Annotated in this window: 33 protein-coding genes, 3 tRNA genes, 2 rRNA genes and 3 pseudogenes; 29 read left to right on the top strand and 12 right to left on the bottom strand. The window is 51.6% G+C overall.

The genetic code is table 11. The features are described from left to right. The first annotated feature begins 20 nt into the window (after positions 1 to 20). The 4 genes from AOY24_RS21680 to dkgB all read left to right on the top strand — a co-directional run bounded on the left by AOY24_RS21680 (position 21) and on the right by dkgB (position 4,212). Positions 21 to 2,927: ribosomal RNA gene (locus AOY24_RS21680) — 23S ribosomal RNA — on the top strand. Positions 2,928 to 2,997: 70 nt separating this feature from the next. Further along, positions 2,998 to 3,113: ribosomal RNA gene (rrf, locus tag AOY24_RS21675) — 5S ribosomal RNA — on the top strand. Positions 3,114 to 3,167: 54 nt separating this feature from the next. Then, positions 3,168 to 3,244, top strand: a tRNA-Asp gene (locus AOY24_RS21670). 164 nt (positions 3,245 to 3,408) lie between these two features. Further along, positions 3,409 to 4,212: a 2,5-didehydrogluconate reductase DkgB gene (gene dkgB, locus AOY24_RS21665; RefSeq protein ID WP_044328745.1), complete on the top strand. Its 804-nt coding sequence runs from the start codon at positions 3,409 to 3,411 to the stop codon at positions 4,210 to 4,212. Between the two features lie 21 nt (positions 4,213 to 4,233). On the opposite strand, the gene yafC is transcribed toward dkgB, so the two are convergent. Further along, positions 4,234 to 5,148 (bottom strand): DNA-binding transcriptional regulator YafC, encoded by a 915-nt coding sequence (gene yafC, locus AOY24_RS21660; RefSeq protein WP_042997841.1) that lies wholly within the window; start codon positions 5,146 to 5,148, stop codon positions 4,234 to 4,236. A 104-nt stretch (positions 5,149 to 5,252) separates the two neighbouring features. Between yafC and AOY24_RS21655 the strand changes: the two genes are divergently transcribed. The 3 genes from AOY24_RS21655 (at position 5,253) to AOY24_RS21645 (ending at position 8,211) form a co-directional block, all read left to right on the top strand. Continuing rightward, entirely contained in the window at positions 5,253 to 6,431 is a 1,179-nt protein-coding gene (locus AOY24_RS21655) for an MFS transporter (protein ID WP_054177344.1), read from the top strand. A gap of 131 nt (positions 6,432 to 6,562) precedes the next feature. Further along, positions 6,563 to 7,363: an endonuclease/exonuclease/phosphatase family protein gene (locus AOY24_RS21650; protein WP_042997839.1), complete on the top strand. Its 801-nt coding sequence runs from the start codon at positions 6,563 to 6,565 to the stop codon at positions 7,361 to 7,363. A gap of 77 nt (positions 7,364 to 7,440) precedes the next feature. Beyond that, complete coding sequence (locus AOY24_RS21645) at positions 7,441 to 8,211, top strand: class I SAM-dependent methyltransferase (RefSeq protein ID WP_054177343.1); 771 nt, start codon at positions 7,441 to 7,443, stop codon at positions 8,209 to 8,211. A 48-nt stretch (positions 8,212 to 8,259) separates the two neighbouring features. Here AOY24_RS21645 and mltD read toward each other — a convergent pair whose 3' ends face one another. Together mltD and gloB are read right to left on the bottom strand one after the other, a co-directional pair. Beyond that, the gene (mltD, locus tag AOY24_RS21640; RefSeq protein ID WP_042997837.1) at positions 8,260 to 9,627 is read right to left on the bottom strand and encodes a murein transglycosylase D; all 1,368 of its coding nucleotides are present in this window, start codon (positions 9,625 to 9,627) and stop codon (positions 8,260 to 8,262) included. Positions 9,628 to 9,698: 71 nt separating this feature from the next. Further along, positions 9,699 to 10,454 carry a hydroxyacylglutathione hydrolase gene (gene gloB / locus AOY24_RS21635; RefSeq protein WP_054177342.1) on the bottom strand — a complete coding sequence of 252 codons (756 nt, stop codon included), beginning with the start codon at positions 10,452 to 10,454 and terminating at the stop codon, positions 9,699 to 9,701. A 37-nt stretch (positions 10,455 to 10,491) separates the two neighbouring features. Between gloB and AOY24_RS21630 the strand changes: the two genes are divergently transcribed. After that, positions 10,492 to 11,214, top strand: coding sequence for a class I SAM-dependent methyltransferase (locus AOY24_RS21630; protein WP_042997835.1), 723 nt, complete (start codon positions 10,492 to 10,494; stop codon positions 11,212 to 11,214). On the opposite strand, the gene rnhA is transcribed toward AOY24_RS21630, so the two are convergent. Continuing rightward, positions 11,211 to 11,678 (bottom strand): ribonuclease HI, encoded by a 468-nt coding sequence (gene rnhA / locus AOY24_RS21625; RefSeq protein ID WP_042997834.1) that lies wholly within the window; start codon positions 11,676 to 11,678, stop codon positions 11,211 to 11,213. The genes AOY24_RS21630 and rnhA overlap by 4 nt on opposite strands. Positions 11,679 to 11,742: 64 nt before the next feature. Here rnhA and dnaQ point away from each other — a divergent pair, with 64 nt between their 5' ends. Further along, complete coding sequence (gene dnaQ, locus AOY24_RS21620; RefSeq protein ID WP_082195350.1) at positions 11,743 to 12,471, top strand: DNA polymerase III subunit epsilon; 729 nt, start codon at positions 11,743 to 11,745, stop codon at positions 12,469 to 12,471. Between the two features lie 133 nt (positions 12,472 to 12,604). Further along, positions 12,605 to 12,681, top strand: a tRNA-Asp gene (locus AOY24_RS21615). A gap of 62 nt (positions 12,682 to 12,743) precedes the next feature. Here AOY24_RS21615 and AOY24_RS21610 read toward each other — a convergent pair. Continuing rightward, the gene (locus tag AOY24_RS21610) at positions 12,744 to 13,514 is read right to left on the bottom strand and encodes an amidohydrolase (RefSeq protein ID WP_043001721.1); all 771 of its coding nucleotides are present in this window, start codon (positions 13,512 to 13,514) and stop codon (positions 12,744 to 12,746) included. A gap of 887 nt (positions 13,515 to 14,401) precedes the next feature. Here AOY24_RS21610 and AOY24_RS21605 point away from each other — a divergent pair. After that, the gene (locus AOY24_RS21605; RefSeq protein ID WP_042997832.1) at positions 14,402 to 14,713 is read left to right on the top strand and encodes a hypothetical protein; all 312 of its coding nucleotides are present in this window, start codon (positions 14,402 to 14,404) and stop codon (positions 14,711 to 14,713) included. A gap of 266 nt (positions 14,714 to 14,979) precedes the next feature. Here the strand turns inward: AOY24_RS21605 and fadE are convergent, their stop codons facing one another. Further along, positions 14,980 to 17,424, bottom strand: coding sequence for an acyl-CoA dehydrogenase FadE (gene fadE / locus AOY24_RS21600; protein WP_042997831.1), 2,445 nt, complete (start codon positions 17,422 to 17,424; stop codon positions 14,980 to 14,982). A 239-nt stretch (positions 17,425 to 17,663) separates the two neighbouring features. Here fadE and lpcA point away from each other — a divergent pair, with 239 nt between their 5' ends. Together lpcA and AOY24_RS21590 are read left to right on the top strand one after the other, a co-directional pair. Further along, complete coding sequence (lpcA, locus tag AOY24_RS21595) at positions 17,664 to 18,242, top strand: D-sedoheptulose 7-phosphate isomerase (protein ID WP_042997830.1); 579 nt, start codon at positions 17,664 to 17,666, stop codon at positions 18,240 to 18,242. 45 nt (positions 18,243 to 18,287) lie between these two features. Continuing rightward, complete coding sequence (locus AOY24_RS21590) at positions 18,288 to 19,055, top strand: class II glutamine amidotransferase (protein WP_042997829.1); 768 nt, start codon at positions 18,288 to 18,290, stop codon at positions 19,053 to 19,055. Here AOY24_RS21590 and dpaA read toward each other — a convergent pair. Beyond that, positions 19,026 to 19,766, bottom strand: a complete 741-nt coding sequence (gene dpaA / locus AOY24_RS21585; RefSeq protein ID WP_042997828.1) for a peptidoglycan meso-diaminopimelic acid protein amidase — start codon at positions 19,764 to 19,766, stop codon at positions 19,026 to 19,028. The two genes, AOY24_RS21590 and dpaA, sit on opposite strands and share 30 nt — an antisense overlap. A 348-nt stretch (positions 19,767 to 20,114) precedes the next feature. On the opposite strand from dpaA, the gene AOY24_RS21580 reads away from it, so the two are divergent. Then, entirely contained in the window at positions 20,115 to 20,864 is a 750-nt protein-coding gene (locus AOY24_RS21580) for a C40 family peptidase (RefSeq protein ID WP_071888436.1), read from the top strand. Here AOY24_RS21580 and AOY24_RS21575 read toward each other — a convergent pair. After that, positions 20,861 to 21,100 (bottom strand): hypothetical protein, encoded by a 240-nt coding sequence (locus tag AOY24_RS21575; RefSeq protein ID WP_042997826.1) that lies wholly within the window; start codon positions 21,098 to 21,100, stop codon positions 20,861 to 20,863. The two genes, AOY24_RS21580 and AOY24_RS21575, sit on opposite strands and share 4 nt — an antisense overlap. A gap of 105 nt (positions 21,101 to 21,205) precedes the next feature. After that, positions 21,206 to 22,924: pseudogene (locus AOY24_RS21570) on the bottom strand (flagellar biosynthesis protein FlhA); the annotation flags it as partial. Between AOY24_RS21570 and lafU the strand changes: the two are divergent. Both lafU and dinB read left to right on the top strand, forming a co-directional pair. Continuing rightward, positions 22,890 to 23,750, top strand: a complete 861-nt coding sequence (gene lafU / locus AOY24_RS21565) for a putative lateral flagellar export/assembly protein LafU (protein WP_161215644.1) — start codon at positions 22,890 to 22,892, stop codon at positions 23,748 to 23,750. The pseudogene AOY24_RS21570 and the gene lafU sit on opposite strands and share 35 nt — an antisense overlap. Positions 23,751 to 23,845: 95 nt before the next feature. Then, positions 23,846 to 24,901, top strand: coding sequence for a DNA polymerase IV (gene dinB, locus AOY24_RS21560; RefSeq protein WP_042997823.1), 1,056 nt, complete (start codon positions 23,846 to 23,848; stop codon positions 24,899 to 24,901). A 67-nt stretch (positions 24,902 to 24,968) separates the two neighbouring features. Here dinB and pepD read toward each other — a convergent pair whose 3' ends face one another. Then, positions 24,969 to 26,426: a cytosol nonspecific dipeptidase gene (gene pepD, locus AOY24_RS21555; RefSeq protein WP_042997822.1), complete on the bottom strand. Its 1,458-nt coding sequence runs from the start codon at positions 26,424 to 26,426 to the stop codon at positions 24,969 to 24,971. A 294-nt stretch (positions 26,427 to 26,720) separates the two neighbouring features. Between pepD and gpt the strand changes: the two genes are divergently transcribed. The 3 genes from gpt to crl all read left to right on the top strand — a co-directional run bounded on the left by gpt (position 26,721) and on the right by crl (position 28,982). Further along, positions 26,721 to 27,179 (top strand): xanthine phosphoribosyltransferase, encoded by a 459-nt coding sequence (gpt, locus tag AOY24_RS21550; protein WP_042997821.1) that lies wholly within the window; start codon positions 26,721 to 26,723, stop codon positions 27,177 to 27,179. Positions 27,180 to 27,278: 99 nt separating this feature from the next. Continuing rightward, positions 27,279 to 28,523, top strand: a complete 1,245-nt coding sequence (frsA, locus tag AOY24_RS21545; RefSeq protein ID WP_042997820.1) for an esterase FrsA — start codon at positions 27,279 to 27,281, stop codon at positions 28,521 to 28,523. Between the two features lie 57 nt (positions 28,524 to 28,580). After that, positions 28,581 to 28,982 carry a sigma factor-binding protein Crl gene (gene crl / locus AOY24_RS21540; protein WP_042997819.1) on the top strand — a complete coding sequence of 134 codons (402 nt, stop codon included), beginning with the start codon at positions 28,581 to 28,583 and terminating at the stop codon, positions 28,980 to 28,982. Positions 28,983 to 29,061: 79 nt separating this feature from the next. On the opposite strand, the gene phoE is transcribed toward crl, so the two are convergent. Then, positions 29,062 to 30,114, bottom strand: a complete 1,053-nt coding sequence (gene phoE, locus AOY24_RS21535) for a phosphoporin PhoE (protein WP_042997818.1) — start codon at positions 30,112 to 30,114, stop codon at positions 29,062 to 29,064. Positions 30,115 to 30,401: 287 nt separating this feature from the next. On the opposite strand from phoE, the gene proB reads away from it, so the two are divergent. From proB to AOY24_RS21510, 6 genes and pseudogenes are all read left to right on the top strand, one after another. Beyond that, positions 30,402 to 31,505, top strand: coding sequence for a glutamate 5-kinase (gene proB, locus AOY24_RS21530; protein WP_042997817.1), 1,104 nt, complete (start codon positions 30,402 to 30,404; stop codon positions 31,503 to 31,505). Positions 31,506 to 31,516: 11 nt separating this feature from the next. Further along, complete coding sequence (gene proA, locus AOY24_RS21525; protein ID WP_054177340.1) at positions 31,517 to 32,770, top strand: glutamate-5-semialdehyde dehydrogenase; 1,254 nt, start codon at positions 31,517 to 31,519, stop codon at positions 32,768 to 32,770. A gap of 114 nt (positions 32,771 to 32,884) precedes the next feature. Continuing rightward, a tRNA-Thr gene (locus AOY24_RS21520) sits at positions 32,885 to 32,960 on the top strand. A 199-nt stretch (positions 32,961 to 33,159) separates the two neighbouring features. Beyond that, positions 33,160 to 33,512, top strand: a pseudogene (locus AOY24_RS24295) (IS3 family transposase); the annotation flags it as partial. Between the two features lie 418 nt (positions 33,513 to 33,930). After that, positions 33,931 to 38,016, top strand: a complete 4,086-nt coding sequence (locus AOY24_RS21515) for a S6 family peptidase (RefSeq protein ID WP_054177339.1) — start codon at positions 33,931 to 33,933, stop codon at positions 38,014 to 38,016. A 364-nt stretch (positions 38,017 to 38,380) separates the two neighbouring features. Next, positions 38,381 to 39,277 carry a PHP domain-containing protein gene (locus AOY24_RS21510; protein WP_228530473.1) on the top strand — a complete coding sequence of 299 codons (897 nt, stop codon included), beginning with the start codon at positions 38,381 to 38,383 and terminating at the stop codon, positions 39,275 to 39,277. 95 nt (positions 39,278 to 39,372) lie between these two features. Here AOY24_RS21510 and AOY24_RS21505 read toward each other — a convergent pair whose 3' ends face one another. Further along, on the bottom strand, positions 39,373 to 39,687 hold the full coding sequence (locus AOY24_RS21505) for a PTS sugar transporter subunit IIB (RefSeq protein ID WP_043002012.1): 315 nt from the start codon (positions 39,685 to 39,687) through the stop codon (positions 39,373 to 39,375). A gap of 332 nt (positions 39,688 to 40,019) precedes the next feature. Between AOY24_RS21505 and AOY24_RS21500 the strand changes: the two genes are divergently transcribed. From AOY24_RS21500 to AOY24_RS21485, 4 genes and pseudogenes are all read left to right on the top strand, one after another. Beyond that, a complete protein-coding gene (locus AOY24_RS21500) occupies positions 40,020 to 40,709 on the top strand; it encodes a Crp/Fnr family transcriptional regulator (protein WP_054177338.1) in 690 nt (229 codons plus the stop codon). A gap of 106 nt (positions 40,710 to 40,815) precedes the next feature. Further along, positions 40,816 to 41,649, top strand: a pseudogene (locus AOY24_RS21495) (class I SAM-dependent methyltransferase); the annotation flags it as partial. Positions 41,650 to 42,172: 523 nt separating this feature from the next. Then, positions 42,173 to 43,717, top strand: a complete 1,545-nt coding sequence (locus AOY24_RS21490) for a peptide MFS transporter (protein ID WP_043001668.1) — start codon at positions 42,173 to 42,175, stop codon at positions 43,715 to 43,717. Positions 43,718 to 44,315: 598 nt separating this feature from the next. Continuing rightward, on the top strand, positions 44,316 to 46,119 hold a 1,804-nt coding region (locus AOY24_RS21485; RefSeq protein ID WP_161804595.1), incomplete at its 3' end, for an autotransporter outer membrane beta-barrel domain-containing protein.

Genomic DNA, 46,119 nt, shown 5'->3' with positions numbered 1-46,119 from the left:
GAAACATCTTCGGGTTGTGAGGTTAAGCGACTAAGCGTACACGGTGGATGCCCTGGCAGTCAGAGGCGATGAAGGACGTGCTAATCTGCGAAAAGCGTCGGTAAGGTGATATGAACCGTTATAACCGGCGATGTCCGAATGGGGAAACCCAGTGCAATTCGTTGCACTATCGTTAACTGAATCCATAGGTTAACGAGGCGAACCGGGGGAACTGAAACATCTAAGTACCCCGAGGAAAAGAAATCAACCGAGATTCCCCCAGTAGCGGCGAGCGAACGGGGAGCAGCCCAGAGCCTGAATCAGCATGTGTGGTAGTGGAACGGTCTGGAAAGGCCGGCGATACAGGGTGACAGCCCCGTACACAAAATTGCATGTGCTGTGAGCTCGATGAGTAGGGCGGGACACGTGGTATCCTGTCTGAATATGGGGGGACCATCCTCCAAGGCTAAATACTCCTGACTGACCGATAGTGAACCAGTACCGTGAGGGAAAGGCGAAAAGAACCCCGGCGAGGGGAGTGAAAAAGAACCTGAAACCGTGTACGTACAAGCAGTGGGAGCCTCTTTAATGGGGTGACTGCGTACCTTTTGTATAATGGGTCAGCGACTTATATTCTGTAGCAAGGTTAACCGAATAGGGGAGCCGAAGGGAAACCGAGTCTTAACTGGGCGTTAAGTTGCAGGGTATAGACCCGAAACCCGGTGATCTAGCCATGGGCAGGTTGAAGGTTGGGTAACACTAACTGGAGGACCGAACCGACTAATGTTGAAAAATTAGCGGATGACTTGTGGCTGGGGGTGAAAGGCCAATCAAACCGGGAGATAGCTGGTTCTCCCCGAAAGCTATTTAGGTAGCGCCTCGTGAATTCATCTCCGGGGGTAGAGCACTGTTTCGGCTAGGGGGCCATCCCGGCTTACCAACCCGATGCAAACTGCGAATACCGGAGAATGTTATCACGGGAGACACACGGCGGGTGCTAACGTCCGTCGTGAAGAGGGAAACAACCCAGACCGCCAGCTAAGGTCCCAAAGTCATGGTTAAGTGGGAAACGATGTGGGAAGGCTCAGACAGCCAGGATGTTGGCTTAGAAGCAGCCATCATTTAAAGAAAGCGTAATAGCTCACTGGTCGAGTCGGCCTGCGCGGAAGATGTAACGGGGCTAAACCATGCACCGAAGCTGCGGCAGCGACACTAAGTGTTGTTGGGTAGGGGAGCGTTCTGTAAGCCTGTGAAGGTGTGCTGTGAGGCATGCTGGAGGTATCAGAAGTGCGAATGCTGACATAAGTAACGATAAAGCGGGTGAAAAGCCCGCTCGCCGGAAGACCAAGGGTTCCTGTCCAACGTTAATCGGGGCAGGGTGAGTCGACCCCTAAGGCGAGGCCGAAAGGCGTAGTCGATGGGAAACAGGTTAATATTCCTGTACCAGGTGTTACTGCGAAGGGGGGACGGAGAAGGCTATGTTGGCCGGGCGACGGTTGTCCCGGTTTAAGCGTGTAGGTGTGTGTTCCAGGTAAATCCGGTTCACTTTAACACTGAGGCGTGATGACGAGGCACTACGGTGCTGAAGTGACAAATGCCCTGCTTCCAGGAAAAGCCTCTAAGCATCAGGTAACATCAGATCGTACCCCAAACCGACACAGGTGGTCAGGTAGAGAATACCAAGGCGCTTGAGAGAACTCGGGTGAAGGAACTAGGCAAAATGGTGCCGTAACTTCGGGAGAAGGCACGCTGATATGTAGGTGAAGCGATTTACTCGTGGAGCTGAAATCAGTCGAAGATACCAGCTGGCTGCAACTGTTTATTAAAAACACAGCACTGTGCAAACACGAAAGTGGACGTATACGGTGTGACGCCTGCCCGGTGCCGGAAGGTTAATTGATGGGGTTATCCGTAAGGAGAAGCTCTTGATCGAAGCCCCGGTAAACGGCGGCCGTAACTATAACGGTCCTAAGGTAGCGAAATTCCTTGTCGGGTAAGTTCCGACCTGCACGAATGGCGTAATGATGGCCAGGCTGTCTCCACCCGAGACTCAGTGAAATTGAACTCGCTGTGAAGATGCAGTGTACCCGCGGCAAGACGGAAAGACCCCGTGAACCTTTACTATAGCTTGACACTGAACACTGGTCCTTGATGTGTAGGATAGGTGGGAGGCTTTGAAGCGCGGACGCCAGTTCGTGTGGAGCCATCCTTGAAATACCACCCTTTAATGGCTGGTGTTCTAACGTGGGCCCGTAATCCGGGTTGCGGACAGTGTCTGGTGGGTAGTTTGACTGGGGCGGTCTCCTCCTAAAGAGTAACGGAGGAGCACGAAGGTTAGCTAATCCTGGTCGGACATCAGGAGGTTAGTGCAAAGGCATAAGCTAGCTTGACTGCGAGCGTGACGGCGCGAGCAGGTGCGAAAGCAGGTCTTAGTGATCCGGTGGTTCTGAATGGAAGGGCCATCGCTCAACGGATAAAAGGTACTCCGGGGATAACAGGCTGATACCGCCCAAGAGTTCATATCGACGGCGGTGTTTGGCACCTCGATGTCGGCTCATCACATCCTGGGGCTGAAGTAGGTCCCAAGGGTATGGCTGTTCGCCATTTAAAGTGGTACGCGAGCTGGGTTTAGAACGTCGTGAGACAGTTCGGTCCCTATCTGCCGTGGGCGCTGGAGAATTGAGGGGGGCTGCTCCTAGTACGAGAGGACCGGAGTGGACGCATCACTGGTGTTCGGGTTGTCATGCCAATGGCACTGCCCGGTAGCTAAATGCGGAAGAGATAAGTGCTGAAAGCATCTAAGCACGAAACTTGCCCCGAGATGAGTTCTCCCTGACCCTTTAAGGGTCCTGAAGGAACGTTGAAGACGACGACGTTGATAGGCCGGGTGTGTAAGCGCAGCGATGCGTTGAGCTAACCGGTACTAATGAACCGTGAGGCTTAACCTTACAACGCCGAAGCTGTTTCGGCGAAGAGATGACGCATTCAACTCAGCTTGATACAGATTAACAGAATTTGCCTGGCGGCTGTAGCGCGGTGGTCCCACCTGACCCCATGCCGAACTCAGAAGTGAAACGCCGTAGCGCCGATGGTAGTGTGGGGTCTCCCCATGCGAGAGTAGGGAACTGCCAGGCATCAAATTAAGCAGTAAACTGATGTAAAAATCAGTGGTTGTAGAAAAATTCGGTGGAGCGGTAGTTCAGTTGGTTAGAATACCTGCCTGTCACGCAGGGGGTCGCGGGTTCGAGTCCCGTCCGTTCCGCCACTTATTAAGAGCCCTGAGTTAACACTCAGGGCTTTTTCTTTGCCTTAAATCTAATTGTTGCTAAAAACGCAAAAATCCTCTGCATTTTTCGCTCTTTTTCAACAAAACGCAAAACGTCATAATCCTCTCAGTTAACGAACATGATGAATCAAAGAGGAATTATTATGACTATCCCGGCATTCGGTTTAGGTACCTTCCGTCTTAAGGACGATGTTGTTATTGCATCCGTAAAAACGGCTCTGGAGCTCGGTTACCGTGCTGTCGATACTGCACAAATCTATGATAATGAAGCCGCAGTTGGCCAGGCAATTGCAGAGAGCGGCGTTCCGCGCAATGAGTTGTACATTACGACCAAGATCTGGATTGAGAATCTGAGCAAAGACAAGCTGATCCCTAGCCTGAAAGAGAGCCTGAAAAAACTGCGTACTGATTATGTTGATCTGACGCTGATCCACTGGCCATCACCAAATGATGCTGTATCGGTTGAGGAATTCATGCAGGCGTTGCTGGAAGCGAAAAAGCAGGGACTGACGCGTGAAATCGGTATCTCTAACTTCACTATCCCGCTGATGGAAAAAGCCATTGCAGCGGTCGGTGCTGAAAATATTGCGACTAACCAGATTGAACTGTCTCCTTACCTGCAAAATGGCAAAGTGGTTGACTGGGCGAAAGCACACGGTATCCACATCACGTCTTACATGACGCTTGCATATGGTAAAGCTCTGAAAGATGAAGTGATTACCCGCATCGCGGCGAAACACAACGCCACCGCAGCTCAGGTGATCCTGGCATGGGCGATGGATGAAGGTTACTCGGTCATTCCTTCTTCCACTAAGCGAGAAAACCTGGCAAGCAACCTGTTGGCGTTGGATCTAACGTTAGATGCCGAAGATAAAAAAGCGATCGCTGCTCTGGATTGCAACGATCGCCTGGTAAGCCCGGAAGGACTGGCACCGCAGTGGGATTAATGCGTTAAGCCCTGAATGCCTTTAACCCTCTTTAACAGCTCCTCCGGGAGCTGTTCTTATATATTCACTCAGAAAATCGATAAATGCCCGAATACGCGTACTCACGGCACGATCGCTGTAATAGACGGCGCTGAACGGCATCTCTACCGGCAGGCGTTTATCGGCCATCAGCTCCACCAGTTCACCTCGCGCAATTTCCCGATCAATCATGTAGTCCGACAGGCAGGCAATGCCGTTTCCGCTGAGGCAGAGTTGTTTAAGCGTTTCGCCGCTGTTTGACGAAATTCCACAGTCAATCTCGTGAAGTTGCCCATCGCTACAGGCGATAGGCCAGGTGTTGAGGGATACGGGTTCGGTGAAGCCCAGGCACAGGTGTGCTTTTAGCTCTTCCACTGTTTCCGGCTTCCCGTATCGTTCAAGATAATCCGGCGAGGCAATAATCTTCCGATAGCTATTAAAGAGCGGTCGGGCGCGGAGACTGGAATCCGTCAATGTGCCTGCACGGATTGCAATATCCACTTTTCTCTCGATCAAATTGATAAAGGTTTCAGAGGAAACAAGAGAAAGCGTAATTTCCGGATAACGTTCGCGGAAAGGCTTTATCAACGGCATCAGAAAATGCAGCATCACCGGCGTGGCGGCATCGATACGGAGCACCCCGCGTGGAGTGCTGCGTGTCTCCATGATTTCCGTTTCTGCCGCCGCCATCTCCTGCAACAAAGACTGGACGCGGCGAAAATAGCGTTCACCTTCTTCTGTCAGGCTGAGCTGCCGGGTTGTGCGGTTGAGTAAACTCACGCCAAGCTTCATTTCCAGCTTTTTTACTGCCCGGCTTACCGCTGAGTTTGCCTGACCTAACTGTTCTGCCGCCCGGCTGAAACTTCCGCTTTCTACCACTGAAACAAAAATGGCGAGTTCTTCTGAAGTTGCTTTCATTTTTGCACCCGAAGCAAAATTGTATTGAGATTTTGGATATTTTTGTTATTAAACCATCCCGGCATACTGCGTGTCATCCGAATACTGATGATATGGAGTTATTTATGCCTCTCGCGTTATTTGCGCTGACAATAAGTGCTTTTGCTATTGGCACAACCGAATTTGTGATTGTAGGCCTGGTGCCGACAATTGCTGAACAACTGGCCATTTCTCTGCCTTCAGCGGGGATGTTGGTTTCCATCTATGCTCTCGGCGTGGCGATTGGCGCGCCAGTACTGACGGCATTGACTGGACGTCTGCCGCGTAAGCCGTTGTTGGTTGCGCTGATGGTCCTGTTCACGGCGGGCAACCTGCTGGCATGGCAGGCTCCTGGCTATATGACGCTGATTGCGGCCCGTTTACTGACCGGTCTGGCTCATGGCGTGTTCTTCTCGATTGGCTCCACCATTGCCACCAGTCTGGTAGCAAAAGAAAAAGCGGCTTCTGCCATTGCCATCATGTTTGGTGGTCTGACGGTTGCTCTGGTGACCGGGGTTCCTCTGGGGACGTTCATCGGTCAGTATTTTGGCTGGCGCGAAACCTTTCTGGCCGTTTCTGTGTTGGGCGTGATTGCGCTGATCAGCAGTCAGTGGCTCATTCCGGCGAACATTCCGGGACGCGCCGCGGCGACGCTGCGTGACCAGTTGAGTGTCTTAACGCATCCACGCTTGTTGATCATCTATGCGATCACGGCATTGGGCTACGGCGGCGTCTTTACCGCATTTACCTTTCTGGCGCCGATGATGCAGGATCTGGCGGGTTTCTCGCCTGCCGCAGTGAGTTGGATCTTATTAGGCTATGGCGTATCCGTCGCGGTAGGTAACATCTGGGGCGGAAAACTGGCGGATAAACATGGGGCGGTGCCTGCGCTGAAGTTTATTTTCGCCGCACTGTTTGTACTGTTGCTCGTCTTTCAGTTTACCGCCACTATGCAGTACGCCGCGCTGGCAACGGTACTGGTGATGGGGATCTTTGCTTTCGGCAATGTACCGGGTTTGCAGGTCTATGTGGTGCAAAAAGCCGAACAATTTACGCCGAATGCGGTAGATGTGGCATCCGGCCTCAACATCGCGGCTTTTAACATCGGGATTGCGATCGGTTCTGTTGTCGGCGGACAGACGGTGGAGCACTTCGGCCTGACGCAAACACCGTGGATTGGGGCATTGATTGTGTTGGGAGCCTTCCTGTTGATGGGGATTAGTGGTCGACTGGATAAACCCGCACGCGTAGCCGTGCTGGGTTAAGTGCTTGATGTAAGTGTGTGCTTACAAAACAATCTGCAATTGGTCGTTGAAAGTGTGAGCTAAAATCCCTATAACAGAAGAACCAGTCCGGCACCGGGCTGGTTGACGTTACAGAGGTTTGAAAGTCAAAAGTGCGAAAAAACACCTATGCCATGCGCTATGTTGCCGGACAACCCGCTGAGCGGATTTTGCCGCCCGGGTCATTTTCGAGCATCGGCCAGGCATTACCCGCCGGGGCGCCGTTAAGCAGTGAAGATCGGATCCGTATCCTGGTGTGGAATATCTTTAAGCAGCAGCGAGCGGAATGGCTTTCGGTGCTGAAGAATTTTGGCAAAGATGCGCACCTGGTGTTGTTACAGGAAGCGCAAACGACGCCGGAGCTGGTGAAGTTTGCGACGGCGAATTACCTGGCGGCCGATCAGGTGCCGGCATTTGTTCTGCCACAGCATCCGTCAGGGGTGATGACGCTCTCATCCGCGCATCCCGTATACTGTTGCCCACTTCGTGAGCGAGAGCCTATCCTGCGCCTGGCAAAATCGGCGCTGGTTACCGTCTATCCGTTGCCCGATACGCGACTGTTGATGGTCGTTAATATCCATGCGGTTAACTTTAGTCTGGGGGTCGATGTGTATAGTAAGCAGTTACTTCCAATCGGTGACCAGATTGCGCATCACAGTGGCCCGGTGATTATGGCCGGAGATTTTAATGCCTGGAGCCGACGCCGCATGAATGCGCTGTATCGCTTCGCGCGCGAAATGTCGTTGCGCCAGGTTCGTTTTACTGACGATCAGCGCCGTCGTGCGTTTGGTCGCCCCCTGGATTTTGTCTTTTATCGTGGTCTGAACGTCAGTGAGGCTTCAGTACTGGTCACACGCGCATCCGATCACAATCCGCTACTCGTTGAATTCAGTCCCGGCAAACCTGTGCAGTAAGGTGTGTCAGGTCTGCCGTTGGGGCAGACCTGTAGTGGTGCTGCCCTTTATCTTGCAAACAACCAAAGGACAGCATAATGACAACACACTCCCACCACGATAACGTCGAAAAGCAGTTTGGCTCCCAGGCGAATGCCTATTTAACCAGTGCCGTGCATGCAACCGGTCGCGACTTGCAGCGTCTGGCTGAGCGCCTTTCTGCGTTCCCTCATGCCAGCGTACTGGATATGGGCTGTGGCGCCGGGCATGCAAGCTTTATCGCCGCGCAGAATGTGAAACAAGTGGTGGCTTACGATTTATCTTCGCAGATGCTTGACGTTGTGGCGCAGGCGGCAAAAGAGAAGGGATTAGCCAACATCACCACCAGGCAGGGCTATGCCGAAAGCCTGCCGTTTGAGGATGCTGTCTTTGACGTTGTTATCAGTCGTTATTCCGCGCATCACTGGCATGATGTGGGCAGAGCGCTGCGCGAAGTTAATCGGGTATTAAAACCGGGCGGAGTCCTGATTATTATGGATGTCATGTCCCCAGGGCATCCGGTCCGCGATATCTGGTTACAGACGGTGGAGGCATTGCGCGACACCTCGCACGTTCGCAACTATTCCAGCGGCGAATGGCTGGCGCTGATGAATGATGCAAACCTGATTGTTGATTCATTGATAACCGACCGTTTGCCGCTGGAGTTTAGTTCATGGGTGACGAGAATGCGCACACCCGCTGAACTGGTAGATGCGATTCGTCTGTATCAGGTAAGCGCCTCTGCGGAGGTGAAAGCTTACTTCGCTTTACAGGACGAGGGATCGTTTACCAGCGATACCATCATGGCCGAAGCGCACAAAGCGGCATAAGGAAAAAAGGCACCGGGGGAAATCGGTGCCTTTTAATATTGTGAGCTATCAGGAGTCTGGCGTGTTGTTGTTTTTCACAAACAACGTCAGTTGATCGCCGGGCTTCAGATTGTCCGTATCGTTGTTCCAGCGCATGACATCTTTGATGTTAACGCCGTGACGTTTAGCAATGCTCGAAAGCGAATCGCCCTTACGTACACGATAGGTAATGCTGTCGCTGTTTTTAGCCAGTTGCTGTGCACTGTTACCGGCACCCACCGTCAGACTTTGGCCCACTTTCAGCGTTGAACCACGCAGCTTATTCCACTGCTGCAGATCCTTCGTGCTCACGCCGAGACGTGAAGCAATGCCTGAAAGCGTATCGCCAGAGCGAACGGTGTAACTACGACTGTTCAGCGGGGTGTTATCAGCCACCAGAGTGGACTGTACGGCAGCAATTTCGCCAGAGGCCAGAGATTCACGCAGTTTCTCTGCATGCTTCTTTGGTACCATTACGTATTGCGGACCGCTTGCGCCCAGCGTGGAGCCTTTCACACCAGCATTAAAGGTCTTCAGCTTGCTGACGGGAATCCCCGCCATATCGGCAACCTGCGCCATTTCAACCGGACTGCTTAAACGAACACGCGCCAGTGCACGACTTTCGTCTGTGGTTGGCAGACGTACGCCATAACGTTTGCTGTTCTTGAGAATATCACTCAGGGCCAGCATTTTTGGCACGTACAGCTTCGTTTCCTGAGGCAACGGCAACGACCAGAAGTCGGTGGATTTCCCACGCGCTTTGTTCGTTTTAATCGCCTTCATGACCCGACCTTCACCGCTATTATAAGCCGCAACGGTCAGCAGCCAGTCGCCGTCAAACATTTTGTTCAGACGTTGCATCATGTCGAGCGCTGCGGTTGTGGAAGCCACCACATCGCGACGCGCGTCATAACTGCGGGTCTGTTTTAAACCATAATTGCGCCCCGTGCTCGGAATGATCTGCCAGATGCCTGCGGCATTGGCGCCAGACGTTGCATGAGGATCAAAAGCGCTCTCCACTATGGGTAGTAGTACCAGTTCCATTGGCATGTTACGTTTCTTAACTTGCCCGGCTATCCAGTACATATACGGCTCTGCCCGTAAAGTTACATCGTGGAGATAGCTCTTATTGCGTAAATACTTCTGTTTTTGTTCGCGAATCCGGTCGTTTTCCGGAATTCCCATCTTTAGCTCGTCGCCAATGAAAGCCCACAAGTCTTGATCCGGCGCGAGGGACGTCCCATCGTCCATCCATCGTGCCTGACTCGTAAACTTTCCTGCTTCCCCTTGACCAGCTGCAGAAAGGCTCTGTGCGTGCTGTTGGACATTACCGGCGTTTTGAGACGACTGGCAACCCACGAGCAGGACAGAGGCGAGTAAGATCGCTTTTGCCTTCATGTGTGTGTCAATAGTTGCTTAAAAGACGACCGATCATAACGGCGAAGTTTTGAAAAGGCAACCTGCAATTATCAGAAGCTGTCTTTCTTTGACCTTAACCAGGCAAATCGCTCTTCAGGGTGTTGCAATATTGTTTCTTTGTTAATTTCATTAATTAAATCAATATCTTCTGTTCTCAAAAAAATATTATTTTTCCGCTCATTTTTCAGAATAACGGGGAGTGTCATTTGTTTTTTTACCCGTAACTCATTAACTTTACGATAATAATCATTTATGAACGAATCGTGCGGCAGAATGCTCAGGGCAAACTTCATATTTGCTAAAGTATATTCATGGGCGCAACAAATAAGCGTATCGTCTGGAAGTCCGGATATTGTTTTAAGCGATTGATACATCTGACTCGCTGTGCCTTCGAACAGGCGTCCACAACCTCCCGAAAACAGCGTATCTCCGCAGAAAAGATAAGGATGGCTAAAGTAACAGATATGTCCTAAAGTGTGACCGGGTGTAGCAAATATACTAAATTCATGCCCCAAAATGAGGGCGGAATCGCCATCTTCGACTATATGAGTGACCCCCTTATCTTGTGTCTCTGCTGGTCCGTAAACCACTAGTTTAGGAAAGTTCTGTACCAGTTCTTTCACGCCACCCACATGGTCCTGATGATGATGAGTGAGTAGAATAGCCTCTGGCTGCCACTGGTTTTCGGCAATCGCCTTTAACACCGGCGCGGCGTCGCCCGGGTCCACGATCAGACAACGTCCTTCATCATTACTCAGAACCCAGATGTAATTGTCCTGAAACGCCGGAATACTGTTAAGATTCATAAATTACCTCTCTGTCTATGCATAACGGATGGTTGTGATGAAACCGGCAAGGAACCCTCAAACAGTCGTAGCACCCGATCGCTGGAGCGATTTGCCCTGGGGAGAGTACTATCGTGAGGCGCTGGAAAAACAGCTTAACCCGTGGTTTGCAAAAATGTATGGTTTTCACCTGCTTAAGGTGGGCAATTTAAGTGCAGAAATCAACTCGGAAGCCTGTGCGGTTTCGCATCAGGTTAACGTTTCTGCCAAAGGCTCGCCGGTTCAGGTTCAGGCCGATCCGCTTCATCTCCCTTTTGCCGATAAATCGGTCGATGTCTGTCTGCTGGCGCACACGCTACCCTGGTGCGCCGATCCCCACCGCTTGTTACGTGAAGCCGATCGGGTACTCATTGATGATGGCTGGCTGGTACTGAGCGGATTCAACCCGGTGAGCCTGATGGGGCTGCGCAAGCTGGTGCCGGTACTGCGTAAATCGTCGCCTTATAATAGTCGTATGTTTACGCTGATGCGCCAACTGGACTGGCTGTCGCTGCTGAATTTTGAAGTGCTGAACTATAGCCGTTTTCACGTCCTGCCGTGGAAAAAGCAAGGAGGAAAGATGTTGAGTGCACACCTTCCTGCGCTGGGCTGTATGCAGATGATTGTGGCGCGTAAGCGAACGATTCCGCTTACGCTCAATCCGATGAAACAGAACAAGGCGAAAGCGCGCATACCGCAGGCCGTTGGCGCGACCCGGCAATATCGCAAGCCGGACGTTTAAGCTTCGGGCTGATAACCAACGTCCTCCTGAGTAGGATTCATGGCGGCGGCACGGGCAAGCTCATCGCAACGCTCGTTTTCTGGATGACCGGCATGGCCTTTTACCCACTCCCATTTGATCTGATGCTGCCCGAGGGCGGCATCAAGTCGCTTCCAGAGATCAACATTTTTTACCGGTTTTTTGTCGGCGGTTTTCCAGCCGCGTTTTTTCCAGTTATGAATCCATTGGGTGATCCCCTGGCGCACATACTGACTGTCAGTGCTCAAAATGACTTCACAATGTTCTTTCAGGGCTTCCAGGGCGACGATCGCCGCCATCAGCTCCATGCGATTATTGGTCGTGAGGATATAGCCCTCATTAAAGGTTTTTTCGCGCCCGCGATAGCGTAAAATTGCCCCGTAACCGCCCGGACCTGGATTGCCCAGGCACGAACCGTCGGTGAAAATTTCTACCTGTTTAAGCATCTCTGGTAGACTTCCTGTAATTGAATCGAACCGTAAAACGACAAGTCTGACATAAATGACCGCTATGAGCACTGCAATTACACGACAGATCGTCCTCGATACCGAAACCACCGGTATGAACCAGATCGGCGCGCACTACGAAGGGCACAAGATCATTGAGATCGGTGCTGTAGAGGTGGTGAACCGCCGTCTGACGGGGAATAACTTCCATGTCTATCTGAAGCCTGATCGGCTGGTGGATCCGGAAGCGTTCGGCGTCCACGGTATTGCGGATGAGTTCCTGCTGGACAAGCCGACATTTGCCGAAGTGGCGGATGAATTTCTCGATTATATCCGCGGGGCGGAACTGGTCATTCATAACGCGTCGTTTGATATCGGCTTTATGGATTACGAGTTCAGCAAGCTCAACCGCGATATCCCGAAAACCAATACTTTCTGTAAAGTCACCGATAGCCTGGCGCTGGCGAGGAAGATGTTCCCTGGCAAGCGTAATAGCCTGGATGCATTGTGCTCGCGTTATGAGATAGACAACAGCAAGCGTACGCTGCACGGCGCATTGCTCGATGCCCAGATTCTGGCTGATGTTTATCTGATGATGACCGGTGGTCAGACGACGATGGCGTTTTCGATGGAAGGGGAAACCCAGCAGCAGGGCAATACGGGGATCCAGCGGCTTGTACGTCAGGCCAGCAGGCTACGCGTCGTTTTCGCCACCGATGAGGAAGTGGCGGCCCATGAATCGCGCCTCGACCTGGTGGAAAAGAAAGGGGGAAGTTGCCTCTGGCGGGTGTAGAAAGTCGGTAAATGGGGTAAAAACCGCCGCTCGGGTGATTTTTAGAGCAAACGATTAAAAACGTGAGAAAAAGCGTTGACGAGGTGTCTGGCAATCCGTAATATGCGCTTCGTTCCCAAGTGGAACACATCGCGGAGCGGTAGTTCAGTTGGTTAGAATACCTGCCTGTCACGCAGGGGGTCGCGGGTTCGAGTCCCGTCCGTTCCGCCACTATTCAGAAAGCCTGAGTCAGTAATGATTCAGGCTTTCGTCGTTTTTATCTCGTCAAAAAATCAGCGCAGAATAAACGGGTCGGCATCCTGCCAGGCCGGAAACGTCTCCCGATACGCTTTCAGCGCACTCAAAGAAAGTTCCGCGTCAATGCGAGTAGCCTGATGGGCTTCCGCTGTCGCAATGATTTCTCCTTGCGGGCTAATAACCCGACTGTCGCCACGATAGTGATGCCCGTTGCCGTCGGTGCCGACGCGGTTACATCCAGCCACCCAGACCTGATTTTCAATCGCGCGAGCCGCCAGCAACGTCTGCCAGTGCTGAGAACGAGGCGCCGGCCAGTTGGCGACATACAGCGCCAGATCATAATCATTCAAATTGCGTGACCATACCGGAAACCGCAGGTCATAACAGACCTGTGGGAGAATGCGCCACCCGCGCCATTCCACGATCACGCGGCGGTTGCCTGGCTGGTAATGATGATGTTCGTCAGCCATTCGAAACAGGTGGCGTTTATCATAAAAGTGCACGTTACCTTCTGGCTCGACCAGTAAAAAACGGTTCACCGCGCCACGTTCTGTCTGAAGCGCGGCGCTACCGGCAATCAGAGCGTTCGTTCGCTGCGCCTGTTTTTGCATCCATGAAATCATCTCCTCCTGAGTGGGCGCTTCTCTGGCAGCCTCCATCGCAAACCCTGTGGTGAACATTTCGGGTAAGACGATGATATCGCGACCGGTCACCCGTTCCAGTAAAAGATCAAAGTGGCGCAAGTTGGCCGGGCCATCCAGCCAGACCAGCGGTTGTTGCAGTAGCGTAATTTTCAAACCAGTCACGGCGTTCAGCTCCATAAGTACAAGGCTACTTTTCACTTTAACACCTTTTCAACCCGTTGCACTTTTGCAGAATACTTCGATTAATTCAGCCATTATCGAAATAGCAGATTTATATTTAGCATTGCTACACTCTTTTTAACGATTTTAATTTATTGAAGGAAAGCCCGAGAAGAAAAAAATAAAAAAGAGAGTGTTAAGGTGACTAGCGTGAATGAACGTGTAAGTTGCATTTTTACTTGCCAGACAACGACGCTGTATTACGTCGACGCCTGGGCTGTAGACATTCTGATATTGATTAAGGATATAATGAATATATTAGGTGTTTTATATTGTTATGAGTGATGCAAAATGAATAACAGTTGTGCAAATTTTATTTGTGCTGTACTTTATTTTCTATGAATAAAAGTTCAAGGGACGCAATTGTGAATATTTCACCATCTTCCAATAATTGGAGTGAATATATTCAATATTTATATCTGGCAATCATACGTACGTAAAAAAAAGTAACTTATCATTCGCTTGATGTTAAATAGTTTCGTGAAAAGCGTAATCAATGTGAGGTTGGTATGTCTTACAGAGTGGTGATGCGAACTGATATTACACTATTTTATTGTCTAAAAACTATTGAAATCAATTTGTTAATTGAAGTTCGGTGTCTTATTTGTTTTTTTGAGTTAATCCTTAAAAATAATACGTGTGCATTTGTTAGGTTAATGAAGGTGTTGTTGAGTTGTTTCTTTAAATATAAACAGAGTAGTAAATAAAACGTCAGGATTGATATCTTCATTATGTCAATAAGTCATTGGGAGTATTTTAATTCTGAGTTTTATTAGTATTCGGTTTTTTAATGATTGTGTCCAGGTCAAAAAGACATTGCAGGGGGGAGTATGCTGGCGTTTTCTTTGCTATTCGCTATTGTATGTGAATTTATTGCGCTTTTATCATCCGTTAAAGCTAACGGTGATATGACATCAGCAGCCACGTTGATTTCTGTTTTTACATCAATGGGTTCGATATTATCCATAACATTCGCTGTTGTGTTGCTATTGTTTAGAAAGAAGAAAAATGTTGACCCTTCAGTACAAATAACTCGGCCTTCATATTTAATCTTTATGGAAAAATTAAGACTTATTACTGCACTAATGGCATTTATTTTAGTGAATCTCAGTCTCATTGCAAAAGTTATAATAGGAAATTAAAAGAACAGAGTCTGACAACTGTACAATTCTTTCGTTCTCGATGGTGAAGAGTTTACGGAAAGTACGAATTGGGGTAGATAGGTTTATGGCCTACAGATAATTGGCATGCAGGTCACGGCGGAGGTGAAGACGGACAGCAGAACATTGTTAAGCTATCTGTTGAGTCCGGTATTAGAAGCTCTGGACGAGGTGGGTAAACAACGTTAATACAGCCTCCAATAAGAAAGCCGGAGGCTCGCAGGCGCTCCGGCTTTTGCTATTATCGCTTACGCGGCTTCGACTTTACGCACTTTCTCTGGCAGCTTTACCGGCTTTGTCGCCAGCTCCTCGGGTTCAAAATCGTCCACATTGATGCTGCGCAGTCGGCTTTCTTCCGCTTTGACCAGAATCGCTGCTTCGTCCTTATCAATGAGCCCTTTGGCCAGCGCATTTTGCGCCAGTTCATCCAGACGGGTGAACGGCAGGTTTTTGCCAATCTCTTTGCAAATACGCTGATGAATAGGGTCGGCGGCCATCACATCCAGCAGCGCTTCTTCCAGTAATCCCACCGGGTTATGCTCGCTCGGCGTCAGATACTGTCCACGGCCGATACGGTCACGGGTGGCGCTCGGTACCTGCAATATCTTCGCGACTTTATGATCCAGCTTATCGGAAGGGGCCAGGTAGTGACGACCGGTCGGGAAGATCACCACGTTCAGCAGGCCAGCCACCAGGCGGTTCGGAAAGTTCTGCAGCAGATCGTCGATTGCCTGTTCCGCTTTATACAGCGCATCCTGCACACCCCAGTGAACCAGCGGCAGGTCCGCTTCATGACGGCCTTCGTCGTCGTAACGTTTCAGAACCGCAGAGGCCAGATACAGCTGGCTCAGTACATCACCCAGACGAGCAGATATGCGCTCGCGGCGTTTGAGACTTCCGCCCAGCACAGCCATCGACACGTCAGAGAGTAGCGCCAGGTTCGCGCTCAGGCGGTTAAGATGCTGATAATAACGCTTCGTCGCATCGCGGGTGGGCGTTTGGCTGGTTAAACCACGCGTCAGACCCAACCAGAAGCTGCGCACTTTGTTGCTGCCGACGTGGCCGATATGTTTAAACAGCAGTTTGTCGAACGCATTCACATCGTTATTCTGTGCGGCCGCCATCTCTTCGAGGACATACGGATGGCAGCGAATTGCCCCCTGACCGAAGATCATCATGCTACGGGTCAGAATGTTCGCGCCTTCCACGGTGATGGCGATCGGCGCGCCCTGATAGGCCCGCGCCAGGAAATTACCTTCGCCCAGCATAATGCCCTTGCCACCGGTGATATCCATCGCGTCAATAATTGACTGCTGACCACGATGAGTACAGTGATACTTGACGATTGCCGACAGCACTGCCGGTTTCTCACCGAGCATAATACCGTAGGTGATGAGGGACGCAGCGGCATCCATCACGTAGGCATTACCGGCAATGCGTGCCAGCGGTTCTTCAATCCCTTCCATTTTACCGATAGAGATTTTGAACTGACGACGAATGTGGGCATAAGCACCGGTAGCCATCGCAACGGATTTTACGCCGCCGGTCGAGTTAGACGGCAGGGTAATCCCGCGGCCCACCGACAGACATTCCACCAGCATACGCCAGCCCTGACCGGCCATTTTCGGGCCGCCGATGATGTAATCGATCGGAACAAATACATCGTTACCGCGAGTCGGACCGTTCTGGAACGGGACGTTCAGCGGGAAGTGACGACGACCAATTTCCACGCCTGGCGTCGAGGTTGGGATTAACGCACAGGTGATCCCCAGTTCTTCTTCGCCGCCCAGCAGCTTATCCGGGTCAGAAAGTTTAAATGCCAGTCCCAGGACGGTGGCGATAGGCGCGAGGGTGATATAACGCTTGTTCCAGGTCAAACGCATCCCCAGCACCTGCTGGCCTTGCCATTCGCCCATACAAACAATACCGGTATCCGGAATGGCGCCCGCATCAGAACCCGCTTCCGGGCTGGTCAGCGCAAAGCAAGGGATCTCCTGACCACGCGCCAGACGAGGCAGGTAATGGTCTTTCTGCTCTTGTGTACCGTAATGTTGCAGCAGCTCGCCTGGGCCTAAGGAGTTCGGCACGCCCACGGTAATCGCCAGGATCCCGGAGACGCCAGAAAGTTTTTGCAGCACGCGAGACTGGGCGTAAGCGGAGAATTCCAGCCCGCCGTACTCTTTCTTAATGATCATCGCGAAGAAGCGATGTTCTTTCAGGAACGCCCACAGTTCCGGCGGGAGATCGGCCAGCTCGTGGGTGATCTGGAAGTCGTTCGCCATGCGGCACGCTTCTTCCACCGGGCCGTCGATGAACGCCTGCTCTTCGGCGGTCAGACGCGGCTGCGGATAGTTGTGCAGTTTTTTCCAGTCCGGATTGCCCTGAAACAGATCGCCTTCCCACCAGGTGGTACCGGCATCAATCGCTTCTTTCTCCGTACGTGACATCGGCGGCATCACCTTACGAAAGCCACGGAACACCGGCGCGGAGATCATCGATTTACGCATCGGCGTCACATTGAACGGGACGAGGAGAATGGCCAGCGGAACCAGCAGCCAGATATTCCACAGTCCGGCCACGCCAAGCGCGGCCGTCCATGCGAGCAGAATCAGGCTGCTGAGGAACAGGCTCACGCGGTGATAAAACAGCGCGCCGAGCAGAACAATCGTAGCGAGAATACTCAAAATCATCATAACGAAAAGCTCCCTTGCTTGTAGGAGGTCTGACCACTTGTGATGATATGGTTGTAGTGGATGTGAATTCTTTTAGCAATGTGTTTACAAAATAATTACAACAAAGCTCACATTGTTGCCGATTTCTGCGGCACGAAAAATCAAAAGCCGTCGCCATTGATGTGGCTTATGCTTCTCGCTGCCAGTGCTATCCGGTACACTGCATCCTGTCATTTACATTCATGCTGAAGGATATCCTCATGTACCAGGATCTTATTCGTAACGAACTGAACGAAGCGGCGGAAACGCTGGCGAATTTTTTAAAAGATGATGCCAATATTCACGCCATTCAGCGCGCGGCGGTCCTGCTGGCAGACAGTTTTAAAGCAGGAGGTAAGGTACTGTCCTGCGGTAACGGCGGCTCTCATTGTGACGCCATGCACTTTGCCGAAGAACTGACCGGGCGTTATCGCGAAAACCGTCCGGGCTATCCGGCCATTGCGATTTCCGACGTTAGCCACATCTCCTGCGTCAGCAATGATTTCGGTTACGACTACGTCTTTTCCCGTTATGTGGAAGCGGTAGGGCGCGAAGGCGATGTGCTGTTAGGCATCTCAACCTCCGGCAATTCGGGTAACGTGATCAAAGCCATCGCCGCGGCACGCAAGAAGGGAATGAAGGTCATCACCCTGACCGGTAAAGACGGCGGCAAAATGGCCGGTACTGCCGATATCGAAATCCGCGTTCCGCATTTCGGCTATGCTGACCGTATTCAGGAAATTCATATTAAAGTGATTCATATCCTGATTCAGTTGATCGAAAAAGAGATGGTTAAGTAAGTCTTCGCCGGGGGTTTTGCGCCCCCGCAGTTGTGGAGGTGATGTATGTGCGAACTGCTCGGGATGAGCGCCAATGTGCCTACCGATATCTGCTTTAGTTTTACCGGGCTGGTTCAGCGTGGAGGGGGAACCGGACCGCACAAAGACGGCTGGGGCATCACCTTCTATGAAGGCAAAGGCTGCCGGACGTTCAAAGATCCGCAACCCAGCTTTAACTCCCCCATCGCCAGACTGGTACAGGACTACCCGATCAAATCCTGTTCCGTGATTGCCCATATTCGCCAGGCGAACCGGGGCGAAGTGGCGCTGGAGAACACCCATCCCTTCACGCGTGAACTGTGGGGCCGCCACTGGACCTACGCGCACAATGGTCAGCTTTCGGGCTATAAAACGCTGGAAACCGGCAATTTTCGCCCGGTGGGTGAAACCGACAGCGAAAAGGCATTCTGCTGGTTGCTGCACAAACTCACTCAGCGCTACCCGCGCACGCCTGGCAACATGGCGGCGGTGTTCAGGTATATCGCAACGCTGGCGGGCGTACTGCGTGAGAAAGGGGTCTTTAACATGCTGTTGTCAGATGGTCGTTATGTGATGGCATTCTGCTCAACGAATCTGTTCTGGATCACGCGCCGTGCACCGTTTGGCGTCGCCACGTTGCTCGATCAGGATGTGGAGATAGATTTTCAGAAAGAGACCACACCGAACGATGTGGTCACCGTCATTGCCACGCAACCACTGACAGGCAACGAAACCTGGCAAAAGATTATGCCAGGCGAGTGGGCGTTATTTTGTCTCGGGGAGCGTGTAGTTTGACGCCAGCTGCGGCTGAACCACTTCATGACTCAACGGTTTGCTGACGACATAGCGGCCATCGACAACCGACACGGTCGGTGGCTTGCGGGTCTGCTCGAAATAATCGTATCCCGGTTTTAACTGCGACCAGAACTCTTTGTAATACGAATACTTGTGACGCTGCATATTGGCATCGGTCATGCGGAAGGGATAAATACTGACCTGCACACTCGACTGACCAAAGACCAACGCACCGGTGACAAACTGGAAAATCTCATCAATGCCGCTGTCGGTCATGGCGTAACAGCCAACCGAGACGCAGGCACCGTGAATCATCAGATATTTGCCTTCATAACCATGAGCACGGTCATAGGCGTTGGGGAAGCCAATATTAATGGCTTTATAAAAGCGGCTGTCAGGTTTGAGCTGGCTACGCTGGACGTTATAAAAACCTTCAGGACTTTTAAAATCGCCCTGGCGTTGTTTTGGACCTAATCCGCCGGAGTAATTACAAATTTTGTAGCTGTCGAGAAGTTGATACTGTTCGCCCATCTTGACGTAGAGATCGAGCGTGCGCTCTTCCTTGAAGATCTGAATATAGACCGGCGATCCCATCAATTGTTGCTTATACTCTTTGCTGATGGGGGTTGTGGAGCTATTGCTACTCAGCAAGCCGGCGAATGACACGCACGGGATCAAAAGCATCGCAATAAATAATGCGATTTTACGCATACTGCTTGTTCCTTGATAAAACGATTACCCACGCCAGAACGGCAAAAATAAGATCCCCAAATCGGACTAATCTGGATTTGGAACGCTCACATTAACACCACGACAGTTTTTCGCAAGCCCCTCGTGGTGCGTTTACAATTTATACAGAACGTTAGCGACACTGGCTGTCAGAACCGGCCCGATTTTGTCCATTTCCGCAGAACGGATGTCAGGCTCGTTGCCAGGGGCCTGGCGGATACAATTCACTGATAATAAACCATTAATTTTTTAATTATTGATTATTAAGCCTGGTCAGTTCCTCGCCTGGTTAAACTGTCGCCTCACTGTTTATTTAGGTTATGTTTTTTTATGTTTTTATCAGGTGCTCCGCGCGCCATTCTGCCGGGGCTACTCTCGTTATGTCTCCTTTATTCACCGTTATCTGCAGCCGTCTCTTCACATCAGACGTTTAGCTATGCCGCGACGTTGCGGATGCATAACCGTGAACGTCTGCTCAGTAAATATCAGGCGAAGCGCAGAAGGCAGGCGCATTACATTGTTTCCGGAACCCCGCAGAGCAAGAGAGCGTTGCGCCAGCACAACCGTGAGTTGCTTGAACAGCATCCAGAATGGTTCCCGGGGCCGCTGCGCGCGGACAACCACCGCTGGCAGGAACTGGCAGAAAATAAGGCGTTCCTCACTAGCGACCATTTGCAGAACATCACGGAAGTGGCGATTCATCGCCTTGAGGCGCAACTGGGGAAACCGTACGTATGGGGAGGCGTCAATCCGGATCGCGGATTCGACTGTAGTGGGCTGGTTTTCTACGCCTACAATAAAATCCTGGCGGCCAAATTACCGCGCACGGCAAATGAAATGTATCATTACCGTCGGGCAACCATTGTCGCTAACCGTGACCTGCGCCGTGGCGATCTGCTGTTCTTCCATATACACAGTCAGGATATCGCCGACCATATGGGTGTTTATCTGGGGGATGGACAGTTTATCCAGTCCCCGCGTACGGGCGAAACCATCCGGGTGAGCCAATTGACCGATCCGTTCTGGCAGGATCACTTCCTCGGCGCACGCCGGATCCTCAAGGAAAATACCATCATCTAACAGGCAAGCAGCAGCAGGATGATGAAGACAAGCATCATCGTGCCTGCCAGCAACAGATCGACGGGTTCGATGAGCGCGACGTGCGCGGGCATCGCGTCATCTGTTGATTGCGTTTCATTATGTTGTTGCAACTCTTGCTGGCGTACAAACTCCCGGTATGTGCGCCAGTACAATCTGGCGTCATCATGCTGAGCGTCGTTTTCTGAAGGGGATGGGATATTCTGTTGAATGGTCACTCATCAATCCTTTAACTTGAGCAGGCATTTGAAATGCAACCTCCTTGTCGCGTCATCTTTATAAAGCGGCAGAAAAAACGCCGACTTAAACAGCCGGGTAATTATTTAACTCAGTGCCCCCATAATTTTCAGCTCCAGTTCATCTGCCACTTCGTTATAAGACAGAACGTTCAGACCCGGCGCGAAGAGTCGGGCATAGCGCGCCAGCAGCGGACGTAGCGACGGCGCGACCAGCAGCACCGGCTCTTTGCCTGCGGCTTTCATCTGCTCCTTAATTTGCGGCATATTGCTCTGGAACTGATTGAGCATGTTCGGATCCACCGGCACGCTATCGAGCATCACCTTACCGCTCTGCTGCGCCTGATTCACCACGTTAGAAAGCAGGTTTTCCAGTTCGTTATTCAGCGTATAGACCGCCAGTTCCTGCTTGCGGACAAACGGGTGCGTAATGCTGCGACGCAGCGCAAGGCGGATATCAGCGACCAGAAGAATGGGATCTTTCGTTACGCTGCTGCTGGCAACCAGCACGGTGGCGATAGTCACAATGTCGCGCAGTGATACGCCTTCAGTCAGCAGCGCCCGATACACTTTCAGCAACTGGCTGTAGTTGAGCGCGGCGCTGAGATCTTCCGCCAGGCGCGGTGCCATTGACGAGAGACGGTTATGCAGCTGCGTAATGTCATCATAATTAAACAGATCGGGAATGTAGCTGCGCACCACCTTATTCACATGCGTGGCAATCACGCTGGCGCTGTCGATCACCTGATACCCCATATTCAACGCTTTCGCCTTCTGCGCTGACTGGATCCAGGTCACCGGCATCCCGTACGCCGGGTCATTACCCAGAATGCCATCTATCTCGCCGTAAGTTTCGCTGGAAGGCAGCGCCATCAGGCGGTCAGAGGGAATATCGGCTTCATCGGCCTTAATCCCGTTGATATAGATCGCGTACTGGCTGGGCTTTAACCTGAAATTTTCACGAATGCGAATTTCCGGCAGCAGCACGCCGTTGGTATCGGAGATCACCTGGCGCACGCCACGGATACGCTGGGTCAGCGGATTGCCTTTTGATTTATCCACCAGTGAGACCAGCTTATACCCCAGGCTCAGGCTGATTGGCTCAATCAGCGGGATGGTTTCCCAGGTAATCTGCTGCTCGGTCGTTTCGACGATTGTTTTCGTCAGCGTTTCGAGGTTTTTCTCTTCAGCCTCAGCGGCTTTCGGACGTTTACTCATCCGCCAGGCGGTGAAGCCCAGCAGGCCGCTGAACGCGAGGAACGGGAAATGTGGCATTCCCGGCACCACTGCCAGTACAAACATAATGCTGGTGGCGGTATACAACACCGATGGGTTGGCCAGTAACTGTGCGCGAACATCGGTGGCGATATCGCCATTGTCACTGACGCGGGTCACGATGATCGCGGCGGCGGTAGAGAGCAGAAGAGAAGGGATCTGCGCCACCAGACCGTCACCGATGGTCATCAGTACGTACTGCTGGAATGCCGCTTCGGCACTGAGATTGTATTTAAAAATCCCGATGCACACGCCGCCGATCAGGTTGATCGCCAGAATCATCATCCCGGCGATGGCGTCGCCGCGCACGAACTTCGAGGCCCCGTCCATCGCGCCATAGAAATCGGCTTCGCCGGCGACGTCCTTACGTCGCGTCTGCGCCTGCTGCTGGTTGATAAGCCCGGCATTCAGGTCGGCGTCGATCGCCATCTGTTTGCCTGGCATCGCATCAAGGGTAAAGCGGGCGGACACTTCGGAGATACGTTCAGCGCCTTTGGTGACGACGATGAAGTTGATTGTGAACAGCGTCAGTAAATCCGATCGAGAAAACATTGTGGCGGCGTTGCATGGCCAGTCGATCTTTAATGGCGGGGGCTTAACGGCGCTGAATAAAATTGGTCAAAAGCCGATTACCGCGATGGCAAGCAGGAGTAGCACCCCGCGTAATAAGTCCACCACCGAGGAAACGAACTCAGCAAAAGAACGGATAAAAGTGAGTGAGGCAACCGAAAGAAAAGCGCGTGATGTGAATGAGAAAACGGCGCTGCTGAAAAGAAAATCCGCATCAGAATTAGGTGAATTGGCCACCAGTATTAATACTGTTGCGCGAAATGCGCACATGGAAACTAACCTGGAAATGGAGATAGTGCCCCAGGGGTTACGTGTGCTGATTAAAGACGACCAAAACCGCAGTATGTTTGAGCGTGGCAGTGCACGGATCATGCCGTTCTTTAAATCGCTTCTGGTTGAGCTGGCGCCGGTTTTTGACTCGCTGGACAATAAGATCATTATTACCGGGCATACGGATGCCATGGGTTATAAAAATAATATTTATAACAACTGGAACCTGTCGGGGGACAGAGCGTTATCCGCACGTCGCGTACTGGAAGAAGCGGGGATGCCGGAGGATAAAGTGATGCAGGTTAGTGCGATGGCTGACCAGATGCTGCTGGATACCAATAATCCGGAAAGCGCAGGAAACCGACGCATCGAAATCATGATTCTGACCCAGAGCGCAGCCGATACTTTGTATCAATATTTTGGTCAACATGGTGAAAAAGTGGTTCAACCGTTAGTGGAGAAACTGGATAAAAAACAGCACCTCGCTGCATTACATCGCAACCCGATGCCACAGTAGTCACGACGCTGGAATTCGTCGCGTTGTTCGGTGAGCGATCGCTTCCCATTTATTGATTTCACTGTATACTTAAACAGTGTTTCGGGAGGTGGGTGATGCGTAAAATCATACATGTTGATATGGACTGTTTTTTCGCCGCGGTTGAGATGCGGGACAACCCGGCGTTGCGCGACATCCCTATTGCCATTGGCGGCAGCCGTGAGCGCAGAGGCGTTATCAGCACCGCCAACTATCCCGCCCGTAAATTTGGCGTGCGCAGCGCGATGCCGACCGGTATGGCGCTGAAACTGTGTCCGCACCTCACGTTATTACCGGGCCGTTATGAGGCCTACAAAGAAGCCTCCCGCCAAATCCAGTCCATTTTCGCCCGCTATACCTCATTAATTGAGCCGCTGTCACTGGACGAGGCGTATCTGGACGTCACGGACAGTACACACTGTTATGGGTCAGCCACGCTTATCGCTCAGGAAATACGCCAGACGATTTTCAACGAGCTGCAACTTACCGCCTCGGCGGGCGTGGCGCCGGTGAAGTTTCTGGCCAAAATCGCCTCCGATCTGAATAAACCCAACGGACAGTATGTCATTACGCCGGATGATGTGCCGGCGTTCCTCAGTACGTTGCCGCTGGGGAAAATTCCCGGCGTCGGTAAAGTGTCTGCGGCAAAACTGGAAAGCATGGGGCTACGCACCTGCGGTGATGTCCAGCAGTGCGATTTGGCGACATTACTTAAGCGCTTCGGTAAGTTTGGGCGGGTATTGTGGGAGCGAAGCCAGGGAATCGACGAACGGGATGTCAATAATGAACGCTTACGCAAATCGGTCGGCGTGGAACGCACCATGGCGGAAGATATTCATCAGTGGTCTGACTGTGAGGCGATCATTGAGCAGTTATATCCGGAACTCGAACGGCGACTGGCGAAAGTCAAACCCGATTTATGCATTGCTCGCCAGGGGGTAAAGCTCAAGTTCAATGACTTTCAGCAAACCACCCAGGAACACGTCTGGCCGAAGCTGAATAAAGAAGACCTGATTTCTACTGCGCATAAAACCTGGGATGAGCGGCGGGCAGGGCGGGGGGTAAGGCTGGTGGGGCTGCACGTAACGCTACTCGATCCGCAACTGGAACGGCAGTTATTGCTGGGGTTATAAAGAGCAAAATGCCGGATAAGGCGCAACGCGCCGCCATCCGGCATTTTTATAGCACGACAGCCGTAACTTACTTCGTCGGAATCGCTTTCAGCAGTTCGGTCAGAAGCGTCCAGTAATGACTGACGCTTTCGATATGCACCTGCTCATCCGGTGAGTGTGGACCGGTAATGGTTGGCCCGATAGAGACCATATCCATATCCGGGTACGGTTTCTTAAACAGACCGCACTCCAGACCCGCGTGGATAATCTGGATGTTCGGCGTCTTGTTGAACAGACGCTGATAGGTTTCGCGCACCAGATGCATCACCGGTGAGTTCGCATCCGGCTGCCAGCCAGGGTAGCTCCCTTTCGCTTCGGTTTTCGCGCCTGCCAGTTTCCCCAGCGAATCCAGCATGCTAACGACATAGTCTTTACCGGTGTCGATCAGCGAACGGATCAGGCAATGGATTTCGACGTTGTCGTCGGTCATGGTGACGACGCCCACGTTCAGTGAGGTTTCAACCACGCCTTTTGCGACGTCGGAATTGCGGATCACACCGTTCGGCGTGGCGTTCAGCAGACGGATAAAGCCATCGCGAGATTGTGCGGTCAGTGCGGCTTTATCGCTCGCGGCGCTCTCCAGCAGAACCACCAGGTTTTTCTCTTTTTCAGCCAGTTCGTTTTTCAGAATGTCCTGATAAGCGTTAACCCGCGCTTTCAGAGCCTCTACGTTGTCTGCCGCAACGGCAACGGTCGCAAAGGCTTCACGTGGAATTGCGTTACGCAGCGTACCGCCGTTGAAATCGACCAGACGCAGATCCAACTCTTCAGCATGACCGGCCAGGAAACGAACCAGCAGTTTGTTCGCGTTGCCAAGACCAACGTGGATTTCGCCACCGGAGTGACCGCCTTTCAGCCCTTTCAGCGTCAGCTTAAAGGTCTGGAAACCTGCCGGAACGGCTTCGCGGGTCAGCGGCAGGTTAGAGGTGAAGTCGATCCCTCCTGCGCAACCCATGTAGATCTCACCTTCTTCTTCCGAGTCGGTGTTGATCAGAATATCCGCCTGCAGCCAGTTGGCCTGCAGACCAAATGCACCGTCCATCCCCGCTTCTTCGGTCATGGTCAGCAGCACTTCCAGCGGTCCGTGAACGACGCTGTCGTCAGCCAGAACCGCTAATGCGGAAGCCATCCCGATGCCGTTATCGGCGCCCAGTGTGGTACCACGCGCTTTCACCCATTCGCCATCAATATAAGGCTGGATCGGATCTTTGGTGAAATCGTGCACAGTGTCGTTGTTTTTCTGCGGCACCATGTCCAGGTGCGCCTGCAGAACCACCGGTTTACGGTTTTCCATTCCTGCACTGGCCGGTTTGCGAATCAGGATATTCCCTACCTGGTCGCGCTCGACGTGGAAACCTTTCTCGTTTGCCCAGCCGATGATGTGCTCAGCGAGTTGCTCTTCATGATAGGACGGGTGAGGAATTGAACAGATTTTTGCAAAAATATCCCACAGCGGTTGCGGGGAGAGTTGAGATAGTTCAGACACGATAATTCTCCTTGTATACCCGTCATACTTTAGGTGGTATTCAGGGTATAGATGCGCTGCAAACAGGCTTGCAGGTCACAGGGTTAGCAGGTTAATTATTACCACAAGTCTGGCTTGCGAGATGCGCTTGAGAATACCACTTTCTGCGCCCGCTGCGAGTATAAAGCACGTAAAAAGAGGGCCCGATTCCGCGAAACACTGGTTTTTGGTGGCTCAGATCTCTATAATCTCGCGCAACCTATTTCCCCCTCGAACACTTTTTAAGCCGTAGATAAACAGGCTGGGACACTTCACATGAGCGAAAAATACGTCGTCACCTGGGACATGCTGCAGATCCATGCACGCAAACTGGCAAACCGCCTGATGCCTTCAGAACAGTGGAAAGGCATCATTGCCGTTAGTCGTGGTGGTCTGGTGCCGGGCGCATTGCTGGCACGTGAACTGGGCATTCGTCATGTCGATACCGTATGCATTTCCAGCTACGATCACGACAACCAGCGTGAACTGAAAGTTCTGAAACGCGCTGAAGGCGATGGTGAAGGCTTTATCGTCATCGACGATCTGGTGGATACCGGTGGTACCGCCGTGGCTATCCGTGAAATGTACCCAAAAGCGCACTTTGTCACTATCTTCGCGAAACCGGCGGGTCGTCCGTTAGTCGATGATTACGTGATTGATATCCCGCAGGATACCTGGATTGAGCAGCCGTGGGACATGGGCGTGACCTTCGTTCCGCCGATTTCTGGCCGCTAATCTCTGACTTTTTCAACGCCTGGCACAGCCGGGCGTTGTTCTATTTAGCCGGTGTCGGGTTACAATAAGCCTCAGTGAGTACTTCAGGAGGCTGTACGCATGTCACAGGCTAATCTAAGCGAAATCCTGTTCAAACCCCGTTTCAAACACCCCGAAACGTCGACCCTGGTCCGCCGTTTTAATGCCGGGACGCAGCCGCCTGTGCAATCGGCGCTGGATGGCAAGAATATTCCCCACTGGTATCGCATGATTAACCGCCTGATGTGGATCTGGCGCGGGGTGGATCCGCGAGAAATTCTGGATGTTCAGGCGCGCATCGTGATGAGTGACGCCGAGCGCACCGATGCCGATCTTTACGATACGGTGATCGGTTACCGTGGCGGCAACTGGATTTATGAATGGGCAAAACAGGCGATGGACTGGCAGCAGAAAGCCTGCCAGGAAACGGACCCTGAGCGCAGTGGTCGCTACTGGCTACACGCCTCGACGCTGTACAACATCGCTGCCTATCCGCACCTGAAAGGGGACGATCTGGCGGAACAGGCGCAGGCCTTATCTAACCGTGCCTATGAAGAAGCCGCGCAGCGACTGCCGGGTACGCTGCGTGAGATGGAATTTAGCGTGCCTGGCGGCTCGCCCGTCACCGGGTTCTTGCATATGCCAAAAGGCGACGGCCCGTTTCCGACGGTGCTGATGTGCGGCGGTCTGGATTCAATGCAAACCGATTACTACACCCTGTATGAGCGCTATTTCGCGCCGCGCGGCATCGCCATGCTGACGCTGGACATGCCTTCCGTCGGTTTCTCGTCAAAGTGGAAGCTCTCTCAGGACTCCAGCCTGTTGCACCAGCATGTGTTGAAAGCGCTGCCGAATGTGCCGTGGGTGGATCATACCCGGGTGGCGGCGTTCGGATTTCGTTTTGGTGCCAATGTGGCGGTGCGTCTGGCCTATCTTGAATCACCGCGCCTGAAAGCGGTGGCCTGCCTCGGTCCGGTTGTCCATGCGTTGCTGAGCGATCCGTTACGTCAGGGAGCGGTACCGGAAATGTATCTTGACGTTCTGGCAAGTCGACTGGGGATGCACGATGCGTCCGATGAAGCGTTGCGCGTGGAGCTTAATCGCTATTCGCTGAAGGTGCAGGGACTGCTTGGCAGACGCTGCCCGACGCCAATGCTGTCGGGCTTCTGGAAGAACGATCCGTTCAGTCCGGAAGAGGAGTCGCGTTTAATCACGTCTTCATCTTCTGACGGTAAGCTGCTGGAGATTCCCTTCAATCCGGTGTATCGCAATTTTGACAACGCGTTACAGGAAATCACCCGCTGGATTGAAAAGAGATTGTGTTAATAATTTGCTAAATTCTACTGTTTTGGTAAAACAGTTGCTTCACAACAGGAGATCGCAATGACGTTACCGAGTGGACACCCGAAGAGCAGATTGATCAAGAAATTCACCGCGCTTGGCCCTTATATCCGCGAAGGAAAGTGCGAAGATAATCGATTCTTTTTCGATTGTCTGGCTGTTTGCGTCAACGTGAAGCCCGCGCCTGAACTGCGCGAATTCTGGGGCTGGTGGATGGAACTGGAAGCGCACGAAAAGCGTTTTACCTACAGCTACAAATTTGGTCTGTTCGACAAAGCGGGCGACTGGAAGACTGTGGCGATCAAAGATAAAGAAGTCGTTGAGCGACTGGAATATACCCTGCGCGAGTTTCACGAGAAGTTGCGTGAGCTGTTAAACACGCTGCATTTGTCACTGGAGCCCGCAGACGATTTCCGTGATGAGCCGGTGAAGCTAACGGCGTAATCCAAAAAAGAGGCCGGATGAATCATCCGGCCTCTCTGTTTTTAGCCGGATAAGTCAACTCATCCGGACCATTCTGGCATCAGAACTGATAGGTCATACCCAGCGCCACGATGTCATCGCTGTTGACGCCCAGTTTGTTGTTGTCATCAATCTGGTTGATTTTATAATCAACAAACGCCGACATATTCTTGTTGAAATAATAGGTCGCGCCGACGTCGATATATTTCACGATATCTTCATCACCAATACCTTCAATATCTTTGCCTTTCGACTGAACGTAACCGATGGACGGACGCAGGCCGAAATCAAACTGATATTGTGCGACGGCTTCGAAGTTTTGCGCTTTGTTGGCAAAACCACCGGAGATCGGCGCCATGTTGCGGGTTTCAGAATAGATGGTCGCCAGATAGATGTCGTTGCCATCGTATTTCAGACCGGTCGCCCAGCCTTCAGCATTCTGGCCATGACCGCGCGCCTGCTGGTTTTGCTCATTGGTACGGTCAGAGTTGGCATAGGCGCCAATGATCGCGAAATCGCTGCCGCCGAAGTCGTAGCTCAGTGATGTCCCGAACCCGTCACCGTTTTGTTTCTTCACGTCACGGTCTTCGTTTTTGCCCTGATATTGCAGGGTCATGTTCAGACCGTCGATCACGCCGAAGAAGTCAGTGTTCCGGTATGTCGCCAGACCGCTGGCGCGTTTGGTCATAAAGTTATCGGTCTGCGCCAGGCCGTCACCACCAAATTCCGGGAACATATCGGTCCAGGCGGCAACGTCATACAGTGCGCCCAGGTTACGACCATAATCGAAAGAGCCGATATCTTTTAGCTTGACCCCGGCAAACGCCAGACGCGTTTTCTGACCAGATTCGCTTTCGGTTTTGTTGCCCGCAAATTCCGCTTCCCAACGACCGTAACCGGTCAGTTGATCGTTAATTTGCGTTTCGCCTTTAAAACCAAAGCGAACATAGGTCTGGTCGCCGTCTTTGCTGTCATTGTCGCTGAAATAGTGCATCGCTTTGACTTTGCCATACACATCCAGTTTATTACCGTCTTTATTAAACACTTCCGCTGCCTGCACGGATGCCGATGCCACAATACCCATCACCACTAATGCCAGAGTGCTCTTTTTCATTTTCAGTCCTGATTTAACGTACGCGCTATTATTTACTGGGTGTGATCCCCGTTGAAAGACAGGAGGGTTTTAACGTTCTGGAGTGAAGGTTTTATGACAACGTAAGAATAATTTTAAAAAAGGATGTTTTTCTGTTTCAGTAATAAAAACGTCAAAAATTGCCGCTACGCTTGCTGATCCAGCACAACAAAATTCCATGCTTTGTGCGCTGCTTGTTGGCAACCGGGGCCAGTCCTGCTAAAACGTTCGTTTACTATCATTTTCCCTATTTTGAACGGCAGAGAATCATGAGTGACAGCCAGACGCTGGTGGTAAAACTCGGCACCAGTGTGCTAACGGGCGGATCGCGCCGCCTGAACCGTGCCCACATCGTAGAACTTGTTCGTCAGTGCGCGCAGTTGCATGCCGCAGGACACCGTATTGTTATCGTCACGTCGGGCGCTATCGCCGCCGGGCGTGAACATCTCGGATATCCGGAACTGCCGGCGACCATTGCCACCAAGCAACTGCTGGCGGCGGTCGGGCAGAGCCGACTGATCCAACTGTGGGAACAGCTGTTTTCGATTTACGGCATTCACGTCGGGCAGATGCTGCTGACGCGGGCGGACATGGAAGACCGGGAACGCTTTTTGAATGCGCGCGACACTCTGCGTGCCCTGCTGGATAACAATATCGTTCCGGTGATCAATGAGAACGATGCAGTTGCCACAGCGGAAATTAAAGTGGGCGACAATGACAATCTCTCCGCGCTGGCGGCGATCCTCGCCGGGGCGGACAAACTACTGCTGCTGACCGATCAACAGGGGCTGTTCACCGCCGATCCACGTACCGACCCGCAGGCCGAACTGATTAAAGATGTCTACGGGATTGATGACGCGTTGCGCGCAATCGCCGGCGACAGCGTATCGGGGCTGGGAACGGGCGGCATGGGCACTAAGTTGCAGGCCGCTGACGTCGCCTGCCGCGCCGGGATTGACACGATTATCGCCGCTGGCAGCAAGCCGGGCGTGATTGGTGATGTGATGGAAGGCATCTCTGTCGGTACCCGCTTCCATGCACAGGCCTCTCCGCTGGAGAACCGCAAGCGCTGGATCTTTGGCGCGCCGCCTGCTGGTGAAATCACCGTCGATGAAGGCGCGATGGCGGCGATTCTGGAACGCGGCAGTTCATTGCTACCGAAAGGCATTAAAAGCGTGACAGGCAACTTCTCACGTGGTGAAGTGATCCGCATCTGTAATCTGGAGGGGCGTGATATTGCCCACGGCGTGAGCCGCTACAACAGCGACGCGCTGCGCCGCATTGCCGGACACCACTCTCAGCAGATTGACGCGATTCTGGGTTACGAATATGGCCCGGTCGCCGTTCATCGCGATGATATGATTACCCGTTAAGGAGCAGATAAATGCTGGAACAAATGGGCATTGCTGCCAAAGCCGCGTCGTACAAACTGGCGCAACTCTCCAGCCGCGAAAAAAATCGCGTGCTGGAACAAATAGCTGATGCGCTTGAAGCGCAAACGGAAACTATCCTGAACGCCAATGCGCAGGACGTGGCCGAAGCGCGTACGAACGGTCTGAGCGAGGCGATGCTTGATCGCCTGGCGCTGACGCCGGCGCGCCTGAAAGCGATTGCTGATGATGTCCGTCAGGTCTGCAATCTGGCGGATCCGGTTGGGCAGGTGATTGACGGAGGGCTACTGGACAGCGGGCTGCGTCTGGAGCGTCGCCGTGTGCCGCTGGGCGTGATTGGCGTGATTTATGAAGCCCGCCCGAACGTCACCGTCGATGTCGCCTCTCTGTGCCTGAAAACGGGCAATGCGGCGATTCTGCGCGGCGGTAAAGAGACGTATCGCACCAATGCTGCCACCGTGCGCGTGATCCAGCAGGCGTTAACCTCCTGCGGGCTACCGGAAGCGGCGGTTCAGGCCATTGAAAGCCCCGACCGTGCGCTGGTGAATGAGATGCTGCGCATGGACAAATATATCGACATGCTGATTCCGCGTGGCGGCGCGGGTCTGCATAAGCTGTGCCGCGAGCAGTCGACCATTCCGGTGATCACCGGTGGGATTGGGGTGTGTCATATCGTTGTCGACGACAGCGCAGAGATTGCCCCGGCGCTGAAGATTATCGTCAATGCGAAAACGCAACGTCCGAGTACCTGTAACACGGTAGAGACGCTGTTAGTGCACCAGGACATCGCGGCGCGTTTTCTGCCTGCGCTGAGTCAGCAGATGGCGGAGAGCGGTGTAACGCTGCATGCGGATGAACGGTCGCTTGCCCTGTTGAGCTCGGGCCCGGCAAACGTGGTGGCAGTGAAAGCGGAAGAATTTGACGACGAGTTCCTGTCGCTGGATTTGAACGTCAAAATCGTCGCGGACCTGGATGACGCCATTGCGCATATTCGCGAGCACGGCACTCAGCATTCCGACGCCATCCTGACGCGCACCATGCACAACGCGAACCGTTTTGTGAACGAAGTGGATTCGTCCGCGGTATACGTCAACGCCTCGACCCGTTTTACCGATGGCGGACAGTTTGGTCTCGGTGCGGAAGTTGCCGTCAGTACGCAAAAATTACATGCCCGTGGTCCTATGGGGCTGGAAGCGCTGACTACCTATAAGTGGATCGGCTTTGGTGACGATACGATTCGTGCCTAAATAACGCCGGGTGATGCAAAATCAGCCACTTGATTCGCAAGGCTATTGACGCATCGCCCGGTTAGTTTTAACCTTCTACCCCGTGTTCACACTCGTGGTCACGTCCTCTTCAGGGCCGATATAGCTCAGTTGGTAGAGCAGCGCATTCGTAATGCGAAGGTCGTAGGTTCGACTCCTATTATCGGCACCATTTCAAACGCTTCCCAGGCCTACAGAAATCAACTAAAGCCCATCTACTGCGGTTTATAGCCCGATCTTATCTCTTGTTATCAACGGGACTCAACCGGAATCTAGTCACAGCCGGGGGCATCAGTGGGGGCATTCTGTGTTCGGTCCAGGAAGATGCCCCCGATCAAGCTTCATACGCGACAGGGTTGCTATATCCAGAGATAAATACGCCTCTGATGGCCGTCTGGCGACGTAATCCTCAAAACAGGTGCTGGTTCATTCTGATCAAGGTCGTCATACACAAGCTATGAGTGACAGTCGTTTCCGAAATCACACGGACTAAAGGGTTGTAGTATGAGTCGTCGTGGTAAATGCCACGACAACGCCGTTGCAGAAAGTTTTTCCCGCTATTGAAGCGTGAACGGATAAAGAAATAGTTCTACGGAACGCGTGAAGAAGCCCGCAGTGATATTTTTGATTACATCGAAATATTTATAACAATAAACGTCGGTATGGTTCTGGCGATCGGATGCCACCGGCAGAATGTGAAAATCAATATTATCAACGGCTCTGAAGTGTCTGGATTATCCGTGGCGATTCACGCATCAAAATAATTTCGATATAAGCAGCCTCTTACGCAAGGTCAATAAGGAAAAACTGATTTGTTGATTGGTGTAATTCTATTGATGCTAATATTTGATGTTTATGATTTTTTTGGGTGGCAGTAAAATATCACAAAATGATAATTAAATGATTTTTTTGATAAATCGACATGAATATGCATAATTTTATGATATAAAAGTTAACACCAGATCAGGAAAATGATGTTTTCAAAAAGTGAAGTGTCGGGACTTTATTGATTGGCGAAGGTGTTAATTTAAAATAATTACACTTTATTTTCTTTTGTCATGTTTAACATATCCTTTTTTATTAGCTGAATATAAATTAGTTTAATTGTTGATGTTATCTATGAGGGTCGTGGAGAGTTTGCTGTGAACAAAATATATTCACTTAAATATTGCCCTGTTACGCAAGGGCTCATTGCTGTATCTGAGCTGGCCAGCCGGGTGGTTAAACGAACAAGCCGGAAATTAAAGCAAATATCACTTATTAGCGTCTCTGTGACTTGTTTATCTTTTCCGATGATGTCACAGGCTGGTATTGTTCGTTCAGATATCGCCTATCAGATTTATCGGGATTTTGCTGAAAATAAAGGGCTTTTTATGCCCGGAGCCACAGACGTTCCTGTATATGACAAAGAGGGAAAACTGGTGGGGCGACTGGATAAAGCCCCGATGGCAGATTTCAGTAGCGTCAGTACGAGTGGATTTGCCACACTTGTATCGCCTCAGTATATCGTCAGCGTGAAACATAATGGGGGATATCAGAGTGTTGGATTCGGAAACGGTAAAAATAGCTATTCCATTGTTGAACGTAATAATAATCCTTCTGTTGACTTCCATGCGCCGCGCCTGAATAAACTGGTCACTGAAGCTATTCCTTCTGAGGTGACAAAGAACAATACTTACAATGATACTGAACGCTATACCGCATTTTATCGTGTAGGTAGCGGTACCCAGTATATTCAGGCTCCTGATGGTACACGTCAGAGTCTTTCCGGAGCTTATAATTATACAATTGGTGGAACAATTGGTCCTCTGAGCTCATCAGGAAATGGGGGGAGAGTAACAGCATCCAGTGGAAATATATTTGATTCCAGTCAGGGGCCATTAGGAAACCATGGTCGACCAGGGGACAGTGGTTCTCCATTATTTGCGTATGATGCTTTGCAAAAAAGCTGGGTACTTGTTGGAGTATTGACAGGAGGGAATGAAAAAATTGCGAACTGGAATGTCATTCGGACTGATTTCCTGAGTCAGGTTATGCAGGACGATTTCGATTCTCCCGTGAATCTGATTTCCGGGCAGGGACCACTGAACTGGACATATGACAAAACATCCGGCACAGGTACCCTGAGCCAGGGCAGTAAAAACTGGGTTATGCATGGACAGAAAGGGAAAGACCTCAATGCAGGCAAAAATCTGGTGTTCAGCGGGAAGAACGGCGCCATTGTACTGAAAGACAGCGTGACTCAGGGGGCCGGCTATCTGGAATTTAAAGACAGTTACACAGTATCCGCTGACGCCGGAAAAACATGGACAGGTGCCGGTATTATTACAGACAAGGGGACCAATGTTACCTGGAAGGTCAGCGGCGTTGCCGGCGATAACCTTCATAAACTGGGGGAAGGTACCCTGACGGTAAATGGGACTGGAGTAAACCCGGGGGGACTTAAAACGGGTGACGGTACCGTTGTGCTAAACCAGCAGGCAGATGCGGCGGGCAATGTTCAGGCCTTCAGCTCTGTGAATCTCGCCAGCGGACGCTCGACAGTGGTGCTCGGGGATGCCAGTCAGGTCAATCCGGATAACATTTCATGGGGATACCGGGGAGGCAAACTTGACCTTAACGGTAATACCATTACCTTCAACCGACTGCAGGCAGCAGATTATGGGGCAGTGATTACAAATAACGCACAGCAAAAATCCCGGCTTCTGCTTAATATGTCTGCCCCCCAGAATGCTGATGTCAGTGTTCCTGTTGGGAAGATATCCCCCTTTGGTGGTTCAGGAACACTGGGAAACCTGTACAGCATAACGCTCAACAACCAGAACCATTATTACATTCTTAAATCCGCCACCTATGATAATACCCTGTGGGGGAACAGCCTGAATGACCCGAAACAATGGGAATTTGTCGGTACTGATAAAAACAAAGCCATTCAGACAGTAAAAGACCGGGTCCTGGCTGAACGGGCAAAACAGCCCGTTATCTATCATGGCCAGTTGACCGGGAATATGGATGTTACTATCCCGCAATTGCCGGGTGAACGTAAGGTGGTGATGGATGGTTCCGTAAATCTGCCTGGCGGAAACCTGAGTAAAGAGGGGGGGAGTCTGATTTTCCAGGGGCATCCGGTTATCCATGCTTCAGTCAACGGCAGTGCCCCCGTCTCCCTGACCCAGAAAGACTGGGAGAACCGTCAGTTCACACTGAAAACGCTGTCGCTGAAGAATGCTGACTTCCATCTTTCACGTAATGCTGTCCTGAACGGTGACATACAGTCGGACAACAGCCATATCACGCTGGGAAGTAATAAGGTCATTATTGATAAAAATGACAGTACCGGTAATTACGTCAATCCGGAGGAAGGTACATCTTCTCCGGTGGAAAGCCAGTATCAGGGCAATATCACGCTGCAGAAAGGCTCCACGCTGGACATTAACAACCGCTTCACCGGCGGGATTGAGGCTCATGACAGTCAGGTAAACGTCACCTCATCTGAGGCCGTGCTGCAGGACAGCGGTATCTTCGTGAACTCTGCTCTCTTTGTTCGTGACGGCGGTCATCTGAAAGCACAGAAAGGGCTCTACAGTGACGGCCGGGTTCAGATTGGGAAGAATGGTACGCTTTCCCTGAGCGGAACGCCGGTTACCGGCTCAGACGGTCAGTTCACGCCGATGTTGTCTATGACAGAAGGATACGATTTGACCGGCAACAATGCCACTCTGGACATCCGCAACTGGGCACATGTTTCCGGGGACATTCATGCAACCAGCCCGTCCGCTGTCCGTATTGGAACGGATGTGCCCGGGACGCTGTCTTCCTCCGTTTCGTCCGCACTGGCTGAAGGAATGTTTGGTGGATATAACGCGGCATACTACGGTGCCATCACCGGCGGTAAGGGAAACGTCAGCATGAACAGTGGTCTGTGGCAGCTGACCGGAGATTCCACCGTCAACAACCTGACGGCCCGTAACAGCCGGGTACAGTCTGAAGAAAAGGGCGCCTTCCGCATCCTGACGGTAAACTCGCTTGATGCCACGGGCAGTGACTTTGTCCTGCGTACTGACCTGAAAAACGCCGATAAAATCAGCGTGACGGGGAAAGCCAGCGGTTCAGACAACACCCTGAATGTCAGCTTTATGAAGAACCCGGCTCCGGGGCAGTCCCTGAACATCCCGCTGGTCAGCGCCCCGGCCGGCACGGCAGGGGATGTCTTTAAGGCCGGTACCCGGGTCACGGGGTTCAGCCGGGTGACACCGACGCTGCATGTCGACACCACCGGCGGCAGTACGAAGTGGATTCTGGATGGTTTCAGAGCAGAGGCTGACAAAGCCGCTGCGGCGAAGGCGGACAGTTTCATGAATGCCGGCTACAAAAACTTCATGACGGAAGTGAACAATCTGAATAAACGTATGGGGGAACTGCGTGACACGAAAGGTGATGCTGGAGCCTGGGCCCGTATCATGAACGGCGCTGGTTCAGCAGACGGCGGGTACAGTGATAACTACACCCACGTTCAGGTCGGTTTTGACAAAAAACATACGCTGGACGGTGTGGACCTGTTCACTGGTGTCACGATGACCTATACCGACAGCAGCGCAGACAGTGATGCGTTCAGCGGGAAGACAAAATCCGTGGGCGGCGGTCTGTATGCTTCAGCGCTGTTTAATTCCGGTGCCTATATCGATTTGATTGGTAAATATATTCACCATGACAATGATTACACAGGCAACTTTGCCGGTCTGGGGACGAAGCATTACGGTACGCACTCCTGGTATGCCGGTGCAGAAACGGGTTACCGTTATCACCTGACGGAGGACACCTTTATTGAGCCGCAGGCCGAACTGGTTTATGGCGCGGTGTCCGGCAAAACGTTCCGCTGGAAAGAGGGAAATATGGACCTGAGCATGAAGAACAAGGACTTCAGTCCCCTGGTCGGCCGGACAGGTGTGGAGCTGGGCAAAACCTTCAGCGGTAAGGACTGGAGCGTGACGGCCCGGGCCGGCACCAGCTGGCAGTTCGACCTGCTGAATAACGGCGAGACCGTACTTCGTGATGCGTCCGGAGAGAAACGGATTAAAGGGGAGAAGGACAGCCGGATGTTGTTCAATGTCGGCATGAATGCGCAGATAAAGGACAACATGCGCTTCGGGCTGGAGTTTGAGAAATCCGCCTTTGGTAAATACAACGTGGACAACGCAATAAACGCGAATTTCCGTTATATGTTCTGACAGATATTAGTGGAGAGTGTCATGAGACACTCTCCACTAAAGTCGGAAGTCTTCGATGAGGTCTCCAGATTATCGATCATAGAGATATCCCTTTGTTGATTTTTCATCTGTTGTTGTCAGGATTTCACCGGCGAGCGCATTAATGCCGATTTTGATTATTTCCTTTATTCGGAAAATTAATCGTTTTCACAATGAGGGGACGAACGTAATGCTCCCCTCGGGTTCTCCTTATGAGAAACGGATTAACCCGCACCGATATTTCTACTGATTTTCAAACTCAGAATTTTCGCGCGCGCGGCGCTGTATTAATCCCCTGCCTGGTCATATAGTGCCTGCAGTACCTGAATATCAGCTTAAGGAGAAGATGATGAAGCGTATCGATTTGCACATGCATTCGGTATACAGCGACGATGCGGATTTCCCTGTCAGCGATCTGTTGACTATGGCGAAAGCGGCGAACCTGGCGGTGCTGGCGATAACCGATCACAACTCGGCGCGGTCCGTTGAGGAAGCTATTCACTATGGCAATGAAAACGCTGTGAGAGTGATGACGGGCATTGAAATTGACTGCTCGTTTGCGGGTAATAACTATCATCTGCTGGGCTACGGTTTTCGTCGTGATTGTCGGGATTTTGACGTCGTCGAGCAGAATTTCCACCATCTGGAAAGCGTCGCGACCCCGCTGAAACTGGCGAAACTTCGGGCGCTCGGGTTCCAGCTTGACGTCGATCGCCTGTATGCCCTGGCGGGCGATCGCGTTCCGCAGGAAGAGCAGATGGCGGAGTTAATTTTAGAGGATGCGCGCAATGCGAATCATGAACTGTTGCTGCCGTACCGGGCAGGAAACTCTCGCAGCGACATGCCGTTGATTAACTTCTTCTGGGATTTTTTTGGCCGCGACAAACCCTGTCATGTGAAGGTTGAACTGCCGCCCATGGCAGAGATGGCGTCGATGATTATTGATAACGGCGGTATTCCGGTGATTGCGCATATCGGCGCCAACGTAAAGGAAAAGCCGTTGTCGGCGATTGAGCAAATGTTGCCGCTCGGCGTACAGGGCGTGGAGGTTTTTTCCAGCTATCATGATGAAGCACTTCGTCGCGAACTTTATCAGTTCACGCTGGATAAAGCGTTGTTGGCGACCAGCGGCAGCGATTTCCATGGTAAAAACAAGCCCAACATCAAGATGGGCAGCAGCCAGCCCTGGGCGGCCGCACTGCCGAAGACGCTGGAAATTCTTGAAAGGGTGACGCTTTATTAACATAGACAAACCCGGCGTAATGCACCGGGTCTAATTTTTTGAGATTGCCCCTGTTATTCTTATTCATGAGCGGAAGCGGCAAATACGTTGCGGCGTCAGGCTGCCAGCTCAGGCATTTTCTCCTTCACAAAGTTTAACACTTTCTCCGCATCCAGCGACGCGTAGGGCAGGCTTTCAATAATGGCGACAGGGCGTGCATTTCCGACAATGTCATAAATTTCATTGAGCTTGTACTGAATATGCGGCGCTATGAGAAAACCGTCGAAAGCGGGCGCCACGCTTTCGAAATTATCCAGCCCCACCGCGCTTATCATGAGAGGATAGCCGCGGCTTTCAGCCAGTACCTGCATCTTTTTGGCAAGAGAATTTGCCGTATTCCCGAACAAACAACCTATCAGAAGCTTTTTCATGTTTTTGACCTCCTGAAAACGGTTCACAGAATAGGGCTGGCTGTGTTCAAAAAATGAGCGCCACATCTTATTTGCATAACAAATATATTCCAGCGTCGGTAGCGCAGACCTCTGGTGCCTCCTGCCGTGAAGACAGGTTGATGACACTTAAGTGGAACTGAGTTCCTGAACACGTCATGAAAAGGTGTGGTACGCACAGCAGTCAATTCGCATCAATGTGACAACACAGGGAGTTGGCGATAGTAAAAGGGACAGATGTCCTTTTTGTTATCGCCGCGCTCACTTTATTGTGCTATCCCATAAAGGGAAAATGGGATTGCGTCGAGGGGAAGATGAAAAATATCAATGACAGTGCCTTAAAAGAGCGGTTTATTTTAACGAACAGGTTATCGGCGATAATTAACCCCTCCCTGTTAGCGACACTGCGTCTGATCAAAATTGATGCCGGTGAGTATCTGATGACGCAAAACACCTATTTGACGCATCTCTATTTCCTGGTTGACGGTAAACTGCAGGTCGAGCGCCATAATCCAAACGGGACGCACGCGGTTTATTCTTTTGAAACGCCTTTTTCGGTGGTTGGCGAAATGGAACTTTTCTCCATTAAGAAAAGTAAGGCTGTCGGTTCCGTTCAGGCATTAACGGACTCATGGTTACTGACCCTACCGGTCGAGGCCGTAAAAGAACACGCGATGAACGATCCCGCCTTTCTTCTTTTTATGTGCCAGAATTTAAGTCATAAACTACTGCATAATTCACTGATCCATTCCAGTGGCGCGATTTCGGTGGAATCTAAATTGCGTAAATTCTTACTTATTAAAACGCAAAACGAAGGCGCCACAATTCAACTGGAGAAAAGAGAGTCACTCGCGGCCATGTTGGGTGTTTCTGTCAGGCAACTCAATCGGGCGCTGATAAAACTTGCGCAGCAAGGGATTATTCAACACAAAAATAAAACCCTGAAGGTGATTAATCCTGTTCGCTTATCAGATTTTCCTGCTGACAAATCTGAATTGGTGTGAGTTGGAGTGGGGTAAATAATCCCGGAAGCATGAGATAATGCGCCCGTTGTGAAGGCAGGCTGGAGCGATATTTCAGCCACCAGGTACATTACGATGAGATCAACGGATGAATCTTCTTGAACTGACACTTCTGAGTGGACAATACAACGATCGTGAAACGGGCGGAAAGATCCCGTGGAATGATCCGGATTTCAGCCGCAGGATGCTGGAAAACCATTTGTCGCAGGAACACGACTGGGCCAGTCGTAAACTCTCGGTCATTGAACAACAGGTCGACTGGATCGCCCGCCAGCTTCCCGTGGGCGCAACAATACTTGATTTGGGATGCGGCCCCGGATTTTACACTCAACGTCTCGCGCAGCGCGGATTTGATTGCACTGGCGTCGATTTTTCTCCGGCCTCTGTGCAGTGGGCGCGAGAACAGGCGCAGAGCGCAGCGCTGGATATTGATTATCAGGAACAGGACGTCCGCGACTACCAGCCTGATGGCACGTTTGATTTCGTTATGATGACCTTCGGTGAAATCAATGTCTTCAGTTTTGAGGATGCGCAACGGCTGGTGGCGCGTAGTGCAGCCTGGCTGAAGCCGGGGGGCAAGTTGCTGATTGAAGTGCATACGTTTGACGAGGTCAAAAGACAGGGGATGGCTCCCGCGTCTTGGCAGCGGTGTCCAGAGGGGTTGTTTCTCGCCGAACCGCATCTGTTATTGAGCGAAAATCGCTGGAATGAAGAAACGCAAACCAGCACCACGACGTTCTGGGCGCTCAAGGCTGACGCCAGCGTTGTGCATTTTAGCAGCCAGACGCGGGCCTGGCGGGATGACGAGTATTTGCAGTTGCTGGCGCAGTGCGGTTTTCACACGACGACCCGTATTGCCGCTGAAGAGTGGCCGGTCAGTGAAACCTTTGCCGGCAAGCTCTACGCCCTGATGGGACGTCGAGAGACGGTATAAACGACAATTGCTCTGTGCTGCAACCAGAGAAAACCGATGCCCGATGGCTTACGCTGTCGGGCTTTTTCGCTATAACGGAGAACCTTACCTGGCAAGGGCATGATTCATCCTCAGGATTCAGCCATGTCATTCGGGCGACGGCGAAGCGATTCAACCTCCCGTGCAAGTATCTCAGTAAAAAAATGCCCTGGAAGATACAGCTCGATCCTTCGCGCTTCCCGGGACAATGCTTGTAGATAACACCTTGTTTATTAAAAAATTGATAGGCAATTATTTGCAAGCCTTTAAAGTCAATCATTATCCTTGTTTATCAAACAGAAAATCTACAAAACTAGACATCTATCGAGTTTTCATCTTAAAGTCCCGATGTTGGCACTAGACAAAACTGTCTTATGGTTATCAAATGGTTAAATAATATTTCGCTGGATGTGAATGATCGACCAGATAGATGAATGGTCGGCGGGTAATTCAGCGGCTACAAGCAAGACAACACACCATTTCGGGAGAAATTATGCATTCCTCTGTTAATAAAAACGAAAGCCGAACGTTCTTCGGCCATCCCTATCCGCTGGGGTCACTGTTCTTCACGGAGATGTGGGAACGGTTTTCGTTTTATGGCATTCGTCCGTTACTGATTCTGTTCATGGCCGCGACCGTCTACGACGGTGGCATGGGACTGGCGCGGGAAAATGCGTCTGCTATCGTCGGTATTTTTGCCGGCAGTATGTACCTGGCAGCGCTGCCGGGCGGCTGGCTCGCGGATAACTGGCTCGGGCAGCAACGCGCGGTGTGGTACGGCTCGATCCTGATCGCGCTCGGCCATCTGTCGATTGCCCTGTCGGCCTGGATGGGCGACAACCTGTTTTTCATCGGTTTGATGTTTATCGTGCTGGGGTCGGGTCTGTTCAAAACCTGTATCTCGGTTATGGTGGGAACCCTCTATAAGAAAGGCGATGCCCGCCGCGATGGCGGTTTTTCGTTGTTCTACATGGGGATTAACATGGGGTCATTCATTGCCCCGTTGATCTCTGGCTGGTTAATCAAATCTCACGGCTGGCACTGGGGCTTTGGTATCGGTGGGATCGGGATGCTGGTCGCGCTGATTATCTTCCGCGTGTTTGCCGTTCCTTCCATGAAACGCTATGACCGCGAAGTGGGGCTTGATTCGACCTGGAACAGCCCGGTGGTGAAGAGAAACGGCGTGGGACGCTGGTTGCTGGCGCTGGCCGTTGGTGTTGCTATCATTGTGACGCTGATTGCCCAGGGCGTGATTGTCATTAATCCGGTCGCCGTTGCCAGCATGCTGGTCTACGTTATTGCCGCGTCTGTGGCGCTCTACTTTATCTATCTGTTCGTGTTTGCCGGGTTGACCCGCAAAGAGCGCGCCAGACTGTTGGTCTGCTTTATTTTACTGGTTTCTGCGGCCTTTTTCTGGTCGGCGTTTGAGCAGAAACCAACCTCGTTCAACCTGTTCGCGAACGACTACACCAACCGCATGATCGGTGATTTCGAAATTCCAGCCGTCTGGTTCCAGTCGATCAACGCCCTGTTTATCATCCTGCTGGCTCCGGTCTTTAGCTGGGCCTGGCCGGCACTGGCGCGCCGAAATGTGCGCCCGAGCAGTATCACCAAGTTTGTTATCGGTATTCTGTGCGCGGCAGCGGGCTTTGGCCTGATGATGATGGCGGCGCAGAATGTCCTGAGCAACGGTGGAGCAGGCGTATCGCCGTTCTGGCTGGTGGGCAGCATCCTGATGCTGACGCTGGGTGAGCTGTGTCTGAGCCCGATTGGTCTGGCGACCATGACGCTGTTAGCGCCCGAAAGAATGCGGGGTCAGATGATGGGCCTGTGGTTCTGCGCCAGCGCTTTAGGTAACCTGGCGGCGGGTCTGATTGGTGGGCACGTTAAGGCTGACCAACTGGACATGCTGCCTGATCTCTTCGCCCGCTGCTCCATTGCATTGCTGATTTGTGCGGCAGTACTGATTGTGCTGATTGTTCCGGTGCGTCGGATGCTGGAAAACGCGCAAACGAAAACGGAGCAAAAACCGGCGTAAAATGCCTGACCGATAATTAACACTCGCAGATAAAACCGGTGCCTGATGCGCCGGTTTTATTTTTTCTTGCCAGGTAAAATCTTGATTCTGACGAACAAACGCCCGTCTCATAATCGTTAATGCTATTCCCACCAGAACATGCTTCAGGCTGAAAAAACGTCGGCCTGTTGTCGCTATGTTGCCGGAGATGATCGGCGAAATACCGTCACTCTTCCTCACAAAATGAGGTTTCACATGATCCTTTATGTCTGATTAATGAGGAAAGATCTTAAGTGGAGATTAATTATTCTTAAACACCTCATTTCTGAACTGCATTTAATGAAATAATATGCTGTATATAATGTCATTTAAGGAATTATATTCTTTTGTTGTTTTGTTCTTAAGATGATTGAATTGTCATCATGGCTAAGATCATTTCATTTGTTCTCACGCCTGATATCTGGAAAATATTGCCTAAATACCGCAATGAGACTCAGGGCGTTTGGGTCGGAAGAACATACGTTACATTGCCGTGACTTTTACTTAACGCATTCACAAATACACTGCATTTAATCATGCGATGTATAACGTGCTGTTATTTCGATACAGTGGAATTGATATGAAGAGAAAAGAATTTAAATTAACAACCATGGCGTTGTTAATCAGTAGTCTGTTAATGGCAAATAATGTCTGTGCTGCCATTCATGATGTAGATGGTATTATTAGCGGAAGCGGGATCATCGCTAAAGATCAGGAATATAAAATCATTAGCACCGCAGGGGAAAACAATACGATCTCCGTGGCGAATAATGGTGGTGTAACCATTACCAACCCAGGCGGAACGCCCACGGTCTCGGGTGGGGGCGAATTTGAAAACGGTGACTTTTTAATTTCCAACGGGACAGTGATTGTTGCCAACAGCGGAACCATTAATTTAGGTTCAGGGACTACCGTGAATCATATCATCGGCGATGTCATTCCAGGCACCGTCGAGGGGCGACCAGATATTCCGCTGGATAATGATTATCAGTTCATGTATGCGGTGGGTATCGTTCAGGTTGGTGGTAACAGTGCAGCCTATCTCGCGCAAAAAGGCTCGATCGTTGCCGATAATTTGACGATAAATATGAGTCAAAAGCGTGATGGCAAAGATATTGCGGGCATTCTGGGCAATAAACACAATGGCGTCTTTACCTTAACCGGCACCACCACGGTTAATTCTGCGGTGACCGGGGCGAATGGGAAGAATTTCGCGATCTATGCAAAGTCGGGATCGAAAATCAACGCTGAAAATTTGATCGTCAATAGTAAGGGGACATTCTACGCCGTCGGCCTCGATTCGGAATCCAGTGTGGATGCCGACCGTTCACTGATTCGTTATAAAAATGCCACGATTACATCCGTCGCCGATCAGTATGCGGACGGTATCAGTTCTAACGGGGCTGACGTTGAAGCGTTGGGCGACACCGCTATTGATGTCACCGTGAACGATGCGAATGGCGTGATTTCCGGGATCTGGGTTTCAGATGGTCTCACCGGCGTTGATCTGGATGCACATGTGACCATGGCAGGAAAGACGAGCCTGCTGCTGAAGTCAGGCGCGGAGAGTACGGTTCTCAGTGGTGTCGAGTCCGTGGGCGCTTCGCAGTTTACCAGTAACGACCTGAATATCACGCTGGATACTCAGGGGCATCAGCAAACAACCGGTACCGGCATTCGGGCCAGTAAAGAAGATGCGCTCACGGCGGGTAAAATCGACATTAATGGTCGTCTGAACATTGATGTTGTCGATACCACCCGCAGCGGGAGCTGGAACTACGTCCGTGCGGACAAGGGCGGCGAAATCACGCTGAACGGTGGGGTACAGATGGGGGTTAACTACAACGACCCGGATGCCACTGCCATTCTGGCGGAAAACGCCGACTCCCGCGTGACGATTAACCCGCAGAAAATCGACGTTGTCGGGACGATTGAAGCCCTGGATTCCGCCGTGGTTGATGTGAATGCGATTAACCAGTCGCGTTTCGTCGGCGGGATGGTCACCCGCGGCAATGCAGTGAATAACCTGTCGCTGGCCGACGGCTCGGCCTGGAACATGACCAAAAGTTCTCAGCTCACCAACCTGACGCTGAATGACTCCACGCTGACCTTTATGCCAGCCGCCACAAAGCGTCGTATGCTGACGCGTGATACCGCGAGCTTCAAAACCCTGACAGTGGACGGTGATTACACAGGCACTAACGGTAATCTCGTGATGAACACCCAACTGGGCGATGACAGCTCACCGACTGACCGGATGATCGTTGCGGGCAACACCTCCGGCAGCACGAACGTTAAAGTACTGAACGCCGGGGGCGCGGGCGGTCTGACGACGTCGGGCATCGAACTGATTAGCGTTGGCGGCAATTCTGACGGTGTGTTTA

Origin of the sequence: Citrobacter sp. CtB7.12, from assembly GCF_001297795.1 — a bacterium.
Lineage (GTDB): Bacteria > Pseudomonadota > Gammaproteobacteria > Enterobacterales > Enterobacteriaceae > Citrobacter_A > Citrobacter_A amalonaticus.
The sequence above is the reverse complement of the archived record's forward strand: the minus strand, read 5'-3'. Positions and strand labels throughout refer to the sequence as shown.

Bases quoted from the DNA above. Each gene is read 5' to 3' on its own strand.
- dkgB (WP_044328745.1), top strand. From the start codon at position 3,409: ATGACTATCCCGGCATTCGGTTTAGGTACCTTCCGTCTTAAGGACGAT.
- yafC (WP_042997841.1), bottom strand. From the start codon at position 5,148: ATGAAAGCAACTTCAGAAGAACTCGCCATTTTTGTTTCAGTGGTAGAA.
- AOY24_RS21655 (WP_054177344.1), top strand. From the start codon at position 5,253: ATGCCTCTCGCGTTATTTGCGCTGACAATAAGTGCTTTTGCTATTGGC.
- AOY24_RS21645 (WP_054177343.1), top strand. From the start codon at position 7,441: ATGACAACACACTCCCACCACGATAACGTCGAAAAGCAGTTTGGCTCC.
- mltD (WP_042997837.1), bottom strand. From the start codon at position 9,627: ATGAAGGCAAAAGCGATCTTACTCGCCTCTGTCCTGCTCGTGGGTTGC.
- gloB (WP_054177342.1), bottom strand. From the start codon at position 10,454: ATGAATCTTAACAGTATTCCGGCGTTTCAGGACAATTACATCTGGGTT.
- AOY24_RS21630 (WP_042997835.1), top strand. From the start codon at position 10,492: ATGAAACCGGCAAGGAACCCTCAAACAGTCGTAGCACCCGATCGCTGG.
- rnhA (WP_042997834.1), bottom strand. From the start codon at position 11,678: ATGCTTAAACAGGTAGAAATTTTCACCGACGGTTCGTGCCTGGGCAAT.
- dnaQ (WP_082195350.1), top strand. From the start codon at position 11,743: ATGAGCACTGCAATTACACGACAGATCGTCCTCGATACCGAAACCACC.
- AOY24_RS21605 (WP_042997832.1), top strand. From the start codon at position 14,402: ATGCTGGCGTTTTCTTTGCTATTCGCTATTGTATGTGAATTTATTGCG.
- fadE (WP_042997831.1), bottom strand. From the start codon at position 17,424: ATGATGATTTTGAGTATTCTCGCTACGATTGTTCTGCTCGGCGCGCTG.
- lpcA (WP_042997830.1), top strand. From the start codon at position 17,664: ATGTACCAGGATCTTATTCGTAACGAACTGAACGAAGCGGCGGAAACG.
- AOY24_RS21590 (WP_042997829.1), top strand. From the start codon at position 18,288: ATGTGCGAACTGCTCGGGATGAGCGCCAATGTGCCTACCGATATCTGC.
- dpaA (WP_042997828.1), bottom strand. From the start codon at position 19,766: ATGCGTAAAATCGCATTATTTATTGCGATGCTTTTGATCCCGTGCGTG.
- AOY24_RS21580 (WP_071888436.1), top strand. From the start codon at position 20,115: ATGTTTTTATCAGGTGCTCCGCGCGCCATTCTGCCGGGGCTACTCTCG.
- dinB (WP_042997823.1), top strand. From the start codon at position 23,846: ATGCGTAAAATCATACATGTTGATATGGACTGTTTTTTCGCCGCGGTT.
- gpt (WP_042997821.1), top strand. From the start codon at position 26,721: ATGAGCGAAAAATACGTCGTCACCTGGGACATGCTGCAGATCCATGCA.
- frsA (WP_042997820.1), top strand. From the start codon at position 27,279: ATGTCACAGGCTAATCTAAGCGAAATCCTGTTCAAACCCCGTTTCAAA.
- crl (WP_042997819.1), top strand. From the start codon at position 28,581: ATGACGTTACCGAGTGGACACCCGAAGAGCAGATTGATCAAGAAATTC.
- phoE (WP_042997818.1), bottom strand. From the start codon at position 30,114: ATGAAAAAGAGCACTCTGGCATTAGTGGTGATGGGTATTGTGGCATCG.
- proB (WP_042997817.1), top strand. From the start codon at position 30,402: ATGAGTGACAGCCAGACGCTGGTGGTAAAACTCGGCACCAGTGTGCTA.
- proA (WP_054177340.1), top strand. From the start codon at position 31,517: ATGCTGGAACAAATGGGCATTGCTGCCAAAGCCGCGTCGTACAAACTG.
- AOY24_RS21510 (WP_228530473.1), top strand. From the start codon at position 38,381: ATGATGAAGCGTATCGATTTGCACATGCATTCGGTATACAGCGACGAT.
- AOY24_RS21505 (WP_043002012.1), bottom strand. From the start codon at position 39,687: ATGAAAAAGCTTCTGATAGGTTGTTTGTTCGGGAATACGGCAAATTCT.
- AOY24_RS21500 (WP_054177338.1), top strand. From the start codon at position 40,020: ATGAAAAATATCAATGACAGTGCCTTAAAAGAGCGGTTTATTTTAACG.
- AOY24_RS21490 (WP_043001668.1), top strand. From the start codon at position 42,173: ATGCATTCCTCTGTTAATAAAAACGAAAGCCGAACGTTCTTCGGCCAT.